The sequence below is a fragment of the Pseudomonas gessardii genome (assembly GCF_001983165.1).
Taxonomy (GTDB): domain Bacteria; phylum Pseudomonadota; class Gammaproteobacteria; order Pseudomonadales; family Pseudomonadaceae; genus Aquipseudomonas; species Aquipseudomonas gessardii.
In genome coordinates this window covers 1-55589 of sequence record NZ_MNPU01000039.1, presented here as the reverse complement: position 1 = coordinate 55589, position 55589 = coordinate 1, and the positions used below count along the sequence as shown (strand labels likewise).

Annotated in this window: 60 protein-coding genes and 1 pseudogene; 24 read left to right on the top strand and 37 right to left on the bottom strand. The window is 60.3% G+C overall.

Annotated features, from left to right (window positions below):
* On the bottom strand, positions 1-1795 hold a 1795-nt coding region (locus BLL38_RS22235; protein ID WP_242627633.1), incomplete at its 3' end, for a DUF6531 domain-containing protein.
* Between the two features lie 262 nt (positions 1796-2057).
* Here BLL38_RS22235 and BLL38_RS22230 point away from each other — a divergent pair.
* Both BLL38_RS22230 and BLL38_RS22225 read left to right on the top strand, forming a co-directional pair.
* Entirely contained in the window at positions 2058-3293 is a 1236-nt protein-coding gene (locus tag BLL38_RS22230) for a M20/M25/M40 family metallo-hydrolase (RefSeq protein ID WP_076964365.1), read from the top strand.
* 257 nt (positions 3294-3550) lie between these two features.
* On the top strand, positions 3551-5161 hold the full coding sequence (locus BLL38_RS22225; RefSeq protein WP_076964364.1) for an AAA family ATPase: 1611 nt from the start codon (positions 3551-3553) through the stop codon (positions 5159-5161).
* A gap of 118 nt (positions 5162-5279) precedes the next feature.
* Here the strand turns inward: BLL38_RS22225 and BLL38_RS22220 are convergent, their stop codons facing one another.
* Entirely contained in the window at positions 5280-6188 is a 909-nt protein-coding gene (locus tag BLL38_RS22220; RefSeq protein ID WP_083743099.1) for a LysR family transcriptional regulator, read from the bottom strand.
* 97 nt (positions 6189-6285) lie between these two features.
* Between BLL38_RS22220 and BLL38_RS22215 the strand changes: the two genes are divergently transcribed.
* The 4 genes from BLL38_RS22215 to BLL38_RS22200 all read left to right on the top strand — a co-directional run bounded on the left by BLL38_RS22215 (position 6286) and on the right by BLL38_RS22200 (position 10032).
* The gene (locus BLL38_RS22215; RefSeq protein WP_076964363.1) at positions 6286-7152 is read left to right on the top strand and encodes a pirin family protein; all 867 of its coding nucleotides are present in this window, start codon (positions 6286-6288) and stop codon (positions 7150-7152) included.
* A 94-nt stretch (positions 7153-7246) separates the two neighbouring features.
* Positions 7247-7930: an isochorismatase family protein gene (locus tag BLL38_RS22210; RefSeq protein ID WP_076964362.1), complete on the top strand. Its 684-nt coding sequence runs from the start codon at positions 7247-7249 to the stop codon at positions 7928-7930.
* Positions 7931-8047: 117 nt separating this feature from the next.
* Positions 8048-9490 carry a mechanosensitive ion channel family protein gene (locus tag BLL38_RS22205; RefSeq protein WP_076964361.1) on the top strand — a complete coding sequence of 481 codons (1443 nt, stop codon included), beginning with the start codon at positions 8048-8050 and terminating at the stop codon, positions 9488-9490.
* Positions 9491-9594: 104 nt separating this feature from the next.
* Positions 9595-10032, top strand: a complete 438-nt coding sequence (locus BLL38_RS22200; RefSeq protein ID WP_076964360.1) for a carboxymuconolactone decarboxylase family protein — start codon at positions 9595-9597, stop codon at positions 10030-10032.
* Positions 10033-10208: 176 nt separating this feature from the next.
* On the opposite strand, the pseudogene BLL38_RS22195 reads toward BLL38_RS22200, so the two are convergent.
* Positions 10209-12358 (bottom strand): annotated as a pseudogene (locus BLL38_RS22195) (TonB-dependent siderophore receptor).
* Between the two features lie 164 nt (positions 12359-12522).
* Complete coding sequence (locus BLL38_RS22190; protein WP_076964359.1) at positions 12523-13443, bottom strand: helix-turn-helix domain-containing protein; 921 nt, start codon at positions 13441-13443, stop codon at positions 12523-12525.
* Between the two features lie 138 nt (positions 13444-13581).
* Here BLL38_RS22190 and BLL38_RS22185 point away from each other — a divergent pair, with 138 nt between their 5' ends.
* The 13 genes from BLL38_RS22185 (at position 13582) to BLL38_RS22125 (ending at position 27625) form a co-directional block, all read left to right on the top strand.
* Positions 13582-14940, top strand: a complete 1359-nt coding sequence (locus tag BLL38_RS22185; protein ID WP_076964371.1) for a glutamine synthetase family protein — start codon at positions 13582-13584, stop codon at positions 14938-14940.
* Positions 14941-14971: 31 nt separating this feature from the next.
* The gene (locus BLL38_RS22180; RefSeq protein ID WP_076964358.1) at positions 14972-16060 is read left to right on the top strand and encodes a polyamine ABC transporter substrate-binding protein; all 1089 of its coding nucleotides are present in this window, start codon (positions 14972-14974) and stop codon (positions 16058-16060) included.
* Positions 16057-17355, top strand: coding sequence for an NAD(P)/FAD-dependent oxidoreductase (locus BLL38_RS22175; RefSeq protein ID WP_076964357.1), 1299 nt, complete (start codon positions 16057-16059; stop codon positions 17353-17355). The genes BLL38_RS22180 and BLL38_RS22175 overlap by 4 nt, the downstream gene beginning before the upstream one ends.
* Before the next feature lie 208 nt (positions 17356-17563).
* Entirely contained in the window at positions 17564-18256 is a 693-nt protein-coding gene (locus BLL38_RS22170; RefSeq protein WP_076964356.1) for a hypothetical protein, read from the top strand.
* Positions 18257-18325: 69 nt separating this feature from the next.
* A complete protein-coding gene (locus BLL38_RS22165; RefSeq protein WP_083743098.1) occupies positions 18326-19210 on the top strand; it encodes an EamA family transporter in 885 nt (294 codons plus the stop codon).
* A 75-nt stretch (positions 19211-19285) separates the two neighbouring features.
* Positions 19286-20641: an MATE family efflux transporter gene (locus BLL38_RS22160; protein WP_076964355.1), complete on the top strand. Its 1356-nt coding sequence runs from the start codon at positions 19286-19288 to the stop codon at positions 20639-20641.
* Positions 20642-20724: 83 nt separating this feature from the next.
* Positions 20725-21225, top strand: a complete 501-nt coding sequence (locus tag BLL38_RS22155) for a sigma-70 family RNA polymerase sigma factor (RefSeq protein WP_076964354.1) — start codon at positions 20725-20727, stop codon at positions 21223-21225.
* Positions 21226-21257: 32 nt separating this feature from the next.
* A complete protein-coding gene (locus tag BLL38_RS22150) occupies positions 21258-22226 on the top strand; it encodes a FecR family protein (RefSeq protein WP_076964369.1) in 969 nt (322 codons plus the stop codon).
* A gap of 84 nt (positions 22227-22310) precedes the next feature.
* A complete protein-coding gene (locus tag BLL38_RS22145; protein ID WP_076964353.1) occupies positions 22311-24707 on the top strand; it encodes a TonB-dependent siderophore receptor in 2397 nt (798 codons plus the stop codon).
* A 317-nt stretch (positions 24708-25024) separates the two neighbouring features.
* Positions 25025-25933: a hypothetical protein gene (locus BLL38_RS30165; RefSeq protein WP_083743097.1), complete on the top strand. Its 909-nt coding sequence runs from the start codon at positions 25025-25027 to the stop codon at positions 25931-25933.
* Between the two features lie 347 nt (positions 25934-26280).
* Positions 26281-26496, top strand: a complete 216-nt coding sequence (locus BLL38_RS22135) for a hypothetical protein (RefSeq protein ID WP_076964367.1) — start codon at positions 26281-26283, stop codon at positions 26494-26496.
* 177 nt (positions 26497-26673) lie between these two features.
* The gene (locus tag BLL38_RS22130; RefSeq protein WP_076964352.1) at positions 26674-27021 is read left to right on the top strand and encodes a hypothetical protein; all 348 of its coding nucleotides are present in this window, start codon (positions 26674-26676) and stop codon (positions 27019-27021) included.
* Between the two features lie 19 nt (positions 27022-27040).
* Positions 27041-27625: a type III secretion effector protein gene (locus BLL38_RS22125; protein ID WP_242627632.1), complete on the top strand. Its 585-nt coding sequence runs from the start codon at positions 27041-27043 to the stop codon at positions 27623-27625.
* A 13-nt stretch (positions 27626-27638) separates the two neighbouring features.
* Here BLL38_RS22125 and BLL38_RS22120 read toward each other — a convergent pair whose 3' ends face one another.
* Complete coding sequence (locus tag BLL38_RS22120; protein WP_076964350.1) at positions 27639-28790, bottom strand: MFS transporter; 1152 nt, start codon at positions 28788-28790, stop codon at positions 27639-27641.
* 117 nt (positions 28791-28907) lie between these two features.
* The gene (locus BLL38_RS22110; protein ID WP_083743095.1) at positions 28908-29570 is read right to left on the bottom strand and encodes a carboxymuconolactone decarboxylase family protein; all 663 of its coding nucleotides are present in this window, start codon (positions 29568-29570) and stop codon (positions 28908-28910) included.
* Between the two features lie 220 nt (positions 29571-29790).
* Between BLL38_RS22110 and BLL38_RS22105 the strand changes: the two genes are divergently transcribed.
* The 5 genes from BLL38_RS22105 to BLL38_RS22085 all read left to right on the top strand — a co-directional run bounded on the left by BLL38_RS22105 (position 29791) and on the right by BLL38_RS22085 (position 36843).
* The gene (locus BLL38_RS22105) at positions 29791-30762 is read left to right on the top strand and encodes a diaminopimelate epimerase (RefSeq protein ID WP_076964348.1); all 972 of its coding nucleotides are present in this window, start codon (positions 29791-29793) and stop codon (positions 30760-30762) included.
* A 291-nt stretch (positions 30763-31053) separates the two neighbouring features.
* Entirely contained in the window at positions 31054-33075 is a 2022-nt protein-coding gene (tssI, locus tag BLL38_RS22100) for a type VI secretion system tip protein TssI/VgrG (RefSeq protein ID WP_076964347.1), read from the top strand.
* Positions 33075-33911 carry a DUF4123 domain-containing protein gene (locus tag BLL38_RS22095; protein WP_076964346.1) on the top strand — a complete coding sequence of 279 codons (837 nt, stop codon included), beginning with the start codon at positions 33075-33077 and terminating at the stop codon, positions 33909-33911. Before tssI ends, BLL38_RS22095 begins: the two co-directional genes overlap by 1 nt.
* Positions 33904-34677, top strand: coding sequence for a hypothetical protein (locus BLL38_RS22090; protein WP_076964345.1), 774 nt, complete (start codon positions 33904-33906; stop codon positions 34675-34677). Before BLL38_RS22095 ends, BLL38_RS22090 begins: the two co-directional genes overlap by 8 nt.
* Before the next feature lie 12 nt (positions 34678-34689).
* Positions 34690-36843: a lipase family protein gene (locus BLL38_RS22085; protein WP_076964344.1), complete on the top strand. Its 2154-nt coding sequence runs from the start codon at positions 34690-34692 to the stop codon at positions 36841-36843.
* 9 nt (positions 36844-36852) lie between these two features.
* Here BLL38_RS22085 and codA read toward each other — a convergent pair whose 3' ends face one another.
* The 31 genes from codA to BLL38_RS21935 all read right to left on the bottom strand — a co-directional run bounded on the left by codA (position 36853) and on the right by BLL38_RS21935 (position 54695).
* Entirely contained in the window at positions 36853-38088 is a 1236-nt protein-coding gene (gene codA / locus BLL38_RS22080; RefSeq protein ID WP_076964343.1) for a cytosine deaminase, read from the bottom strand.
* Between the two features lie 103 nt (positions 38089-38191).
* Positions 38192-39460, bottom strand: a complete 1269-nt coding sequence (codB, locus tag BLL38_RS22075; RefSeq protein WP_076964342.1) for a cytosine permease — start codon at positions 39458-39460, stop codon at positions 38192-38194.
* Between the two features lie 164 nt (positions 39461-39624).
* Positions 39625-40248 carry an NUDIX hydrolase gene (locus BLL38_RS22070; protein ID WP_076964341.1) on the bottom strand — a complete coding sequence of 208 codons (624 nt, stop codon included), beginning with the start codon at positions 40246-40248 and terminating at the stop codon, positions 39625-39627.
* Between the two features lie 64 nt (positions 40249-40312).
* Positions 40313-40510: a helix-turn-helix transcriptional regulator gene (locus BLL38_RS22065; protein WP_032857469.1), complete on the bottom strand. Its 198-nt coding sequence runs from the start codon at positions 40508-40510 to the stop codon at positions 40313-40315.
* Positions 40507-40881, bottom strand: coding sequence for a hypothetical protein (locus BLL38_RS22060; protein WP_076964340.1), 375 nt, complete (start codon positions 40879-40881; stop codon positions 40507-40509). Before BLL38_RS22060 ends, BLL38_RS22065 begins: the two co-directional genes overlap by 4 nt.
* Positions 40882-41004: 123 nt before the next feature.
* Positions 41005-41361: a 6-carboxytetrahydropterin synthase QueD gene (queD, locus tag BLL38_RS22055; RefSeq protein ID WP_003173033.1), complete on the bottom strand. Its 357-nt coding sequence runs from the start codon at positions 41359-41361 to the stop codon at positions 41005-41007.
* 63 nt (positions 41362-41424) lie between these two features.
* Complete coding sequence (locus BLL38_RS22050; protein ID WP_060772666.1) at positions 41425-41637, bottom strand: helix-turn-helix transcriptional regulator; 213 nt, start codon at positions 41635-41637, stop codon at positions 41425-41427.
* A complete protein-coding gene (locus BLL38_RS22045) occupies positions 41634-41861 on the bottom strand; it encodes a hypothetical protein (protein WP_076964339.1) in 228 nt (75 codons plus the stop codon). The genes BLL38_RS22050 and BLL38_RS22045 overlap by 4 nt, the downstream gene beginning before the upstream one ends.
* Before the next feature lie 36 nt (positions 41862-41897).
* Positions 41898-42452: a hypothetical protein gene (locus BLL38_RS31270; protein ID WP_207303161.1), complete on the bottom strand. Its 555-nt coding sequence runs from the start codon at positions 42450-42452 to the stop codon at positions 41898-41900.
* A 49-nt stretch (positions 42453-42501) separates the two neighbouring features.
* On the bottom strand, positions 42502-42681 hold the full coding sequence (locus BLL38_RS22035) for a hypothetical protein (RefSeq protein WP_076964338.1): 180 nt from the start codon (positions 42679-42681) through the stop codon (positions 42502-42504).
* Positions 42678-42872 carry a hypothetical protein gene (locus BLL38_RS22030; RefSeq protein ID WP_076964337.1) on the bottom strand — a complete coding sequence of 65 codons (195 nt, stop codon included), beginning with the start codon at positions 42870-42872 and terminating at the stop codon, positions 42678-42680. The genes BLL38_RS22035 and BLL38_RS22030 overlap by 4 nt, the downstream gene beginning before the upstream one ends.
* Before the next feature lie 49 nt (positions 42873-42921).
* On the bottom strand, positions 42922-43383 hold the full coding sequence (locus BLL38_RS22025; RefSeq protein WP_076964336.1) for a hypothetical protein: 462 nt from the start codon (positions 43381-43383) through the stop codon (positions 42922-42924).
* Positions 43380-43922 carry a hypothetical protein gene (locus BLL38_RS22020; protein ID WP_242627631.1) on the bottom strand — a complete coding sequence of 181 codons (543 nt, stop codon included), beginning with the start codon at positions 43920-43922 and terminating at the stop codon, positions 43380-43382. Before BLL38_RS22020 ends, BLL38_RS22025 begins: the two co-directional genes overlap by 4 nt.
* 86 nt (positions 43923-44008) lie before the next feature.
* Complete coding sequence (locus tag BLL38_RS22015) at positions 44009-44491, bottom strand: hypothetical protein (protein ID WP_076964335.1); 483 nt, start codon at positions 44489-44491, stop codon at positions 44009-44011.
* The gene (locus tag BLL38_RS22010; RefSeq protein ID WP_076964334.1) at positions 44488-44910 is read right to left on the bottom strand and encodes a hypothetical protein; all 423 of its coding nucleotides are present in this window, start codon (positions 44908-44910) and stop codon (positions 44488-44490) included. Before BLL38_RS22010 ends, BLL38_RS22015 begins: the two co-directional genes overlap by 4 nt.
* Before the next feature lie 100 nt (positions 44911-45010).
* Complete coding sequence (locus BLL38_RS22005) at positions 45011-45331, bottom strand: hypothetical protein (protein WP_038440756.1); 321 nt, start codon at positions 45329-45331, stop codon at positions 45011-45013.
* Entirely contained in the window at positions 45324-45830 is a 507-nt protein-coding gene (locus tag BLL38_RS22000; RefSeq protein WP_038440759.1) for a hypothetical protein, read from the bottom strand. The genes BLL38_RS22005 and BLL38_RS22000 overlap by 8 nt, the downstream gene beginning before the upstream one ends.
* Before the next feature lie 191 nt (positions 45831-46021).
* The gene (locus BLL38_RS21995) at positions 46022-47656 is read right to left on the bottom strand and encodes a class I SAM-dependent methyltransferase (protein ID WP_038440761.1); all 1635 of its coding nucleotides are present in this window, start codon (positions 47654-47656) and stop codon (positions 46022-46024) included.
* 58 nt (positions 47657-47714) lie between these two features.
* Positions 47715-48026: a hypothetical protein gene (locus BLL38_RS21990; RefSeq protein WP_038440762.1), complete on the bottom strand. Its 312-nt coding sequence runs from the start codon at positions 48024-48026 to the stop codon at positions 47715-47717.
* Positions 48027-48095: 69 nt separating this feature from the next.
* Positions 48096-48566 (bottom strand): hypothetical protein, encoded by a 471-nt coding sequence (locus BLL38_RS21985; protein WP_038440764.1) that lies wholly within the window; start codon positions 48564-48566, stop codon positions 48096-48098.
* Positions 48563-48805, bottom strand: a complete 243-nt coding sequence (locus BLL38_RS21980; protein ID WP_038440766.1) for a hypothetical protein — start codon at positions 48803-48805, stop codon at positions 48563-48565. Before BLL38_RS21980 ends, BLL38_RS21985 begins: the two co-directional genes overlap by 4 nt.
* Positions 48802-49446 carry a lambda exonuclease family protein gene (locus tag BLL38_RS21975; protein ID WP_038440767.1) on the bottom strand — a complete coding sequence of 215 codons (645 nt, stop codon included), beginning with the start codon at positions 49444-49446 and terminating at the stop codon, positions 48802-48804. Before BLL38_RS21975 ends, BLL38_RS21980 begins: the two co-directional genes overlap by 4 nt.
* The gene (locus BLL38_RS21970; protein ID WP_038440768.1) at positions 49443-50363 is read right to left on the bottom strand and encodes a hypothetical protein; all 921 of its coding nucleotides are present in this window, start codon (positions 50361-50363) and stop codon (positions 49443-49445) included. Before BLL38_RS21970 ends, BLL38_RS21975 begins: the two co-directional genes overlap by 4 nt.
* A 7-nt stretch (positions 50364-50370) precedes the next feature.
* On the bottom strand, positions 50371-51567 hold the full coding sequence (locus BLL38_RS21965) for a coiled-coil domain-containing protein (RefSeq protein ID WP_038440769.1): 1197 nt from the start codon (positions 51565-51567) through the stop codon (positions 50371-50373).
* A gap of 451 nt (positions 51568-52018) precedes the next feature.
* Complete coding sequence (locus BLL38_RS21960; RefSeq protein ID WP_076964333.1) at positions 52019-52486, bottom strand: hypothetical protein; 468 nt, start codon at positions 52484-52486, stop codon at positions 52019-52021.
* On the bottom strand, positions 52483-52620 hold the full coding sequence (locus tag BLL38_RS31145) for a hypothetical protein (protein ID WP_162843711.1): 138 nt from the start codon (positions 52618-52620) through the stop codon (positions 52483-52485). Before BLL38_RS31145 ends, BLL38_RS21960 begins: the two co-directional genes overlap by 4 nt.
* Entirely contained in the window at positions 52617-52808 is a 192-nt protein-coding gene (locus tag BLL38_RS21955; protein WP_047274360.1) for a hypothetical protein, read from the bottom strand. The genes BLL38_RS31145 and BLL38_RS21955 overlap by 4 nt, the downstream gene beginning before the upstream one ends.
* Positions 52805-53242 (bottom strand): hypothetical protein, encoded by a 438-nt coding sequence (locus BLL38_RS21950; RefSeq protein WP_076964332.1) that lies wholly within the window; start codon positions 53240-53242, stop codon positions 52805-52807. Before BLL38_RS21950 ends, BLL38_RS21955 begins: the two co-directional genes overlap by 4 nt.
* Positions 53243-53263: 21 nt before the next feature.
* Positions 53264-53524, bottom strand: coding sequence for a hypothetical protein (locus BLL38_RS21945; protein WP_076964331.1), 261 nt, complete (start codon positions 53522-53524; stop codon positions 53264-53266).
* A gap of 21 nt (positions 53525-53545) precedes the next feature.
* Positions 53546-53845, bottom strand: a complete 300-nt coding sequence (locus tag BLL38_RS21940) for a hypothetical protein (RefSeq protein ID WP_076964330.1) — start codon at positions 53843-53845, stop codon at positions 53546-53548.
* A 448-nt stretch (positions 53846-54293) separates the two neighbouring features.
* Positions 54294-54695, bottom strand: coding sequence for a hypothetical protein (locus tag BLL38_RS21935; protein WP_076964329.1), 402 nt, complete (start codon positions 54693-54695; stop codon positions 54294-54296).
* Between the last annotated feature and the right edge of the window lie 894 nt (positions 54696-55589).

The following is a 55589-nucleotide window of genomic DNA, read 5'->3' as shown; positions in this document are numbered from 1 at the left end:
CCCAGGCGTCGTCCGCTTCGCTGTCCACGCGAAACACCTGGTAGTCCACCGCCACGATATGCCCACGGTCATAGCGCAACAGCAGGGCGCGACCGGCACCGTTATCCAGGCGCAGAATCCGCCCCAAACCGTCGCGGGAAATACGCAGGCGGTTGTCATACGCGTCGCTGATGGCCGTCAGCACACCGTCGTGAAAGTGGTAGAAACGTGCGCCCTGCGCCAGCACCAGCTCATCCGACGCCGCCCCCAGATAAATCGCCGCCTCGGCCAGGCTATTGCTGATGGCCGGACGGGCCGTGGAGGGCAGGGGAAAGGTGGTGCTGCGGTTCTCATGATCGGTCCACACCACCGAGCCGCCGACCACACACAGGCGCTGGGCCAACGAATGGCTCCAGCCAAAGCCCAGGCCGCAATCCACCTCTACGGCGCTGGTGCGATACAGGCGCGTCCAGGCAAATGGCAGTACGCCATCCAGCTCGCCATCGGTCAGGGTCAGCAGTTCCTCGCCGGTGACCATGGACACCGGGCAGCCATGGGTCGCGGTGTTGTCGGCGCTGGCGCTGGCCTGGCCGTTGGGGTTTTTCGCCGAGGAGGGCGCGTCGTCCACCGCCTGATGCTTGATCAAGGTCGTCTTGGGTGCGGATTTTTCCCGCACCAACGGCACCGGATTGGTTACTTCCATCGCGCCGGCCTTCAGCGGCACGCTGGGCACCGTCTTGATCGGCGTTGCAGGGCTGCCCAGTAATAACGGTCGGAGCGCCTCGGCGTGGCGGTCCAACCGGGTATCCGCAAACGGCCGGGCCATTTGCTCCAGCCACTGGCGCACCCGCCCTGACTTGACCTTGCCCAGCACTTGCGCGCCCAGGCGTACCGTCACGCCCATGCCGGCGGTGACCCACACCAGCAACAGGTTGATCAGCACCTCGGCGGTGATTTGCCCCAGCAGTTCGTTCAGGTACGGCGGCGGCAGCATCCGCATCCAACTGACCATCGCCGCCAGGTAGATAAACAGCAGTGGCTCATCGCTAAGCACCAGCAGGCCATTGGCGATGGCGTCCTGGCTTAGTTCCAGCAGGGCATCCAGCTCGGTTTGAGCGAGGTATTGCAGGAGTTTTTCGCTGTTGGGCCTGAGGTCCGCCAGCCATTGATACAAGTGCTCGATGTTGTCCCACAGTTCATGCAGTACGTGGCCGAACCCGTTTGCATAGCCTTGGTCCAGCAGGCGGTAGCGCTGCACAAAGTTGGCTTCGCGATACTCCTGCCACAAGGGCTCGAACGTGTCGGTCCAGTCTTTGCGCAACTGACTTTCCAGCGGCGCAAGGATCGACTGGTAAGACGCATACAACGCCTTGACGTGATCCCTGGAAACGTTGGGATAGAAGGTGATCCGATAGAGTTGGTCGCGAGTGCACTCGGTGACTTCGAGAATCCCGCTGGGGCCGATGGTTTTGTAAATGGGCTCGCCCAGCGGGCCACCGTCCGCGGGGATGGCTTGCAGCATCACCGGGGTGTTGCCGATGGGTACAAACCGTGTGCTTTCAAACAAATGCACCAGGGTCAGCGTGCCACTGGCCTTGCACATGGCGACGGTGCTGCTGGGGGCTTTGGATGAAATGGGCGCCATCAGCGCCACCTCATCGCCCACCTTGAATACCTGTTCCAGCTCCAGCGCCGAAAAGCGCCAGAAGCTCTCGGCCCAGGCGTCATAGGTGTTCAGGCATTGGCGGAAGTCGGCGAGTACCGCCTCGACGTCCCGCGTCTTTGTGTCCATGGCCGCCAGGACCATAAAACCCATGGTGGCATTCAAGAGGTTGCCCCCAGGACCGGGGCATCAATTGGGCAGTACATCGGCGGTCCCTTGCGCTGTGTGATCAGGCGAGGGACTTTGCAGAGGTTTTCACCGTGTATCAGTAGAGCTTATCCGGTACTCAGGTGGGATATTTCGGCGGTGCCTACCGAACATTCCCCCGGTCGGAAGCGACCGGCTTGAGGCTGAATAAAGTGGCTTTTGTCAGGTAGGCTGTGACATTCCCTCTCTAATAAACAAGGATCTGTTCATGATTTTCAACGTCCAACGCACGCTGCTGTCCGCCGCCCTGGCGCTTTCCCTGGGCAGCGCCATGCCGGCTTTCAGCGCCGAACCGCACCCGCAGATCCTGGCCGATGCCGAACAGTACAAGGCCCCGGCCTTGAAGTTGCTGGAGCGCCTGGTGAATATCGATTCGGGATCTGGCTACGAGCCGGGCCTGACTCAGGTGCGCGATATTGCCGTCGCTGAATTGAAACAGCTGGGTTTCAGCATCGAGCTGGTGCCGGATGCGGCGGCCAATAACAGCCATGTGATCGCCACCCTCAAAGGCAAGGGCAAGGCCAAAATCCTGCTGATGGCGCATATGGATACCGTGTTCAAGGAAGGCTCGGCGGCCGAGCGGCCCTTTCATATCAAGGACGGCCGCGCCTACGGCCCCGGCGTGATGGATGACAAGGGCGGGATCGTGGCCGGGATCTACGCCTTGAAAGTGTTGAAAAACCAGAACTTCACGGACTACGCGCAAATCACCTTCCTGCTCGATGCCAGCGAAGAAGTCGGCTCCGAGGCCGCCGCCGAACTGATCCGTAACACGGCCAGGGCCCACGATGTCACGCTGAACCTGGAACCCGGGCGTCCGGCCGATGGCCTGGTGGTCTGGCGCAAGGGCAGCGCCACGGCGGTGGTCGAGGTCAAGGGCAAGGCGGCTCACGCCGGGGTCGCCCCGGAGCTGGGGCGCAATGCCGCGATGGAGGTCGCCCACCAGATTCTGCAACTGGGCAAGCTGGGGGATGCAGAGAAAAAAACCACCATCAACTTCACCGTGCTCAAGGCCGGCGACCGGACTAATGTGATCCCCGACCAGGCCACGGCCAAGGCCGATGTGCGGGCGGCGTTGCCGGAAGAGTTTGACCGGATCGAGCGGGATCTGGCGCGGGTGTCCGCCAACCAGCTGATTCCTGAAACGCAGGTCACGACCAGTCTGAAACGGGGTTTGCCACCGATGCCGCAAACGCCTGAATCCGACAAGTTGGTGGTGATCGCCCAGGGCATCTACGCCGAACTGGGCCGTCAGCTGACCATTGAAGGCAGTGGCGGGGCGGCGGACGCCAGCTTGTCAGCGGGCGTCGGCACCCCGACGCTGGATGGGTTCGGGATTGTCGGCGGCAATATCCATACACCGCAGGAATATGCCGAGGTGGAGAGCGTGGTGCCGAGGGTTTATCTGTTGAGCCGGATGATTATGGAGCTGGCCAAGCGCTGATAGCACAATCTGAAGGCGCGGGCTTGCCCTAATGTCGACCAGTTAAGCGGAATCCGCTTAACTGGCTGGCATAGCAGGGAAACGCAAGGGCACCACGTTTCTTCAGGCTTCCCGCGTTATCGTTAACCACCTTCGCCAGCCAGTTGATACCTACAGGGCTTTTGGTGTTTTTCGCATTTGTGCGGTGCTATTGAATTGCCATCTAGTGCGTCGGATATACTGGTTGCCTTTTCGGACAGCCAGGACGCTCAGCCATCATGCCTTTCACACTTGCTATTCCCACGCCTACAGGTTCTGTTTCAGTCACTCTTGAATCTGGCACGTCAGCAATATTTGTGGGGGCAAACGGAGGGGGTAAAAGCAGGCTGGCGGTTTATCTGGAGGAGGCGGGTGGTGAGGCGGTTCATAGAATCTCGGCGCATCGTGCACTTGAGCTAAACCCTGACGTAGCAAAGATAAAAGAAAGTCACGCGGTGAAGGGTTTGCGATTTGGACATTCATCTGTCGAGATCCATCAACGTTCTGGGTATCGTTGGGGATCTAAGGCTGCGGGTAAATTATTAAACGACTTCGACTTTCTCCTCCAGGTATTGTTCGCAGAACAGTCGCGCACGGCATTGGTTTCACACAACAACATACGAGCGGGAAACACTGAGACACCCGCTGCTACAAAGTTCGAAGTACTGAAGACGATTTGGGAACAGCTGTTACCCCATCGGGAGCTTGTGTTCAGCGGAGACGACATTCAGGTCCGTATACCCGGCCACGAAAGATTCTACAGCGCTGCCGATATGAGCGACGGCGAACGCGCAATTTTCTACCTCATCGGACAAGTGCTGGTCGTGGCCCAAGACTCCATCCTGGTCATCGATGAGCCTGAGTTGCATATCCATCGATCCATCATGAGCAAACTCTGGGACCAGTTGGAAAACGCCAGGCCAGATTGTGCCCTGCTGTTCATTACGCACGACTTGGAGTTCGCAGCCAGTCGGGTGGGGCAAAAATTTGTCATCCGTGACTTTCAGTCAACAGGGCCGATCTGGAATGTTGAGCCCGTCCCGGAAGACACTGGGTTTTCGGAGGAGGTGACGACGCTGTTACTCGGCAGTCGTCGCCCGATTCTCTTCGTTGAAGGTAACTCGAACAGCCTTGATACAGCGGTTTATCGCTGCGCCTACCCAGAGTGGACGGTCATGCCAAGAGGCTCTTGCCAGGATGTGATTCATGCCGTTGTGACGCTGAGGGCCAATAACGCTTTTACGCGTATCACATGCGCCGGGATCATTGATGCTGATGGCTATGAGGCGGACGATATTGCTCACTTCGCCCAACGCGGTGTGGCTGTATTGCCCGTATCTGAAATTGAAAACCTGTTCTTGCTGCCTGACGTCACTCGGGAAATAGCAATGGGCGAGCATTTGGCCCCGGAGGAGGTCGATAGTCGTATCGCGGCCCTGCACGATGATCTGTTGACGATGGCGGGTCAGCCCCCGGCCATTGAGCAAGTTGTACGGATGTACTGCCTACGACGAATTGACATGCTACTCAAGAAAACGGACTTGAGTGCGCAGCCGTCCATTGAACAGATGAGTGCAGCCTACCAGCAACAGACGCAAAGCCTTGATGTGTTGGCCATTGCACAAGAACGTCGAGCAAAAATTAACGAAGCTATTGCTTCGCGCAATATCCCGATGCTTCTATCACTCATTGATAACAAGGGCATGCTCGCCAAGGCGGCGAGCCGGTTGAAGAATACTGGCCGAGGTCCCTTTGAGGCATGGCTGACGCGAGTTCTTCTCAACAATAAGGAGCCTGGGCTCGTTGGCGCGTTGCGTCGTGCGTTACCGGAGATTCCTCAGTTGCATTAATCTGCGGCGCTCACGGAGCAACTTGTGGGTTTGCCGGACCGCTCCAACACCCCGCTGGTGCCGAGAGATTAAAGCTCGGCAGTCGCGACTACGGGGTTGGTGTCTAGAGGAGGGGGCGTTACACCATGTCGCTCTGCCCAAACTCCACGCCGAGAAAGTCGATCAGGGCCCGCACTGACGGGAGCAAGCCCCGGCGCGAGGGGAATACTGCATGGACGATCCCGGTGCGCGGCGCCCAACCGGGAAGCAGGTTGACCAGGCGCCCGGCGGCAATATCGTTGTGCACCACCGCACTGGGCAGGTGCACCACGCCGAGGCCGGCTGTCGCCGCGTGACACAGGGCCGGCAAGTCATCGGTGACCATGCGCGGCATATGGCGGATCACCGCGCTGGCGCCATTGCTGCCAAACAGTTCCCAGTGGTATTCGCGTTGCGCCGAGCCCCAATGCAGGCTCGGCAGGCCATTGAGGTCGGCCGGCAGCGCCGGGCTGGACATGCGCGTCAGTAACTGCGGGCTGCCCACCAGGCATTGGGTGCTGTTGCCCAAAACCTTCATCACCAACTCGCTGCTTTCCAGTGGCGGAAAGCGGATACGCAGGGCGATATCAAACCCTTCGTGGATCACATCGACACGCCGGTTGGTGCTCTCGATATGCAGTTCCACCAATGGGTATTGCAGCATATAGCGGGTGAGCATCGGCCCGACCCAGGAGTTGAGCAGGGCGGTGGGGCAGCTTATGCGCACGATGCCCTGGGGTTCGGAGCGGTTGCGTTCGATCACTTCGGCGGCGCTTTCGGCTTCGATACGCATCGCCAGGCAGCGTTGGTAATAGGCCTGGCCGATCTCGGTCAGGGAACAATGGCGGCTGGTACGGTTGATCAGGCGCACGCCCAGGCGCTCTTCGAGCTCGGCAAGACGCCGGCTGAGCTTGGACTTGGGCATGTCCAGGGCCCGGCCGGCGGCCGCGAAGCCGCCATGTTCGACCACCTGGGTGAAGTAGTAGAGGGTATTGAGGTCTTCCACCATCGTTCTCCAAATAGAACGCTAAGGGTCGTTTTTGCCGTCTAGTGCAATAAAGGTAACGGATTTAAGGTGTCTCCATGCACTGATTAGGAGAAACACCATGAAAAACATCATCGGTATCTACACCAGCCCCCGCGGTCACTGGGTCGGCGACGGTTTCCCGGTTCGCACGCTGTTTTCCTACGACACCATGGGCAAGCACATCAGCCCGTTCCTGCTGCTGGACCACGCCGGCCCGGCGGATTTCACCCCGACTACACAACGACGTGGGGTGGGCCAACACCCGCATCGCGGCTTTGAAACCGTGACCATCGTCTACAAGGGCGAAGTCGAGCACCGCGATTCCACCGGCGCCGGCGGCAAAATCGGTCCGGGCGATGTGCAGTGGATGACTGCTGCCAAGGGGATCCTGCATGAAGAGTTCCATTCCCAAGCGTTCGCCAAAAGCGGTGGCGCCCTGGAGATGGTGCAACTGTGGGTCAACCTGCCGGCCAAGGACAAAATGAGCGACGCCGGCTACCAGACGATCCTCGACGGCGATATCCCCGTGCTGCCCCTGGCCAATGGCGCTGGCAGCCTGCGCCTGATCGCCGGTGAGTTCGCCGGCCACACCGGCCCGGCGCGCACCTTTACGCCGATTGACGTGTGGGACCTGCGCCTCAACGGCGGCAAGGCCGTGACCCTGGACCTGCCTGCCGGGCGCAATACCGCGCTGGTGGTGCTCAAAGGCACTGTGCAAGTCAACGGCCAGGAACTGGCTCGCGAAGGGCAATTGGTGCTGTTCGAGCGCGATGGCGAGCAGATCAGCCTGGAGTCCAACGCCGACGCCATGGTGTTGCTGCTCAGCGGTGAACCCATCGACGAGCCCATCGTCGGTCACGGCCCGTTCGTGATGAATACCGAGCAAGAGATCCACCAGGCCTTCGCCGACTTCCAGTCCGGCCAGTTCGGCCAACTGCACGGCTGATACGCCTGCGCGGCACCTAAATCACCCAACCCTGACAGCCAGGCCGGTTTACCGGCCAAGGATGGCTGTTGCCCGTGAAAAGAGGAAAGACCCCATGACCCACCCAGCAGCGGCTAATTTCAACGGCCAGAAACCGACCATCGACGCCAACGACACCGCGATGCTGTTGATCGATCACCAGAGCGGCCTGTTCCAGATCGTCAAGGACATGGACGTGCCGCAATTGCGGGCCAATGCCATCGCCCTGGCCCGGGCGGCGACCCTGTTGAACATCCCGGTGATCACCACCGCGTCTGTTCCCCAGGGCCCCAATGGCCCGCTGATCCCGGAAATCGCCGAAGCCGCGCCCCACGCGCAATACGTGGCGCGCAAAGGCGAGATCAACGCCTGGGACAACCCCGAGTTCCGCGCGGCCGTCGAGGCCACTGGCAAGAAAACCCTGGTGATCGCCGGCACCTTGACCAGCGTATGCCTGGCTTTCCCGTCGATCAGCGCGGTGTATGCCGGCTACAAAGTGTTTGCCGTGGTCGATGCCTCGGGCAACCACTCGAAACTGGCCACCGACCTGACCATCGCCCGCCTGGCCCAGGCCGGTGCGGTGCCCATCGACATCATGGCCACCCTGTCGGAACTGCAAGGCTCCTGGAACCGCGCGGATGCCGAGCAGTGGGCGAAGGTCTACACCCAGGCGATGCCGCACTACCAACTGCTGATCGAAAGCTATATCAAGGCCCAGCAGGTGGCGACCGAGCATGAGTTGCTCGATTCCCAGCGCTGAATCTGGACTTTGTGGTGGTGGCGAGCGGCTAAGCCTGCTCGCCACAGATGGCTGCGCCCTATACCCGCCAGTGCCATTTTGTGCGATCTTCAGGGCCTTCGCCCTGGAGTCGCCTGGATGCTGTCTTTTATCGCCGATCACCCGATGCTGTGCGCCCTGGCGCTGATTGTTATCGACATGACTGTGTGGCGCCTGTTCGCCGCCAACCCCGGTAACTGGAAGCTGATCGCGCGCCTGGGCATCTTCGCTGTGTTCAGCGCCGTGCTGTTCAACGACGGCATGAACCCCATGCAACTGGCTCCCTATGCCGACAACACCCCGCTGCACCTGGCTGCCACGGCCTTGCAGATCGGCTGGTGGCTGTTCGCAGCCCGCACCCTGACCGTGTTGCTTGGCGCCGTGATGATGCAACGGGTCGGCCATACCGGGCGGTTGCTGCAAGACCTGATGGGCGCGGTGATCTTCCTGATCGCGATTATTGCGGCCATGGCCTATGTGCTCGACCTGCCGGTCAAGGGCGTGCTCGCCACCTCCGGCGCGGTGGCGATCATCGTCGGCCTGGCGTTGCAAAGTACCTTGAGTGATGTGTTCTCCGGGATTGTGCTCAACACCACCAAGCCCTACCAACTGGATGACTGGATCTCTATCGACGGCACCGAAGGCCGGGTGACGGATATCGACTGGCGTGCCACGCGTCTGCAGACTTCCCAGGGCAGCATGGCGGTGATCCCCAATTCGCTGGCGGCCAAGGCCAAGATCATCAACTTCTCGCGCCCGGCCGATATGTTCGGCCTGGCGGTGAGCCTGCAAGTCAGCCCCCATGCGCGCCCGCAAACAGTGCTCGAAGCCCTGGAACGCGCCATGCAGGGCTGTCGGCAACTGCTGGCCAAGCCGGCGCCAAGCGTGGCGTTCAAGACCTCCACCGGCGGTGGCGTGGAATATGAAATCAGCGGCTTCGTGCCGGCCATGACCCTCAAGCGCGAGGTGCGCAACCAGCTTTACGACCTGGCCTACCGGCACTTGCAGGCGGCTGGTGTGAGCCTGCTGTCCAGTGCCGAAAGCCCGACCTCGCCAACCACATCCCCCGCGCGGGCGTTGCTGGAAAGCTCGACGATCTTCTCGACCCTGCGCCAGGAAGAAAAGGAAACCTTCAGCCAGAACATGACCCCACACACCTTCCGTGCCGGCGCGATGATCTTGCCGGCCGGGGAGGTCAGCGACCATCTGTTCATCATCGAGTCCGGGGTGGTGTCGGTGATGCTGGCCAAGGCCGGGCATAAATTCGAAGCCGGGCGCATGGGCCCGGGGGAAGTGATCGGCGAGGCCGGGATCCTCGATGGGCAGAGCCTGCCGGCAGATTTTGTGGCCAAGACCTACTGCACCCTCTACCGCATCGAAAAGGAATACCTCAAGCCGTGCCTGGATGCGCGCCACGACATTGGCGAAGCCATGCAGAACCTCCTGGATTTCCGTCTGCACGCCGCCCAGCACCTGACCCAGGAGGCGCCAATCGTGCCGGTGAAAAAGGGCTTTTTGCATTGGTTGCGCAACCGGGCCTGAAGCGCCGGGCATTGGCTACCTGTTCTTCGCGCCAATTGGCTATTTGTCTGTGGCCGTGGGCTGATTAAGCTGGGCACCGATTTTTACTGTCCTGGAGCAACACCATGCACGCGCGCATCGACTTCTACACCGCTTCCCCCGACGCCCTGAAAGCCATGCTCGCCCTGGAGGCGGCCGTCGGCAAACTGTCCATCGAACTGCCCCTGCTGGAACTGGTGCGCCTGCGGGTGTCGCAGATCAACGGCTGCGCCTTCTGCCTGGACATGCACACCGCCGACGCACGCAAGGGCGGCGAGACCGAACGCCGCCTGTGCACCCTCTCGGCCTGGCGCGAAACGCCGTTCTTCACCCCACGCGAACGTGCCGCCCTGGCCTGGGCCGAAAGCCTGACGCTGATCAGCCAGACCCACGCCGCCGATGAAGACTACGCCTTGCTCAAGGCCGAGTTCAGCCCGGCCGAACAGGTCGACCTGAGCGTGGCCATTGCCACCATCAACAGCTGGAACCGCCTGGCGGTGGGCTTTCGCAAGATGCCCAAGTAGCGATATGCAAGGGTAGGTGCTGGCTAATGTAGGAGCTGGCTTGTGTGGGAGCTGGCTTGCCTGCGATGCAGGCGCCTCGGTCTATCAGTGACCGCGGTGATGCCATCGCAGGCAAGCCAGCTCCCACACAAGCCAGCCTCACACAAGCCACAAGCCAGGTTCCACAGGGGCCGGGGTCAGAAGTTGACGGAAGCACTCAAGCGCGCGGTCAGTGGCGCACCCTGGAACAGATAGTCATCGCCCATGTATTCGCCGGCGTCACGCCAGTAGCGCTTGTCGAACAGGTTGTCGACGCTCAGGCGCAACACCGTTTCATAGCCATCGACCTTGGTGGTGTAGCGGCTGCCGATATTGACCAGCGCATAATCCCCCACTTCCACATTGCCGGTACGGTTGGCCTTCTTGCTGGCGCTGTATTGCACGCCACCGAGCACCGCCAGGCCATTGACCCAGGGCAGGGCGTAGTCGGCGTACACACTGGCACGCAGCTTGGGCACGTTGATCGTCTGGTGATCTTCGTATTGCGGCGTGCCGCTGCCGTTCACCCGGGCGCGAATCGCCGCCACGCTGGTCGCAATCTGCAAACGCTCGGTGGCCCAGCCATTGGCCGACAGTTCCAGCCCGGTGTTTTTCTGCTGGCCCTGCTGCACGTAGGTGAAGTCGCCGGCGCTATCGGGCTTAGCGTATTGGTAGGCCTGGCGAGTCTGGAACACCGCGGCGGCAAAGCTGATGCGGCGCCAGTCGTATTTCACCCCGGCTTCGATCTGGCGTGAGACGGTGGGGGCGAGGATTTCCCCGTCATTGCTCGCATACCACGGCGCCTCGCCACCCAGGGACAGGCCCTTGCTGTAGCTGGTGTACAGCGACAGGTTGTCTATCGGCTTGTAGATCAGCGCAGCGTTGGGCAGGAATTCGTACTGCTGGGTGTGACGCTCCTGCACGCCCTCTTGATCGAAGGCTTTTTCATCCAGGCGCACTTCGCGGCCACCGAGCACGGTTTGCCATTGTTCGTTGAAGCGGATGCGGTCGGTGACGAACAGCCCGTACTGGCGGCTGTCGAGGCGCCGGTGGCTGTCGTTCAGGGGCTTGTCGGTGGGCGGGAAGGTTTCCGGGTCCTGATCGATATTGCCGCTGCCGATGTATTCGTTGACCGACTTGCGCTTGTCGATCACCCGGCGAAACGCGCTGGTGCCGAAGGTCAGTTCATGGCTCAGGCCGGCCGTGCTGAACAGGCCGGTCATGGCCGCCTGGATTTCATCATTGCGCCGGGTGTCGTCGGGGCTGCGGTAGTCATAGACGTCGTAGTCACCCTCGGGGCTGAACGTGTTCGCGTTGCACGTACCGACGTAGTAGCACCCCCACGCAAACGAACTGTAGTCATCAATCACCACCTTGCTGCGGGCCGCGCTGACGCTGCCTTTCCACTGGTCAGTGAAGCGGTACTCGAACTTGCCGTTGAGGTTCAGCGAGTCGATACCCACCTGTTTGGCGCCGCTCTGGTGGCCGAGCAGTTTTTTCGGCGAGGCGTCGTGGGGCACTTCGGTGCCGCCGAGCAACTGGTAGCCGGGCACCGAGCGCTGTTGCTTGTCCTGGTATTCGGCATCCAGTTGCAGCACGGCGTCGGGGCTGATGTTCCAGTCGAACGCCAGGGACACAAAGTCCCGCTGGCCATTGGCGTGTTCGACATAGGAGTTGAGGTCTTCATGGGCGACATTGGCGCGCAGGCCGAATTGCTGCTCGCTGCCAAACCAGCCGCCGACATCGGTGGCGATATAGCCGCTGCCGCGATCATCGGTGGACACCGTGACCGAGCGCACGTCTTCCGGGCGCTTGGTCACGTAGTTGATCACGCCGCTGGGTTCGGCAATCCCGCTTTGCAGGCCCGCCAGGCCCTTGAGCAATTCCACCCGCTGCTTGTTTTCCAGGGCGACGTTCTGCTCGCCAGTGATCGTGCGCCCGTTGATCTTGTAGCTGCTGGCGGCATTCAGGGAAAAGCCCCGACCACGAAATTTTCGTAGTAGCCGATCGGCGCATAGCTTTCGCCCACCGAGGCGTCGTTGCGCAGCACTTCGCTGAGCAGGCGTGCCTGCTGGTCCTTGATCAGCGCTGCGTTGATCACGGTGATCGAGGCCGGGGTGTCGAGCAGCGGCGCTTCATCGAAGCCGCCGACCGACGCGCTTTGCGCGCGATAACCGGACTCATCCTGGCCCTGGATGTTCAGCGCCGGCAGTTCCAGCTCAGCCGCCAGGCTGTTGCCGATGCCGCCGCTGAGCAACAGGCCGAGGGCCAAACGTGGGGTGACGACGGGGCGAAAACGCAAAACCATGGGGCAAGGCCTTAAAGCGCGGGGCGGGGGCGCATAAGCTAGGCATAAGTGCGCGGCTTTACAAGTACTCGGCTTGGCCCGGCTGTTCGAGACACGGTGTCTGAGGCTTCACGCCAATCTTTCCGGGGCTGTGATAGCGGTGTGTCAGTAGCCATTGACCCACTCTAGCTCCTACAGGGGATTGCATTTGAGCAATGGCGTTTGCGGGTTTCGCTCGGCAGTTCCTTGAACAGCGCCCGGTAGCTCTGGGAAAACCGCCCCAAATGCCAGAACGACCAATTCATCGCCACCTCGGCCACCGTGGTATCGGTTGCGCTCAACAACTCGCGACGTGCGCCGTTCAACCGGCGCAGGCGCAACCATTGCGCCGGGCTCATCCCGGTGTAGGTCTTGAACCCCTGCTGCAATTGGCGCAACGGTACGCCGGCAATCTGCGCCAGTTGCAGCAGGTTGATGCTTTCATCCGGCGCATCCGCAGCCCACGCGCCGATGCGTGCCATCAGCCGGCGTGCTTCGCTGCGGCGCTGCAATGAGTGGTGGTCCAGGCACACACAGGCGTTGTCGAGGATAAACAGGCAATCGTCCAGCAGTTGCCGGGTGAGGGCATCGCGGCTGAGCGGGTCGATCATGCTGGACAAGCGTGTCAGGGTGCCACTGAGCCAGCGGCTGAACAGCGCGTTTTGTTGGCCGGTCAACGGCGCCATGAACAGGCCTTCGAGTCTGGCCATCTCCAGGCCATGGCGTTGCACGAACTGCGGGCCGAACACCACGGCCACTTCCCGGTAGTTTTCCGGGGTGATCCAGGTGTTGCGGCTTTCGCCATTGAGCAGGTACAGCGTGTTGTCGCTGCCGTCGAAACAGAACGCGAGCGAGCCTGGCGGCGCGTTGAAGTGCTGCTCGACGCGGGTGTTCATGCACTCTTCGTACACCTGCACCCCCTGCAGGTCGAGGTAGCGGACTTGCCCGGCAAAATGCCCCGGGGACATCTGCTGGTACTGCTGCACCCAACCGGGTGTCGCACTGCATTGGGCGGCCACATCACCGGTGGTGAAGGCCTGTACGCGCAAAGCGGTTGCCTGTGTCATGGGTGATCCGTGCGCACTCTATTGGTGCGTTGTGGGTCGTGCAAAGTGGATAGATGCCGTTTGAAGGCTGGCCCAAGATAGACCTCAATGCGCCGCAAGTACAAGCCGGCGCAGCATCCCACCCATGCCGAGGTCTTTATGAATGCCCCTTTCGATCAGCTGTCCACCTGGCTGAAAGAACACAAGATTACCGAAGTCGAATGCGTGATCAGCGACCTGACGGGCATCGCCCGCGGCAAGATTGCGCCCACCAACAAGTTCCTGCATGAGCGCGGCATGCGCCTGCCGGAAAGTGTGTTGCTGCAAACGGTAACCGGGGATTTTGTCGACGACGATATCTACTATGACCTGCTGGACCCGGCCGATATCGACATGATCTGCCGCCCGGTGGCCAACGCCACCTACGTGGTGCCGTGGGCCATCGAGCCCACCGCCATCGTGATCCACGACACCTTCGACAAGCAGGGCAACCCCATCGAGTTGTCGCCGCGCAATGTGCTGAAAAAGGTCCTGCAACTCTATACCGAACAGGGCTGGCAGCCGATTGTCGCGCCGGAAATGGAGTTTTACCTGACCCAGCGCTGCGAAGACCCGGACCTGCCGCTGAAAACTCCGGTGGGCCGCTCCGGGCGGGCCGAAACCGGGCGCCAGTCGTTTTCCATCGATGCGGCCAACGAGTTCGACCCGCTGTTTGAGGATGTGTACGACTGGTGCGAAGCCCAGGGCCTGGACCTCGACACGCTGATCCACGAAGACGGCCCGGCGCAGATGGAAATCAACTTCCGCCACGGCGATGCCCTCGACCTGGCCGACCAGATCACCGTGTTCAAGCGCACCCTGCGCGAAGCCGCGCTCAAGCACAATGTGGCCGCGACCTTTATGGCCAAGCCGGTGGCCGACGAGCCGGGCAGCGCCATGCACCTGCACCAGAGCGTGGTGGAGATTGCCACGGGCAAGCCGGTGTTTGTCGATGCCGACGGGCAGAAGAGCCCGCTGTTCCTGCAGCATATTGGTGGCCTGCAGAAATACATCCCGCTGCTGCTGCCGATGTTCGCGCCCAACGTCAACTCGTTCCGCCGCTTCCTGCCCGACACCTCGGCCCCGGTCAACGTGGAGTGGGGTGAAGAAAACCGCACCGTCGGCCTGCGCGTGCCGACCTCCAGCCCCGACGCGATGCGCGTCGAAAACCGCCTGCCGGGGGCCGATGCCAACCCCTACCTGGCCATTGCTGCCAGCCTGTTGTGCGGCTACCTGGGGATGATCGAAAAGATCGAACCGAGCGCCCCGGTGGAAGGCCGCGCCTATGAACGCCGCAACCTGCGCCTGCCGATCACCATCGAAGATGCCCTGGCGCGCATGGAGGCCTGCGATACGGTCAAGCAGTACCTGGGGGACAAGTTCGTGCGGGGCTATGTCGCGGTGAAACGTGCCGAACATGAAAACTTCAAGCGGGTGATCAGCTCCTGGGAGCGTGAGTTCCTGCTGCTGAGTGTCTGACTCCACCCTCAACTCTAAAAAAGGTGTCGATATGCGTCTCGTCAAACCGCTTCTCCCACTGGCCCTGGCCGCCGTATTCAGCAGCGCCAGCCACGCCGCGCCGACGGTCAGTGTCTACAACTGGACCGATTACATCGGCGAGACCACCCTGGCCGATTTCCAGGCCAAGACCGGGATCAAGGTGGTCTACGACGTGTTCGACTCCAATGAAACCCTGGAGGGCAAGCTGCTGGCGGGGCGTACCGGGTATGACGTGGTGGTGCCGTCCAATCATTTCCTGGGGCGCCAGGTCAAGGCCGGGGCGTTCCTTAAACTGGACCGCGCACAACTGCCCAACTACCCGAACCTGGACCCCAAGCTGCTCAAGTTGCTGGAGCAGAACGACCCCGGCAATGCCCATGCGGTGCCGTACCTGTGGGGCACCAATGGCATTGGCTATAACGTCGATAAGGTCAAGCAAGTGTTGGGCATCGAGCAGATTGACTCGTGGGCGGTGCTGTTCGAGCCCGAGAACCTGAAGAAGCTGCAGCAATGCGGCGTGGCGTTCCTGGACTCGGCGGATGAAGCGTTCCCGGCGATCCTCAACTATATGGGCATGGACCCGCGCAGCGAGCAGGTCGGCGATTATGAAAAGGCCGAGGCCAAGCTGCTGACCTTGCGCCCGTACATCACCTATTTTCACTCTTCCAAGTACATCTCGGACCTGGCCAACGGTGATATCTGCGTGGCCTTCGGTTATTCCGGCGATGTGTTCCAGGCGGCCAACCGCGCCAAGGAAGCCAAGAATGGCGTGAACATCGCCTATGCGATTCCCAAGGAAGGCAGCAACCTGTGGTTCGACTTGCTGGCGATTCCCGCAGACGCCACCCACCCGCAACAGGCCCACGCGTTTATCAACGACCTGCTGGACCCCGAGGTGATTGCCAAGGTCAGCACCTATGTCGGCTACGCCAACCCCAACCTGGCGGCGAAGGCCTTCATGGCTCCAGAGCTGGTGAACAACCCCGAGGTGTACCCGCCCCAGGCCGTGCTCGACAAACTGTACATTTCCACCACCCCCAGCCCGGCCATCATGCGTGTGATGACCCGGGCCTGGAGCAAAGTGAAGTCCAACCGATGAATCAGCCCCAAGACCATGCCCGTTCCTATTACCTGGCGTCGGCCCATGCCATGCCCCAGCGCGCGGCACTGGCTGCGGACCTGAATGCCGATGTGTGTGTGATCGGCGGCGGTTTTACCGGCGTCAACACCGCCATCGAACTGGCCCAGCGTGGCCTGTCGGTGATCCTCCTGGAGGCCCGGCGCATTGGCTGGGGCGCCAGCGGGCGCAATGGCGGGCAGTTGATCCGGGGTATTGGCCATGACGTTTCGGGGTTTGCTCGGCATGTGGGCGAGGAGGGCGTGCGTTATTTGCAGCGCGCGGGTATCGATTCGGTGGCACTGGTGGGGGAGCGCATCCGTGAGCATGGCATCGACTGCGACCTGCGCTGGGGCTTTTGCGAGCTGGCCAATACACCGGCGCAATTTGCTGCGTTCAAGGGGGAGCAGGACAGCCTTGCGGCCCTGGGTTACCTACCTGAAACCCGGCGGGTGGCGGCGCAGGATATGGCACAGGTGGTCGGCTCGACCCGGTATGCCGGAGGCTTGGTGGACATGGGCTCCGGTCACTTGCATCCACTGAACCTGGTGTTGGGCGAGGCCCGCGTGGCCGAGGCCCTGGGGGTGCGGATCTTCGAGCACAGCGCGGTGCTGCAACTGAGCCATGGCGACACCGTGCAGGTGCGCTGCGCCGGTGGCACCGTGCGGGCCGGCAGCCTGGTGTTGGCGTGCAACGCGCACCTCGACGAACTGGAGCCACGCCTGAGCGGCAAGGTGCTGCCGGCCGGCAGCTATATCATCGCCACCGAGCCGTTGCCGGCTGCACTCGCCGATGAATTGAGCCCGCAGAACCTGGCGCTGTGCGACCAGAAAGTCGGCCTGGACTACTATCGGCTTTCCGCCGACCGCCGACTGTTGTTCGGTGGCGCCTGTCATTATTCGGGGCGGGACCCGGTGGATATCGCCGCCTATATGCGGCCGAAGATGCTCAAGGTGTTTCCACAGTTGTTCAACACGACCATTGAGTTCCAGTGGGGCGGCAAGATTGGTATTACCGCCAATCGCTTTCCCCAGGTGGGTCGGTTGCAGCAGTATCCCAACGTGTTTTACGCCCAGGGTTATTCGGGACACGGGCTCAATGTCACCCACTGGTGCGCGCGGCTGCTGGCCGAAGGGATCCACGCCGGCGTCAGCCAGGGCCTGGATACCTTCAGCCGGGTGCCCCATATGACGTTCCCCGGCGGCAAGGCCTTGCGTTCGCCGTTGCTGGCATTGGGGATGCTGGGGTATCGGTTGCGGGAAATGTTGGGTGGTTAATGCTTAGTTGTTGGCTAGTTGCGTAATTAAAAATGTTTAATGGTATTGTTGGCTCTAGGGAATATAAGAAATTGGCTTTTATTAGTTATGGTAGTGGGTGGTTTTGCAACTGGCCGTGCGGGTAGTTTTCGATATTGATAAGTTTAAGTAGGGTTGCTCCGCGCCAGCACCTGGCGTGATTAACGTTAAGTTATTGAGTGGAGAAACCATGTTCGATATCAATCAACACCGGCATGATTATTTTTATAACCTGGCAACCGTGATTGAAGGCCTGGTCCCCGAGGACCTGTGTGACATGCTCGCGCAACGGGTCAATGCCATTATCGGGGCCAACGGCGTGACCCATGTGCGGCATCACAGCCTGGGCACGGATGCGGTGTCCGACCTGGGTGGGGAATATAACCACCATATCTTCAAGGGCGATGACATCCGGGCCTATTTGCCGGAACTGACGGCGATCTACCACAGCCTGGTGCCGCTGGTCAGCCTGGTGACCCACACCGATACGGTGGTGTCGCCGTATCCGCTGTCGGATATCAATATCAAGGCCTACCCGCCGGGTGGCGGTACGTTGGGGCTGCATTACGACACCAATGGCATTACGGTCCTGCTGTTTCTCACCAGCAACCAGGAAGCGCCCTTGCGCATGCAAATCGAGCGCTCCCACCCCAGCCGCAAAGCGCCCTGGACTGAACATAAAACCATCTACGCCAAAAAAGGCGCGCTGCTGATCATGCAAGGCCGCAAGACCCTGCATGACAGTGAACCGACGGTCACCGAGCAGAAGTTATCGGTGGTCTACAACTATTACGAGCGGCATGACACTTATCGCCATGAAGATTTCGATAACTTTGTCTACTTTGGTATCGCGCCCAAGACATTGGAATCGCCAACCGTTTAACACGGGTTGACTGCTAGCGAGAGCGTCTTGTTTTCCTCTCGCCTTATTGATTGACAAGGTTGTGCTGATATGAAGTTGAGGTATAGGGATTTATTCGCCGGCGTGCTGGTAACGGTGATCTGGGGCGCGAATTTCTCGGTGATAGGGTTGGGGCTGCAGTCGCTGGATGCCTTTATGCTGACGTTGCTCAGGTTTACCTTCTGTGCCATCCCCCTGGTGTTATTTATCCAAAGGCCTAAAGGCGTGTCATGGCTGACCCTGGCCGTATACGGCGCGCTGTTTGGTGCGGGGTTGTGGTGGGTGGTGAACTTTGCCATGTACAACGGCCTGTCGGCGGGCATGTCGTCGGTGTTTTTGCAGTTCAGTGCGTTCTTTACCATCCTGTTGAGCCACCTGGTGCTCAAGGAGGCAATCACCCGCATCCACATGCTCGGCATGCTGTTTTCGCTGGCGGGGTTACTGCTGATCTTGCACCTGTCCGAGGCGGTCTCGACCACCGTGGGGATCGGCCTGGTGCTGTTGGCGGGGGTATCCTGGTCGTTGTGCAACCTGATTATCAAGCTCAAGCGGCCGGGGGACATGGTGGCCTTTATTGTCTGGTCGAGCCTGTTTGCGGTGCCGGTCATCGGCGGGATGACGCTGGCGGTGGAGGGGCCCGCACCGTTTCGCAACCTGCTGTCCGATTTGACGTGGGGGGCCGGATTCTCGATTGTTTTCCAGTGCTATATCACCACCATCGTCGGGTACTGGATCTGGAACACCCTGATGAAAAAGTACCCGGCGTCGACGGTGGCGCCGCTGTCGTTGTTGGTGCCGGTGTCGGGTATCGTCACCTCCTGGCTGTTGTTTGACGAACAGATGAGCGTCGCGCAATTGGCTGCCATTGGCCTGGTGTTTGTGGGGATCGCGATTTTTGTCAGCTCGGCAAGACTGGCAGGGCCACAGGCGGCCTAGTGCAAGGGCAAGCAACATCGGATCCAATACGGTATAACCCCACGGTCCCTGTGTTCGCCCGAGGCCTCCCTGTTCATGCCAAGCCCTTTGCAACGCCCGCTGTGGCAGGTCTACCTGTTCTTTCTTGCGCCGGTGGTGCTGTCCAACTTCCTCCAGAGTTTTTCCGGCACCCTCAATGGCATCTATGTCGGGCAGATGCTCGGCACTCAGGCGCTGGCGGCGGTGTCGGGGATGTTTCCCATCGTGTTCTTTTTTATCGCCCTGGTGATTGGCCTGGGGGCGGGCGCCTCGGTGCTGATCGGCCAGGCCTGGGGCGCGGGGGAAACCGCGCTGGTCAAGCTCATCACTGGCGCGACCCTGACCCTGGGTGCGTTGATCGGCGTGTTCGCCGCCGTGCTCGGCAGCCTGTTCGCACGCCCGGCCATGCAAGCGCTGGGTACGCCGTTGGATGTACTGGACGATGCGGTTGGCTATGCCCAGGTGATGATGCTGATCATGCCGCTGTTGCTGGTGTTCATCCTCTACACCCAGTTGCTGCGGGGCGTGAGCGACACCGTGTCGCCGTTGCTGGCGCTGATGGTGTCGACGCTGGTCGGCCTGTTGCTGACCCCGGCCCTGATCCGCGGTTGGCTGGGGCTGGCGCCCATGGGCATCCAGAGCGCGGCCTATGCTGGCCTGGTGGCCAATGCCGTGGCCATGCTGTTTCTGGTGCTGCGCCTGCGCCATAAAAACCACGTGATGGCACCGGACCGTGCCTTGCTGGCGGCCTTGCGCCTGGACCGGGCGATCCTCGGCAAAGTCCTGCGTATCGGCCTGCCCACCGGCTTGCAGATGGTGGTGCTGTCGTTGTCGGAGCTGGTGATCCTGGCGCTGGTCAATGGCCACGGCTCCCAGGCCACGGCGGCGTATGGCGCGGTGACGCAGATCGTCAATTACGTGCAGTTCCCGGCGCTGTCGATTGCCATCACCGCCTCGATCCTCGGTGCCCAGGCCATTGGCGCCGGGCGCCTGGAACGCATCGGGCCGATTCTGCGCACTGGGCTTGCGATCAACCTGTGCCTGACCGGTGGCCTGATCGTGCTCGGCTATGCCTTGTCCCACTGGCTGCTGGGCCTGTTCATCACCGAGGACTCGGCGCGGGTTCAGGCCGAGCACCTGCTGCACATCATGCTCTGGAGCATTCTGGTATTCGGTTTCCAGGCGGTGATTGGCGGCATCATGCGCGCCAGCGGCGTGGTGCTGATGCCGGTGGCGATCTCGATCTTCTGCGTGCTGGGCGTGGAGCTGCCGGTGGCGTACCTGCTCAATGCACGCTTTGGCCTGGAAGGGGTGTGGATGGCGTTTCCGGTGACTTACCTGGTGATGCTCGGGTTGCAGACCGCGTATTACCGGTTGGTGTGGCGGCATCAGCCGATCAGGCGGTTGGTGTAGAAGTGGCTGTGGCGACGGCAAGCAATTGCTCTGCTTAATAGGAAGCATTACTATTCCCGCCCCGCCGACCCAGTGCTCCCCCGATGACTCCTCAGCCGCCCCGCCGACCTGGCTTTTTCGCGTACTACGAAGAGTTGGTCGGAACCTGGACGCGGCGCTTGCGCAATCGCCAGCAGGCCGAGGACCTGGCCCACGATACGTTCGTACGGGTGTTGGAAGCCAAGTCGACGCGGGTTGAGCAGCCGCGCGCCTATTTGCACCAGACGGCGCGCAATATTGCGGTGGATGCCCATCGTCGTGCCGACCGGCGCGACGCGCTGGCGCTGCCGGCCTTTGAGCAGGGTGCGTCGCACAGTGGCGACCCGGAGCATTACATGCACGCGGTCCAGTTGGCGGACTCCATCGAGCGGGCCCTGGCCGAATTGCCTCTCAATTGCCGCAGGATTTTCATCTGGCAAAAGATCGAAGGCCTGACCCAACAGGAAATCGCCGAGCGCCTGGGGCTTTCTAAAAACATGGTGGAAAAGTATATGATCCGCACCCTGCGGCATTTACGCGAGCGCCTGGATGCGCTGGCCCCATGACCAATGCCCGCTTTGAAACAGGATCTTCCATGATGGATACCCGTGAGTGTGCCTGTGGCCGCGCAGCGGTGCGTGACGAGGCGGCGCGGTGGTTCGTGCGTTTGCAGGACCTACCCTTGAACGTCGAGGAGCAACGTCTTTTCGACACCTGGTGTGGGGAACATCCTGCGCACCAGTACGAATTCGAGGTGCTGCAAGGGCTGTGGCGCGCCGCCGACCTGCTGCCCAAGGGGCGTTTGCAGGCCTTGGTCGATACGCCTGCGCCGCGCAAGCGTCGTGGCGCCGTGCGCTATGCCGTGGCGGCCAGCGTGCTGGCGGTGGCCGTGGGTCTTGGGCTGTTCAGCGGCCTGGAGCATCCGGCGGTCTACGATGCTGAGTTCAGCACGCTGTTGGGGGAGCGTCGGCAAGTGGCGCTGCCGGACGGTTCGCTGATGGACCTCAACAGCCGCAGCGTCGTCGCGGTGCATTACGAAAAGGGCCGACGGGCGATTGTGCTCAAGCAGGGTGAAGCGCTGTTTCGCGTCGAGCACGACACCAGCCGGCCTTTTGTGGTGCAGGCCGGGGCCGGGCAGGTGACGGTCACCGGTACCCGCTTTGACGTGCGCCGCGACGATGACCAGACCCGCGTGGTGGTCGAGGCGGGAACGGTCAAGGTCCAGGGGCGGGCGGCGCAGCCGGTGGTCACCCTGACGGCGGGCCTGGGCACCTCGATCGACAGCCAGGGCACGGTTGCGGCGGCCCGCCCGGTCAACGCCCAGGCGCTCATGGCCTGGCAGACCGGCAAGCTGGTGTTCAACGACGCCAGCCTGGCCGAGGTGGCGCGGGAAGCCTCGCGCTACCGCGAAAAGCCCCTGCGGGTTAGCGCCGCGGCCAGCGACCTGCGCTTGACCAGCGTGTTCAACACCCACGACACCGAGGCCTTGCTCAAGGCTTTGCCGCACATTCTGCCGGTGGCCCTGCGCACGCTGCCCGACGGTAGCCAGGAAATAATTGCACGCTAGGTTCAGGTTTTTTCCGAGTTCTTCGTCTTCTTGTCCAACTGCAACTGGTTTGCATTAACAGCCGTGCTTTCCTGGGATTACGACGTGAATAAACTCGCTGCGCACAACCATAAAACACCCCGCTGGGCGCCGTTGGCCCTGGCCTTGGCGATCAGTACCGCGGCCTATGCCGACGAGGCCATCCATATCAAGGCCCAGCCCCTGGGCGCTGCGCTGAGCCAATTGGGCCAGCAAACCGCGCTGCAAGTGTTTTTCAGCCCGGCAATGGTGGCCGGCAAGCAAGCCCCGGCCGTCGATGGCAACCTGGCGCCGGAACAGGCTCTGCGCCAGTTGCTGCAAGGCAGTGGCCTGGACTACCGGATCGACTCGGGCTCGGTGACCCTGCATCCGCTGGCCCAGGGCAGCGGTGAAGCCGGCTCGCCCCTGGAACTGGGCGCGACAGATATCAAGGTCGTGGGCGACTGGCTGGGCGACGCCAATGCCGAAGTGGTGCAGAACCATCCCGGCGCACGGACCGTGATCCGCCGCGAGGCCATGGTGGAGCAGGGCGCGATGAACGTTGGTGACGTACTGCGCCGGGTGCCCGGGGTGCAGGTGCAGGAATCCAACGGCACCGGCGGCAGCGATATTTCCCTCAATGTCGGCGTACGTGGCCTGACATCGCGCCTGTCGCCACGCTCCACGGTGCTGATCGACGGCATTCCTGCGGCGTTCGCGCCCTATGGCCAGCCCCAGTTGTCGATGGCACCGATTTCCGCCGGTAACCTGGAAAGCATCGACGTGGTCCGCGGCGCCGGTTCCGTGCGCTATGGCCCGCAGAACGTCGGCGGCGTGATCAACTTCGTGACCCGGGCGATCCCCGAGACCTTTTCCGGTGAAGTCGGCACCACCCTGCAAACCGCTGCCCATGGCGGTTGGAAACATATCGACAACGCCTTTATCGGTGGCACCGCCGACAATGGCATGGGCATGGCGCTCCTGTATTCCGGGGTCAATGGCAACGGTTATCGCGACAGCAACAATGGCAACGACATCGACGATGTGATCCTCAAGACCCACTGGGCGCCGACCGATCAAGACGACTTCACCCTCAACTTCCATTACTACGACGCCAGCGCCGACATGCCGGGCGGCCTGACCCAGCAGCAGTTCGACGCCAACCCTTACCAGTCGGTGCGCGACTGGGACAACTTCAGCGGCCGGCGCAAGGATGTGTCGTTCAAGTACATCCGCCAGATCGACGACCGGACCCAGGCCGAGGTGCTGACCTATTATTCGGACAGCTTCCGTGGCAGCAACATCGCCAACCGCGACTTGAAAACCCTCAGTGCCTACCCACGTACCTACTACACCTTCGGCATTGAGCCACGGGTGTCCCATGTGTTCGACCTGGGGCCGACCACCCAGGAAGCCAGTATCGGCTACCGTTACTTGAAAGAAGGCATGCACGAACAGGCCACCAGCCTCAACCTGGTCAACAACGTGCCCACGCCGGGTGGCCAGAGTGACGGCCATGTGTACCAGGACCGCACCGGTGGCACCGAGGCCAACGCGTTCTATATCGATGACAAGATCGACGTGGGCAAGTGGACAATCACCCCCGGTATCCGCTTTGAAAGCATCCGCACCCAATGGCATGACCGCCCGGTGGTGGCGCTCAATGGCCGCCGCACCCAGGAGAAGCACCGCCAGATCAAGAACAACGAACCGCTGCCGGCGCTGAGCGTGATGTACCACGTCTCCGATGCGTGGAAGCTGTTTGCCAACTACGAAACGTCCTTCGGCAGCTTGCAGTATTTCCAGCTGGGCCAGGGTGGTAATGGCGACCAGACGGCCAACGGCCTGCAACCGGAAAAGGCCAAGACCTACGAGGTGGGTACGCGCTACAACGACACGGTGTGGGGCGGCGAAGTGACGCTGTTCTACATCGATTTTGCCGATGAGTTGCAGTACGTCAGCAATGACGTGGGCTGGACCAACCTGGGGGCCACCAAGCACGCCGGTATCGAAACCTCGGCCCATTACGACCTGGCCAACCTTGACCCGCGCCTGGAGGGGCTGAGTGCCAATGCCGGCTTGACCTACACCAGGGCGACCGCCGAAGGCGATGTGGCGTTCAAGGGCCGTGACCTGCCGCTGTACTCCCGGCAAGTGGCGACCCTGGGGCTGCGCTACGCGGTCAACCACTGGACCCACAACCTGGACGCGTATGCCCAGTCCGGCCAGCGGGCGCCAGGCACCACCAGCACCTATATCACCCAGCCGACCGCTGATGGCCAGTACGGTGATATTCCGGGCTATGTGTCCGTCAACGTACGCAGTGGCTATGACTTTGGCGCACAGTTGTCGAACCTGAAATTGGGGGTGGGGGTGAAAAACCTGTTTGACCAGCAGCACTACACCCGTTCCAGCGATAACAACTCCGGGATCTACCTGGGTGAGCCGCGTACGTTCTTTGTACAGGCGAGCGTAGGGTTTTGACGGTTCGTTGACGGGGGCGAGCGTCGCCTGCCCTGATCGAGAGTGTGACCGGGGCAGCGGCAATGGGGCTTGTCCCGGTGCGCTTTTCCTCCTGCCGTTCCTCTTGCAGCTTACGACCCTGCTGCCGCTGTTGAAGGGTTGCCTTGACCCATTTCCTACCTTTTTTTAGCCGCTTTCATCACTTTGAGGAACCGAACTCTGTAGGCCTGCCACATACCCGATTAGCCCACTGTGCACGGGCGGCTCGCGATCAGGCTATCGTCGGGGGCTGTGGACGGTGTGGTAAATCGTGTCAACAAGCCGCACTGGAGATCAATATGTCGGTATCAGCTTTCAACCAGTCTGTCGTCAATCTACCGAATGGCGCCACACCTAACCTGCCCGGCAATGCCAAGGGCGCTACCGTCTCGGCCGCCGTCACCGTATCAGCCACCAGCGGGCCTAGTTTCAGCGGGATAACGAGTCAGTCGGGCCCGATGTTTGCGGCTGCGCCGTCGATGGCACAAGGCTCTGGGGGGGGAGCGCTGGCGGCAGGATCGGCAGGGGCGACAGGTCAGGGTTTTTTCGTCAGCCTGAAAGGGTTTTTTTCCCCGGCCAAGCCTGTGCTTCCTGGGAACCCGCCGCCAAGGCCATTTCCCCAGAAACCCGATCCGGTGTATTCACAGTTCAGCCATGATGAACTGGCCCAGAAACTGCTGAAAAACTTCTCGGGGTTCAGTAGTAAGGACGACTCGTCCTATATTACGCAGCAGGACTTGAAAGATAGAGCAGAACGTTCCCTTACAGGCTACGCCCACAAGGACTCGAACACCCGGCTGGCCAGGGAAATCCTGAAGCGTCCGGACCTCCTGCAGGCCCTTGATCGCAATGGTAGTACGGGCGGGCTGGATCAGAAGCTCACCCGGCAAAACATCAGGGACGTCATACTCTCTGACAGCCCGCTGAAGTATAAGGACGACAAAGAACTGGCCAAGGATCTGCTCAAGAATTTTAGTCGGCTCGAAGATAAATCCTGGGATCAATTTTGGCGAAGAGAGATCAAACTCGACAAAATCTATCAGACGGCCATAAAAGACCTGACGGGTAACCCTAAAAAAGATGAGCTCACCTACCTGGCGAAGGAACTCACCAACCGGTCCGAGTTGTTGCAAAAAATAGACAATACCGCGGGGCGTGACGAGGACGGCAGGATCAGTTGGTGGGGGTTGAGGAAGTTGTCCCGTTAAACCACGGGCAATTGCATTGCAAGCACAGAACCGGGGAGCGCCACGAGTCTTTCGCGGTGTTTCCCGGTTCGCCCAGGATGCCCCGCTTTCTCGATGACAGGGCTGGCTGATACTGCCCGCATCCACTCATCACCTGCCCCTCAATGATCAGGAACTGTTTTCAGCGGTTTGCCACATAACGTGTATCTGACGGCCTTTATGACGCCGCCGGTTTCACTCAAAGAGAGGGTGTCGACATGACTTCAACGTCGTTTGGAACTCAAACTCCCGGCCTGCCGCAATCCCTTCTTGCCCCCCCTTGCGACAACCACACGCAGTGCCGCCATTTCGCTGCCCAGGGTCAGGGTATGCCTGGCGAGGAAGGCACCGAAGTTCAGCGAGTCAAGAATTTTTCCGGCCAGTACACCTTCAAGGCCCCGGCGGCGGATGACTTCGCCAAGGGCATGCTGGCCTACCGCACGCCTTCTGTGCCAGGTGCGCCCATGGAGGCTGCTGCGGAGCCCCCGACGGGGCTGATCAATGCCATAAAAGCCTTGCTGGGCGTTTCCCGACCGGGTGCTTGATTGAGGCCACAGCCAAGCCTTGCTCATTGTTTACATGCAGTCATCGAAAATGGTCGGCCACCCCGGAACCATTGCTGGTCGTTGGCCACATACTTTGCGCTTGCTGGAAAGCCACCCTTGCAGTGACGGTGGTGTTGGCCGGCCTGAGTATGGATCTGAAAGAGGTGGAGATGAATCATGGCAATTGACGGTGGGATCCCTTTCCTGCGGCCCGATGTTACGAGCCGCCATGATGCGATACCGGATGACGCACAACACAAAGCCCATGCTGCTTCAAGCGAGAACACGCCGCCTGCGTGGCAGGTCGACAATCAACCGTTGCCCAATACAATCCGGACCTCGGGGTTCAGGCGCCCCTTGCGCTGGGCCACGCCCGACGAGGTCAGGCTGCATCATCAGGAACTGAGAAACACGCCTGCGACGCGTAACACCCATGTGAATCCCTATACCCAATTGCCGGATAGCCAGTTAGTGACGGCGCTGGCCGAGCATTTCACCGTGCTGGAAAAATTCCATGAAAAATGAAGGATTGAAACTGTCTTCATTGCAGCGAATCGCCGGTGAAAAAATGACGGAAACGCCGGTGTTCAACAACGCCATCCTGCTGGCCAAGGCCCTGCTCCAACGCCCGCGGTTGATCGACGCGATCCTTGATGAGGAGGGTTTTATAACGCAGGAAAGTCTGTCGAAGGCCGTACAGGGAATGTTTGGCAACAGCGACCCCAACGCCTTCAGTTCGGACCCTTTTCACGCCAAGACCAATGTCGAGTTGGTGCAGGCGTTCAGGGCGGCCTTTGATGAACTGCGTGACCGGTCCCGGGACCGCACGGGCTTTTTTGAGCAGGTCGGCTACGTCGAAATCGCGAGGCTGGTCTCAATCAGCCGGGACCCGGACGAAACGGACAAGGACGGCGCCGTTATCCGGGACCCCGCCACCGGGTTGCCGAAAAAGATGTACAGCGAGCAACTGGTGTACATGTCAAAAAACCTGGTGGACCGTCCCCGGCTATTGAGCTCGCTGGAGCGCGTCCATTCTGGCTGGCGACGCCTCTACGGCAATCATTACCAGAAGGGATGGTTGAGCAACAAAGACCTTGACGGCTGGCTCGAAAACAACAAAAACCTGTAGCGCCTTGCGGGCTTTACACCCGCAGTATTTTCCCGCTGATTGCCACGCCCAGCAGCAGCACGGCGATCAACACAAAGGCCACGCTCAAGCTGCTGCCATGGGCGATAAAGCCGATCAGCGCGGGGCCGGCGAGAATACCGGCATAACCCAGGGTGGTAATGGCGGGTACTGCAATATGTTCCGGCATGACCTTTTGCTTGCCGACGGCGGTGTACAGCACCGGCACGATATTAGAACAGCCGGCGCCTACCAGGGCATAGCCCAGCAGCGCGGTTTCCCATGCCGGGAGCAGTGTGGCCAACAGCATGCCCGCGGTGGCCAGCAAGCCACCGATCACGATCACCCGTTTGGCGCCCAGGCGACGCACAATCCTATCGCCGGTCAGGCGCCCGAGGGTCATGGTCAAGGCAAACGCCGCATAACCCAGGCCCGCATAGGCTTCGTCGAGGCCGCGTTCGTCACTGAGGAACACCGCGCTCCAGTCGAGCACGGCACCTTCTGCCAGGAACACGATAAAGCACAGGCAGCCGATAAACAGCACCACCCCATGGGGAATGGCAAAGGCAGGGCCGGAGCTTTCACTGCCGTAGGGCAGCAGATGGGGGGCCGCCTTGAGCAGGGCGGCCAGGGTAATCACGATTACCACCAGGGTGGCCGACAGCGGTGACAACCCCAACCCCAACAACGCGCTGACACCCGCCGCCCCGACAATCCCCCCCAGGCTGAACAGCCCGTGGAAGCCCGACATCATGGTTTTGCCACTGGCCCGCTCCACGATCACCGCCTGCAGGTTGACGGTGGAGTCCACCGTGCCCAGGCCTGCACCAAACAGAAACAACCCGGCCATCAGCCAGGGGATCGAGCTGACGGTGGCCAGCATCGGCAAGGCCACGCAGAGCAGGAGCGTGCCGGCGCTCAGCACGCGTCGGCAGCCATAGCGTGATGCCAGTGCGCCGGCCACGGGCATGGCAAGGATCGACCCCACCCCCAGGCACAGCAGCAACAGGCCCAGCGTGCCTTCGTTGAGCTGGGCGCGAGCCTTGGCATAGGGCACCAGCGGTGCCCAGGCGGCAATGCCAAAGCCGGCAATAAAAAACGCGATACGGGTCGACATTTGTTCCAGGCGGCCTGGAACCACGGGCGCTGGGGTAGGAATGGCAGTCATGAAAGTCCTTGGGGTTTGCGTTCAGCGAACGATGTCCGGCGCGACATCCTTGCACATCAGTCCCTCTGGAGCGAGCCAGGTTCCCTTGGCGAGCGCGAACTTTCATGTGTGCACGGGTCAGGTCGGTGCCGGGAGATACGCCCTGACTTGCACCACATCAGCGCCATCGACCCGCACCACAAGCGTGCCGCGCGGCGTGGTTTCCTGGCCGATGTAACTCTCCACCATCACCCGATCCGCAGCGGTGGCGTGCAGCGATAGCTTATGGGGTTTGCGCAGCAGCTTTCGAGCCTGGGCATCCACCGGGAACGATGGGTGGCCCTGGCGCACGCTTTCACAAAACGCTACTGCCACGGCGCGGGGTGTCGGTGGCGGAGGCGAGGGCAGGTTGGCCCCGGCAAACAGCAGGTTGAGCTGGTCGGCGGTGGCGACGGCACGGGGGAAACCGGTAAAGGCCGAGGCGAGCAACAACAGTTCAGTCAGCTCCCCAGGTGCCAGGCCTTGGGCCAGGCTGGTCTTGAAGTGCACGCTCAACGGTGGGCCGACCATGCCGGCGGCGACGATCGCGGCAAAAATCGCGGCCTCCTGCAGGCGTGGATCAAGGCCGGGGCGATCATGCAGATAGCCATACACCACGCCGACCGCCAATTCGCCCAGGGCCGGTGCGGTATGGAACAGCGCGTCCAGGCGTGCGCCGCCATCAGGTACCAGTTCAATGAACGTTTTGCGGCCTGCGCGGTACAGCGTTTCAATGGGATGTTGCGGGGCAAGTGGCTTCATGGTGCATCCTCCGGGAACATGAGGACGGCGTTTGTTCGACTGCGCACGGACTTCGGCCTGATGAAAACGTCCATCCAGGGAAAACAGAAGTGTAGGGGGCGTGGCTGGTTTTGCCAGGGGGATGCACACAGCTTGGGTGGTGCCGCACCCAGACATCCCCCACAATCGCCAGGCGTTTTTCCCATGGCCGATATTGGCGGATACTGAGGTGGATCACCCCATGACCCTGTTCTACAACGCTCGCGGCAATATCTACGGTGTGGTCAGCCCGGCCTTGTTACGCTGCCGGGGCATTGCCGTGCCCACAAGCGCCGCCCTGGCCGCCAGCACTCGCCAGGGGTGGGCGGCGTCGGCGATAGCGGCCGAATGTGGCTGGGGGACGTCGCCGCGTCCAGCCGAGGCCAAGGCCTATCGCTGCGATGGTTTGCTGGTCGGGCCGTTCCAGGCTGCGCCGCCGTATGACCTGCTGATTATCAATACCGATGGTTCCCTGGCCGAGCGCAGCGGCAACGGCTTGACGATTTTTGCCCAGGCCCTGACGGATGCGGGGCTGATGCCCCGGGCCTGTGAGCTGCGGGTGCACCACGACCAACCGGGTGGGCTATCGCCGCTAGCAACCTGGGTTGAGCCGGCAGTCCATGGCCAGGTCCCGGGGTTCTGGTTGGCGCTGGGGCAGCCGGAATTCGGGCCACAGGCGGTGGGCGCGTTGGGGCAGGGAAGCTCCGGGCCTGGTCATGTACGTGAGCTGGCTGCGATCAACCCGCAATGGGCGCGCAGTCAATTTGTGCGTATCGGCAACCCCCATTGCGTGACCCTGGTCGAGCACGCATCGGCCTTGCCGGACAATCGGCAGATGTACCAGCCTGGGCTGTTCGAGCCATTGAAAGCGATGGCCTTTGCCCCTCCGGCTGGCAATGGCCGGCCCTGTGTTGCCGGGGTCAACCTGCAATGGGCTGCGCGCGACGCTGCCAATCGGGTGATTGCCCGGGTGTTCGAGCGCGGCGAGGGTCCCACGGCGTCTTCCGGGACCAGTGCCAGCGCGGTGGCCTGTGCGGCATGGCGGGCGGGGTGGGTCGAGGCAGGAGAGGTGGCGGTGGTGATGCCGGGCGGCACGGCGCCAGTACGCTTGCAGGTTCAGGCCGATACGTTGCTGAGTGTCAGCCTGTTCGGGGCCGCAGTGCTTCAAGACTGAAGTACTTGAGGGCTTAAATAAGTGTCAGTCGTTTCTTTATTGTTTACTTGTTATTCGGGGAGTTGTGTAAGTAAGTTCCTGCTGTTGCTGTCTGGTTTATTTTAAGGATTTCTCATCTTGTAAAAGAGACTTCCATTCTCTTCGTACGAAACTTCTTTTTTATTTTTGAAAGTGCCGGATTCTCGCGGACCTCGCTAATCTTTAGGGCGTTCAGGCACTTTCTTTGGCCGCAGGGTTTATGTTTGGCGGGAGGGAGTGTTTCAGTCAAATAGTTATGGCGGGTAACAACGGATGGTTAACGCGTTTGTTTCGTCACGTTTCAACTTTACGCTTCAAAGCGTAGAGGCCGACTTTCAAGTACTGGCATTCAAAGGCCGCGAGGCCCTGGACCAGCCATACTTCATCGAGGTGCAACTGGTCAGCGAAAACCCTGGCCTTGACCTGGAAGCATTGCTGCACCAGCCGGCCTACCTGGGTTTTGGCGAAGCGGGCCAAGGGCTGCACGGGCAGGTGTATGCCGTTGGCCGCGACGATCCAGGGGCTCGGCTCACCCGTTATCGCCTGACCCTGGCCCCGCGCCTGGCATGGCTGGCGCATCGCCGTGACCAGCGCATCTTTCAGCAACGCAGCGTGCCGCAGATTATCGCGGCCGTGCTTGAACACCACGCAATCCTGGCCGATGCGTATGCCTTCGAGTTAGGCCCTGTGGTCTATCCGCCGCGCACGTTCTGTGTGCAATACGCCGAGAGCGACCTGCACTTTATCCAGCGGCTGTGTGAAGAAGAGGGGATTCACTACCACTTCCGCCACAGCCCGGATGCCCATGTAGTGGTGTTTGGTGATGACCAGACGGTATTCCGGCGCCTGCCTGCACAGCGTTTTTGCCTGGCCAGCGGCCCGGCCGCCGAGACGCGGGTGATCCAGCGGTTCGATGTGCGCCTGGCTACCCGCAGTCGCCAGGCTGTCCGGCGTGATCATGATTTCGAGCATCCTTCGCGGCGCCTGCAGGAACAGGCCGGGGCTACAGCGGTGCCGCCCCTTGAGGACTATCACTACCCTGGCGGCTTTACCGGCCATGCGCGGGGTGCGCAACTGGCGCGTCGCAGCCTGGAGCGCCATCAGCGCGACCGTCACCGGGCCTTGGGCAAGAGTGATCAGCCGGCGTTGTGCAGTGGCCATTTCCTGCCATTGCGCGATCACCCGCAACCCGCCTGCAATGACTTGTGGCTGCTGACTTCAGTGCGCCACGAGGGTTATCAACCCCAGGTGCTGGAAGAGGCAATGCCCGGTGCTGAGGTGTTCCAGGGCTATCGCAACCGCTTCAACGCCACGCCCTGGCGCGCGGTCCATCGCCCGGCGCTCAAGCACCCCAAGCCGACGATCACCGGCAGCCAGACCGCTACAGTGACAGGCCCGGTGGGCGAGGAAGTGCATTGCGATGCCTATGGTCGAGTGAAGGTGCGGTTTCACTGGGATCGTCTGGACACTGCGAGTGATAAAAGCAGTTGTTGGGTACGTGTGGCCTCCGGGTGGGCGGGTGACGGTTTTGGCGCGATCATGACGCCCCGGGTCGGCATGGAGGTGCTGGTGACCTTCCTGGACGGCGACCCTGACCGGCCGTTGATCAACGGCTGCCTGCCTAATGCGCGGCACAGGCCAGCCTATCCATTGCCGCAATACAAGACCCGCAGCGTCTTGCGCAGCCACAGTTGCCCCGGTGGCGCAGGCTCCAACGAACTGCACCTGGAGGACCGCCTGGGTGAAGAACTCATCTACCTGCGGGCCCAGCGGGATTTGCAGCAGCAGGTGGGCCATGACAGCCACCTGGAAGTCGGTGGGCAGCGGCGTGAAACCATTCACGGTCTGAGCACGGTCCACCTGGAAAGCGAAGAGCACCACCACGTTCGCGGTGATCGCAAAGTCCTGGTCGGGGGTGGCGAGCACCGCCAGGTACAGGGCGATAGCCAGGCCTGTATCGGCCAGAACCTGGTGATCGAGGCCGGGCAACAGGTTCATCTCAAGGCGGGTGCCAGCCTGGTGATCGACGCCGGTGCGCAGTTGAGCTTCAAGGCCGGAGGAGAACACCTGCTGATCCAGGCCGGCGGTATTTTCAGCAGTCGCCCCATTACCCTGGGGGGCTCGCCAGCTGCCACGCGTGCGGCCAGTCCCTTGGGGCCGGGCGATCCGGGGCCGTATCTTTCAGCGGTCCAGGGCGTGATCATGCACATGGCCAGGCAGATCGGGGCGGACTTTTGCCCGGTCTGCGAGCACTGCCGTGAAGCGGTCTGCGACCTTGGCGGGAGGGTGGCTTGATGGCGCGCATGCCAGGCCAATGGATGACCCAACAGCAGCAGGCAGGGCGTCGGCTGTGCTTGATCCTTGAGGGAAACAACGACGCGCTCCAGAGGCTGATGGTGTCTGGCAATCGGGCGCAGTATTGCAGCCTCTACGGCACGAGCGCAGTGGCAGAATTGGCGGCGGCCGGGCCAGTGATCCTGTCAGTGGAGCATCTTGGTGAGCCTGCGTTGGCAGGCTTGCTGGAGCATCCCGAGGCGAACTGGGGCTGGCTGGGCAGTTTGCCCGACGTGGACCTAGGCGGCGTTATCGAGCATTGGCAGGCGCGGATGCTGGTAGGGCCTCCGGGCAATCAGGCCCTGTACCGTTTCCACGACAACCGCACCCTGGCACGTGCGCTGGGTTACTTGCCGGTAGCGCAATGGCCGGCCTATCTCGGGCCGTTGATCAGCGTGTGCTACTGGCATGAAGCGCAATGGTGCAGTGCCAGCAATCCGGCGCCGGGCAAGTACCCGGTACCCGATCCCGCCCCTTGGCTAAACCTCCCCAACCCCCAGGCCAAGGCCATTCTGCAGGCCAATATCCTGCGCTACCTGTTGGCCGAACACAGCGAAAACCTCGTGGCCCTGGTTGAGTTCCAGGACCCGAAGATATGGTTGGCCCATGTACTGGACCAGGCCCGCACCTGGCAATGGCGAGAGCCGGAACAGTTGGAGTTCTTGGTGGTGCGGCGTTTGGAGGAAGCGACGCGAGCGAGCGTGCTCCGGTGGCCGCCATTGGTGGCGGAGACACCGGGGGATCACTTTGGGCGGGTGGTGGAGCAGTGGCGCACGCTGGGGCATCAGCATGAATAGGCGGGAGTGGGGGGCATGGCTTGCGCTTGGCATGGCGTGCACGTCGGGATGTGCGCGCGTACCCGTTGATCGCGTGACGTTGCAGGTGGACTTGCCGGCCAATTTCCGTGTTAAAAGCGCCGCCAACTACAGCCCGGCGACAGGTGAAAGCTGCACCTTGCCTTGGCGCCGAGGCAAAAGGCCAGAGCGGAAGATTTTTAGTGTGCCCTACAACCCGACAGCCAGCCGCGTGACCCAGGAGCTGCCCCTGACTGAAACGGTAGAAGGCTGCCCGTTGGTGTTGCGCAGCGTGGAATTTGATTTTTATGCCCGGTGGGGCGTGCGCGATACCGATGTCGGCGCAGATATGGCGGCTATCTACATTCAGGACCGTGCAGGTGTTGAGCGGCCCGAGTCGGGTGCGCCGGAGTTGAAAGGGCGATGTCAGTGGCTGTTTCGTACCCTTGGATCGCAGCATGCCATCAGGAAAATTCTTAAATGCAACGCGCTGGACAACGAAGGGCAACCGCAGGGGGCACCGGCCGGTGGTGTCGTGCCGCGCAACCGACTGCCAGGCAACACGCTCCGGCTGGTCCTGGAAGTTGCGAACGAAGAGAAGCCTTACATGGGCAATACCTGGGTTCGCGTTCCACAAGGGTGGAAGCGTTGCCAGGGGAAGAACATGGATGATCAATATGGTTTTTGCACAAAGGGCGCTGCCCATTTCAGGCCTTTCAAGATGCCTGACGGGCGTGAATGCACTGTTTACCCAACCTGTACTGAATAAGGATATTCAGCTATGGATTTTGAAGCATGGAAGAAGCCGTTTTTCAGCGAAAAAATGCCTGTTTGTCCGTTACGGGGAGGCTGGCTGAGTTTTGCCCTGGTTGATGAAACAGGCGATGGGAAAGCCTATGCAGGGCTTGCCTACTCGGTCTTGGACAGCCAGGGGCAGCAACACGTTGGGCACTTGGATGGTGATGGTTATGTGAAGCTGGATAACCCGTACAGAGGCCCCCAGGTTCTGACTTTCGCTGCGCTCCATGAGGCATCTGGAAGTGACTATTACGGAGTGTTACAAGCACGAAGTCACTACCCTTTGCCCATTACAGAGCTGCAATTTCGAGCTGAACAGACACGCTTTGTTCGCAGTGACGGCCAGCGTGTCGAGACCAACCCGGCTCAGCAGCAAGTCAATCGATTCTACCAGGTCGAAGTCCGCGACCTGGTCCGCCATGTCGCCCATTTGCCGCCTCCGGCGCCCCGGTCCCACGGCCCCCAGCGACATGCCCTGCAAATGATGGCTGACCTTGGGTTTGGTCCACCCCAGCCCGGGTTGTGGGGCGTCGTGCTGTTCCCCAACCAGCATACGGTGCTGCAAGTGCGGCCCTTGCGCGCACTGCGCCCGATGTTGTCCACCGAGGACGGGTTCTGTGCCATGAACCTGTACCAACTGGCATTGATGGCGACTTTGAGTTACTGCCGTTTTGGCCAGGAACCGGCCAGCCACCCGCAAGATGAGGTCCACTTTCCCCGGGAGCCCAGCATCGGCCATCTGTTTGCTGAAAAGCTCTCGGGGTATCAGCAGGCCTGGCGGGTCGACGCCGAGCAAGTGCAGCGCTTTTACCCGTTGTATGAGGAGGTCCCGTACTCCCGGCGCTTCGAGATCCTGCCCTTTGATCCTGACGTGTATCCGCAGAACAGTCCGACGCTGGAGGCCAGGCAGGAGTATCCGGCGCGCCTGCATTTTTTCGATGATGAAGAGCAGGGGACCGATACCCAGGCCTTTATCTGCCATCACGACGAAGTGGTGCTGATTGCCGTGCGGGGGACGGCCAGTGCCGCGGATGGCCTGCGTGACGCGAATGCCCACCAGGTGCCTTTTGCCGACGGCCTTGGCAAAGCCCATGAAGGTTTTTACCAGGCTTACCGCGCCATGCGTGACTTCGTATTGCGTTATCTGGATCAGTTCTACATCGGCCAACGTATCGTGATATGTGGCCACAGCCTGGGTGGGGCAATCGCCTTGTTGCTGGCTGAGGGATTGCGCCGTGTCAAGGATGCCAACTACAACGTCCTCCTTTACACCTATGGCGCCCCGCGCGCCGCCGATGCCGAATTTACAGGCGGTGCCGCGGCCCTGGTGCATCACCGGATCGTCAACCATAACGACCCGGTCCCCAGCGTTCCCACAACGTGGATGAACACCACGGCCAAGCTCTGGGTTCCGGGGGCTGTGGCCTTGTTCAGCGCGCCCACGCCGGGAGGCCTGTTGTTTGCTGCGGGTCTGGTGCGTATCGGGGGCCAGCCTTATCAGCATCACGGCGAGCAACAGCACTTCATGCCGATCACCCTGGCGGACGGGACGCATTCCTCGGTGCTGTGGAAGCCCGGATGTGAGTCGGTGCAGGAGGCAGAGTGCAATCGCGCCTTGCGCCTGCATGGTGACATGCCCGAGCGTGACAACCTGCTCAAGCAACTGTTCCAGGCCAGCCAGCACGCCATGGTCGTCAGCTACGTGCCGGCGGCGTGGGCCACCTTGCGCCGCTGGCAGCAGACACTGGATAACCGCGGCTCCCTGGTGACGGCGCGGGAGTACGCACTGATCGATCGCGCGCTGAGCACTATGCGTGAACAACTGCAGGACAAGCGACTTGAACTCCACCGCCTCAGCCCGGCGAACGGGCGTGGTCATGAGCAGCACGATGCCTTGAGCGCTGAAATCGATCGCCTGCAAACCAGTCGCCAGCGCCTGGAGAGCCTGCGCTGGCGCCGCTTGGAAGTGCGTGATGTATACGGCAGCTACGCTTCCAGTGCGCACTTGCAACCCAGCCTCGAGCGTTGGTTCGGTCACCGGGAAAACCGTGAGTTGTCCCAACTGGCAAGTATCCCGCCGGCCTTCCAGGCAGACCGGGGGAGGGGCAAACCACTGGACCTGGACTCGATCGTTTAAGCCAGCGCTTTACACAAAAGTCACCTGCGCAGGCTGGCGCTTCATCAACACTTGGCCGTTGCGGATCGAGTACAGCGCCAGGCCCTGGCTGCGAATCATTTCATAGTCGCTGTTTGCCGACAGGATCAGCAGGTTGGCCGGGCGCCCGGGCTCCAGCCCGTAGCGGTCGCCCAGGGCCATGGCTTTGGCGCTGTTGTCGGTAACCAGGTCCAAGGCTTTTTGCAGGTTGCTGTAGCCGAGCATATGGCAGATATGCAGCCCGGCTTCGAGTACCCGCAGGATATTGCCGTTGCCCAGGGGGTACCAGGGATCGACGATGGAGTCCTGGCCGAAGCAGACGTTCATGCCGGCCTCCAACAGTTCGTGGACCCGGGTCACACCCCGGCGCTTGGGGAAATTGTCGAAACGGCCCTGCAAGTGAATGCTTTCGGTGGGGCAGGATACAAAGCTGATGCCCGAATGCCCCAGCAGGCGGAACAGCTTGGCGCAGTAGGCATTGTCGTAGGAACCCATGGCCGTGGTGTGACTGGCGGTGACCCGGCTACCCATGTCGCGGCTGCGGGCTTCTTCGGCCAGCACTTCCAGAAAGCGCGAGTGCGGGTCGTCGGTTTCATCGCAATGCACATCGACCAGGCAACCCGTGCGCTCGGCCAGGTCCATCAGGAACTTGACCGAGCTGACCCCCTGGTCGCGGGTGTACTCGAAGTGAGGAATACCGCCCACCACATCGGCGCCGAGGCGAATAGCTTCTTCCATCAGTTCACGGCCATTGCGGTAGGACTCGATGCCTTCCTGGGGAAATGCCACGATCTGCAGGTCGATCAGGTGGCTGCTCTCCTGGCGCACTTCGAGCATGGCCTTGAGCGCGGTCAAGTCCGGGTCGGTGACGTCCACATGGGTGCGCACATGCTGGATGCCGTGGGCCGCCAGGGCCTGGATGGTCTGTTTGGCGCGGGTCTTGGTGTCTGCCTGGGTAATGGTGGCCTTGCGCTCGCCCCAGCATTCGATCCCTTCAAACAGCGTGCCGCTCATGTTCCAGCGCGGTTCGCCGGCGGTCAGGGTGGCGTCGAGGTGGATATGGGGTTCGACAAACGGCGGCACCACCAGGTTGCCGGCGGCGTCCAGGTCGTCCGGCCCCAGGATCGGGGCGGCGGTTTGTGGCGTGATACTGGCGATCCGGCCGTGTTCCAGGTGCAGATCATGCAGGCCTTCACGGTTGCGCAGGCGGGCATTGATGATATGCATGGGCAAGTTCCTCTTGGGCAAAAAGCAATCAGGCAGACAGCCGCCAGATCATCGGCGCGATGCCGATGTCCAGGCGGTCATTGTTGTGTCGGGGCGCTCAGGCTCATGCCTGGATGTCAGCCAATGGTACGCGCACCCGCAGGACGGCGGTAAGCGCGATGTAAGTGGCGGATGCAGCGACGATCCCTACCAAGGGCGCGACCCACGGCGAACTGAAGGCCAGCACCGTACCGACGGCATAGGCCATCAGCCCCGGCCAGTTGAAGGCTGGCAAGCGCACATCCGCCAGCCGTGGATAGTGACCGCGATAGCGATAGAAAAAGTCGGCCATGATCACCCCGCCAATCGGTGGAATCACGGTGCCCAGCAGTATCAGGTAGGGCACCAGCATGTCGTACATGCCCAGCAAGGCGAGCAGGGTGCCAATCACGGCGCCGACCAGGGTCACGGTCTTGCGGCGCTTGGTGCGCAGCAGGTTGCAGCCGGCGACGGCGAAGTTATAAATGGTGTTGTCCTGGGTGCTCCAGATATTGAGCAGCAGCATGGCCATTGCCGCCATGGCGAACCCTTGCAGTAGCAAGACTTCCACCACATCCGGTTGTTGATAGACGATGGCGCCATAGGCCCCGATCAGCACCATCAGGCCGTTGCCGATAAAAAAGCCGATCAGGCTGGCCAGCACCGCCACCTTGGCCGAGCGGGAAAACCGTGTCCAGTTGGTGGCCTGGGTGGCCCCGCTGACAAAGGTGCCGAATACCAGGGTAATGGCCGTGGACAGATCCAGTTCCGCGCTGGGTACCACCGCGAGCAAGCCTTCAAGCCCGCCAATGTGTACGGTGGCTACCCACATTGACAGCAACAGCAGCAGGCCCATGGCCGGTACTGCAATGTAAGAGAGAATCTCCAGCCCCCGATAACCCACGTAGGCCGTGGCGCAAAACACCAGGCCGAACAGCACCATCAGTGCCAGCACGTTGCCCTGGTTCAACTCGAAATATTTGCCCAGCACCACGGCCGCCGTAGCAGTGCCCCAGGCGTACCAGCCAATCTGGGTGAACCCCAGGATCAGGTCACTCAACTTGCTACCGACTTCGCCAAAGCAGAAACGCCCCATCAGCACCGAGTTCAAGCCGCTCTTGAAGGCGATGTAACCCAGGCCTGCGGCGTAGATACCCAACAGCAGGTTACCCAGGGCCACGACAGCGAGCATCTGGGTAAAGCTGAAGGCCACCCCCAGCTTGCCGCCGGCGAACATGGTCGCGGTAAAAAAGGTGAAGCCCAGCAACACCATGGCCGTGGAGCCAAGGCCCTTGCGTGCATGCATGGGCACCTCGCTGAGAGGGTAATCGTTGCCCGGTTCGTTGTGCGTCATGTGCCGTTCCCCTGTGAGTGACACCGGGGCTGTTGCAGTGCGCGTGCCAACTGCGTGGCGGTGATGCGCACGTGGGGGCGCTGTGCAGGTTGCACAGCAGGGATGGCCGCTCAGGCGCGAAAGCGGTGCAGCGGTGAGACAAATTGGATCACCGGGCCAGGGTGTCAGTCGAACAGGGTCTGGGTGATTTCCCCGCGGTGAAAGGCGAAGGCGGCTTCAAGATCACTCTCGATGGTGCGCCCGCGTGACAGGGGAGGCAGGTCGTCGAGGCGGAAGAAGCCGACATCGGTGGTCTCCAACCCGGCCATGGGGGCGGCCTGATCAGTCCGGTCACAGAGGAAGTACAGCTTGTAGAAATCCCTTACATCGGGTGTGTACAGACCTTTGGCCTTGTGAGTAATGCTGTACAGCGTTTGTGCGGTGACTGTCAGCCCGGCTTCTTCGTGAATTTCCTTGATCACGTTCTCGGCAGCAGATAAACCGACATCCGCAAACCCGCCGGGGAGCGCCCAGCAACCGTCCGTTGCTTCGCGCACCAGCAGGATCCGATCGCCCTCGATCACTGCGCCTCTCACGTCAATCAGTGGGGTTGAGTAGCGTTGGGCAAAGTCTGAGACCAGGCCGGTAATACTTTCCAGAGGCACGTTACCCAACTGCGCGAGCATCGAGTGGGCGATCTGGGCGATCTCCTCAAGGTGCTCACGGTCGAATTCGTTCTTGCAAAAGTGCAGTGCTGTGGAGGCCAATGCCTGCAGGCGCTTGGCCTGAGCCAGCCAGGTGGATTCCATAGTTCAGTTCCTTGAGTTGCGGCGAAGTCTGGTTTTAATCGCTGTGATCCTCGAACGCAAACCCTTACGCCGAGGGCGCCTCAAAAATCGCCTCGATCGGCCGTTCAAACAGCCTGGCTATTTTGAAGGCCAACGGCAGGCTGGGGTCGTAGCGGCCAGTCTCGATGGCGTTGACGGTCTGGCGCGACACTTCAAGTTGTGCCGCCAGATCCGCCTGGGACCAGCCTCGCTCGGTGCGCAATTCGCGCATCAGGTTGTTCATCGATAACGCCTTGCACCGATCACCGTGGCTATTGCCCAGATACCGCCCATGATGGGCCATACAAAAAACATCGACAGGCGTGGCAGGCCGGCGGTTTCCAGGAAGCCATAACTGAAGGTGATCAGCGCCGTGCAGATAAATGCAATGCCCAGGGCTTCCAATTGAATCTTACGGCCCATCTCATCCATTCGCCCTAATTGACGGATCGCCACCAAGGCCATGGCGACGAGGGGAATGACCGGGACCAGGGCGAGGGCGATTTTCCCTGCGCCCTCGGGGGTGTCGGCCAGAAAGTAGGTACTGACAAGCACGGCAACCACATAGGCGGCCAGGGCGATGAAGAATTCCACCAAATAACGTTTGATCGGCATGCGTGCGTTCCGTAAGTAAAGGGAGCTTTACATTACGAGGGCAAATATCGGGTGTCAAGCTTGCTTTACATTCTGCGGGCTCCGACAATTCACACACGTGAGCCGTGCAATCAATTCCAGGAATTACTCGCCGCGATAAATACAACCACTGGTGCAGGTCTCATGGATACGAATGGCGCTGAGTTCCGGCAACAACGGCTTCAACTCATTCCAGATCCACTTGGCCAGTACTTCACTGGTGGGGTTTTCCAGGCCGGGGATGTCGTTGAGGTAATTGTGGTCGAGGCGCTCGTAGAGCGGCTTGAAAATCGCCTTGATCTCCGAAAAGTCACGGATCCAGCCGGTATGCGGATCGAGGTCGCCGCTCAGGTGGATGGCCACCTTGAAGGAGTGACCATGCAGGCGCCCGCATTTATGGCCATCAGGAACGTGGGGCAAGCGGTGGGCGGACTCGAATGTGAACTCTTTGAAAATTTCCACGGTATGACCTGTAAGGCTTGATTTTGGCGGGGTGTATGAGGGTTTCGGTTGCTGGTGTACTTATCAATGTACTGATTGGTCTTCGCTGGGGGTTGTTGCAGCCATCCATTCAGCAATGACTGACTGGCGCCAGGCGACCGAGTTTGGGCCTATTCTAACCTGTTTTGGGAAGGTGCCCTCCCTGATCCTTCTATAAACAGTATTGCGGCCCAGGCCGGTTGTGTGAAGCACCTCATCGAGGCGTAGGAAGCGATCAATGTTTTCTGCTCTGTTCATGACTCTCTCCTTGCGCCCGCTGTAGGCCGCGCTGTCTTGATGATGTGGATGATGAAACCGAAGGTGAGCAGCATCCAGGCGATGGTGCCGGCGAATGCTGCGATCAGGTGTTGGTCGGTACCGGTGGAGAGCAGCTCCGGCACCTGCCAGAAAAACCAGAACGTGGACCCCGCCACGTACAACACGATGGCCGTCAGGAGCAGGGTGAGTTTCGTTGCGTACATGGGGTGTCCTTGCCGCGCTGGGCGGCAGAAGGTGAGTTATAAGCGGATTCGGAAAACGCCAGGCTCTTCGTAGTTGCCGATTGCCTGCTCCATGAGGGCGTAGGTTTTCGGTGCGTTTTTGGCCTTGCACCAATCCATGCCGGCCTCGTCGACGAAGGTTTGGCTGATCTCTGCCCAGTTGGCTGCCAGACCAGCCCATGCAGGACTGCGCGATTTCATTTCCGGCATGCGCTCTTTCCACTCTGGTATTAGATCCAGCAGCAAGAGGCAGCGATTGAGGTCGTCAGGGTCATGTGGGTGATTCCAGCGGTCCTTGTCAGCATTACCTGTCATGTGGCAGTAGATCGCCTTTGCGGACATGCCTACGCGGCCATTCAGGATCCATGCCTGGGCTCGTTCCGCCACTGTCGTGTCAGATCCCGGCATGGACGTGTCGTATCCCACTGGGCACCCAGCCGATTCAAGCGCTTTGACACACGCGTCTTCGAAGCCTTTCTGCTTAACCTTTCCCTGCATCAGCAGATTCATAACCGGGACGATTGCGTCCAGTTGGCGCTGATTCAGGATGTGGCCTTTCAATTCTACGGACATGGGAATACCTCGCCCGCCGCTCACCGGCAGGCATGTAGGGGGATTGGGGTTAGGGGTAGTTCTTGCTGATGCGCTGGGCGATGGCTTCGAGCTTTTCGGCCATGCTCCACATGTCGTTGTTGTCGCGGCGGGATACCACTGCCGCGCGCTGGACGTTGCGATCTATCAGGATCTTGGCGGCCAGCTGGATCAGCCAAGCCTCGGCTTTACGCCGGAAGAACCGCTTCACGACTTCACCGCTGCGTGCCACTTTTCTTTGTACTCAGCGATGAAGTCCGCCGGGAATTGCGATACCCAGTTGCAGTAGGGGCACTTGAACTGTTCGCCCGTCCAATTGGTGCGCTGCATGCTGCAATGACCGTTGCCGCAGTACGGGGTGTAGCCGGGACGAGTCATCAAGTTTTCGCGAACTATGCTCATGGCCTGGGCCCCTTGTAGATGAAGACGTAGGCGAACCAGAGGGGGGCGATCATGGCGTCACCGCCTGATTTCCGAAGCGCTCCAGCAGTTCCTGTTCGAGCTGGGCGGCCAGGTCGTCGTAATTATCGAGGCGCATAGTCCGCATGCGCTTGTTGATCTGATCAAAGCCTGACGGCACACCGTGGTCTTTCCACCAGTTGCGGGCAAAATGAAACACCTCCATGGCTGCCTCCGTGCAGAACTCATAACCGTTACCCGAGGGGCCGCGCCACTGTAGGTTGTCACCGCCAATCAGCGCTTTGAGACGCCGTGCAAGTTGTCCATTACTCAGTTGGATGCCAAGGTTTCCTCGGCTGATCATGCTCTGGTATTGCGCGTAGTGACGGTCTTGGTCGCTTTCACCTGTGAGGCCCTTGGAGCCGCCCACGTAGTTGGTGATAACGCCACGGGCTGTTCGTTTAACCTGCGCGCGCCAGATGGCCTGCAGGATTTCTGCGTCGGTAACTTTCATGGTTTCACCTGCGGGCTTTCCTCGGCTACCTGGCAAGAGCCGCAGCCATCGCCGCATGCGCCGCAGAACTCTCTGCCAGCAGCTACCGCGCTGACCTCGCGCTGCATGCCTGGGGCGCGGCGGGCCCATTGGACATATGGGCCGTCCTCGGTATCGAAGATCCCCATCAAGAACCACTCAGGGCCGGGCGATTCAGGGTTCCAGGCGGTACACGCGGCATCCTCATCCGGAAGATCGTAGGTCTCGTCGCCCGAGTGCCAGCCTTTCAGTTCCAGTCCCTGTTCCTTGACCCAAGCAATGTAGGGCGCCGGGTCTTCGCCTTCGCCAAAGCTCGGAATGTTCGGGTGATACCACCAGCCGTCCGCATCGCGCTTGACCTCGGCCGGCCCGAAAGGCTTGTTCCCGCTGTGCTCTCCGCACAGAGTTACGAAGTGCACGTCCGAATACTCGCCGCCGCCACTGCTGAACCTCGACTTGCAGCCGCAAGCTGCCGACGCGCCATTGACGAAAGCAATCTCTACAGCGTCTGTAGTTTCCATTGGGCGATACCTGTCCTTGCCGCTATAGCGGCTGACTTTGAAGGGGGAGGGGTTACAGGTTTTGCGGGTGGAGTACGGATGTACTCCTATGTTTCTGGCGCTACCGATTTCATCTCGGATGCAGCGTTCAGGCGCCAATTGACCGGGTCTTTCATGTAGTGGCAGAGCATCCAGTGGATCACTGCCGCCTGTTCGTGCTCGGCCTTTTCTGGAATTGATCGGCCCAGGCGGCGCAGGCCCTGGGCATAGTGGATGCACTGGAAGCACATTAATCCAAAGATCCAGCGCAACTCGGCAGTAAGCTCAGGGATCACCGGCACCGCCGCCGCCACCTCACCCCGACACACCGCCAGCCGCTCAACCGGATCGAGCGCGCCGTAATTGATGGGGGGCGGCGCTACTGGGGCGGGATGCTCGGCGTAGAGCACGCGACATTCATATTCTTCAGGATCTAAGCAGCACGCGGTGTATCGAAGAAGATCTACGTCAGACCATCCGTTTACTCCGTCGCTAACCTGATACACCGGCTCACCACGCGGCACGCCGCCAATCGTTTGGTTGGTGGTCATGGCTTGGTTACCTGATTCGCAAGAAATTTAGCGCGGGCGTAAAGTCCGTCAGGGATGTCCTTTGCCTGCTTAAGAATTTGCAGGGTCACTTCTGCAAGGCCTGAATCGGCTGGCGGCGCCAAGTAAAGAGCTGCGCCATCAGGCAATGAACTTGCCTCATAAAGCGTTGCAACTCTTGGCGCGCCAACCAGCCAGGTTTTAGCAATGACAGTACCGACCTGATCTTTAAGGCCCTTGGCACGCCGCTCAAGCAGACTCCACACAGGCTCGTATTCCGGCCAATCCGCCTCAACCACCACCGCCTTCACGGTCGGGATGCCTTCGCCGAATATGCAGTTCTTCAGGTATTGAATTTGGCTTTCGGTCAATTGGTTGTGCTTGATGACCGTGTAACGAATTTCTCTTTTGAACTCACGCATAAATCACCTCAGCAAATCAGTTGTGCCAGTGCCAGCAGGCACCAGCAGTAGGCGGGGAGTTGGGCGCGCATCACAGGTTCTCCATGCATTCGCCGTTGCATCAGCGAACAAAATATGCAGAGCAAACAGGGTCGATTTCGTGGTATGTTTCTGCCGTCTGCAAGTCATGTGTTACCTGGCCAGGTTGTGCTGCAAACGCACCTGGCTTTCTTTTGCGCAGCGTCTCCATAAAGCGAAACCTTTCTGCCAGGGAGCGCACCCTGAGCATTGCCTTGGTCGCCTTGCTCACATCACCCCAAGCCCCAAGCCACATTGAGCCGCTGGGCATTCGCTTTGCGCTGCCCGCGTCTTTGAGCATCATTGAAACAGCAATTGCCAGATGCTTTTCCGCTTCATCAAGGTGCTTAGAAATATCACTCATCGCCACCACCCTCTACTGGTTTGTACAGCTTGGCCGTGCAGCCAATCAGGTCCGGGTAGCCGCCAGGTTTGCCCATGCGGTGAGCGCCATTCACAACTGGAATACCAGCCTGGCAGCCATCACACTGGTTGAGCTGTCCCTCTGCTGGCTTGAGTGCGGCGTCGATCTCCAGCCACACATACACGTCGTGCGCCACGTCATTGGTGAATGGGTGGGCCTTGCGCAACAACTCCACACGCGCGTCAGCTGCGGTCAGGCGATGTTGAAGGTCGATAACCTGGCCCTTGTAGGTATTTCGCTGCCCTACGGCAACCTGCAATCGCTGCAATTGCTTCTGAAATTTTCTCTTTCCTCTTTCAGCATTAACTATCAACTTGGCCTCACGCCCCAGCGCCGCGTCACGCTCGGCGGTTACCCGGTCGAAATCGGACGCCAGAACAAATCCGCCGTAGTCATTTTCCTCAGCCAATTCTGCATAAAACCGCTTCACTTCACTCATGACCCACCTCCAAATAATCAGAAATCACAACCGACGGCCTCTGTAGGCAACCGGCATAAACACAAATTGCCTCGGGCATCTTGAATGACCGTCCACTCAGCATTGGTCAGTCGAGCCATTAGCTCGCTGAATCGGTATTGGCGGATCATGGGGTTCTCCAGGCGCTGCTAGGCGGCGCATCAGAGTTGGATTTACATGGATGAGGCGGCGAGGATCACAACTGACACGCTGGTGCCGGCGAATTCGTTGTTGTAGATCTGTGACCATTCATGCTTCAGGCCTGGCAGCACGTCTTTGCCTTTCGCGCTGGCCGGCAAAACTGCGACTAACCTTCCACCGAGCTTGAGCATGGATGCTGCACGCTCAATGTGAGCCTGCCAGCGACCTTCGCTGTATGGCGGGTTCATAACGATACGGTCGTACTTTCCGGCGATCTGCCATTTCAGGAAATCGGCGCACTCGACGTAGTAGCCCTTGGCTTTCAATACTTCGCAGTGAAGCTCGCTGATTTCAACGCAAACGGTTTTGGCTTTCGGCATCAGGTCGGCAAGTCCACCCATGCCGGCGCTAGGCTCAAGGCAGTTGTGATCAGGATCGATGTGTGCCAGCTCCACCGCGGCTTCCGCAACGGTTTCAGGTGTCGGGTAGAACTGGTGAGCCCTCTGGTCGGGAATACAACCGCTCGAGATAATTTCGTCCAAAGCTGAGCGCGGGTTGAAGTCGAACTCGAACCAAGAGTGCCCGACGGCTGTGCGCTTAACTCCGCCGATCATAGCTAGTACCTTCTCCGCTTCTGCCTGGGTGATCGCGCTGTGTCTGTCATAGGCAAACTGCAGGGCGTTGACGTTATCTGTCAGCGGCTCGCGCGGCGGGCTCCAACGATCTACCTGCACCGGCTTGCAAGGCTGCTGCTTCATCCCTGCCAGTGCATTGACTACGGTGAAGGGCAAAGGGCGGCCAACCATCTGGAACTCTTTGGTTCTGCGCGCAGGTTTCGTGCGGAAGCTGGCAGGAATGGCGGAAGGGTAGATGCTGGCCAATACAGAATTTAGGCGCCAGGCCATCTCCGGGTGAATCTCAATGTGCGCTGTGCCTTTCTTGTAAAGCCGGATCTTCATTGCGTGACCATCGACCGAATGCCACTGGCCGGTGTTTCGGCGCAGAATCTCCAGAAGTGGTCCTGTGCTGTTGTGCCCAGGCTCATCCCGACCCATGAACTTTGCAATGATGCAACGCAAGTCATTCAGATAACCCGCACGGTCGTGGTCCACAGTGTCGTAGTAGGTCAGCATACGGGCGACGATCATTCGCTTACCGAAAGCCGAGGGTGAGTTCGTTACGTGCTCGCCTGAAAGCGCCTGGAATATCCCGTCTACCCGTTCAGCAAAGAACTTAGCTCGGGCTGCAAGCAATTCGCTCAGTGTTGCCCGCACCGTGCTTTCTTCAAAGTCTGGTGCTTTGTGCTCGCGAATCTGCTCGTTCCATTCGTTGCGGCGCTTTTGAGGCATTGCGTCGTAAACATCTGTCAGAGCCAGGGCTTCGCCCCAATATGACGAGTTGAGCGATGCTATCGCGCCTGGAAGCTGGAATAAGCGTTCTACCGATATTGTTCCGTGTCTCCCGTTGTCGCCATTGCCGTCGAGAAAGTAGTTCAGCGCACCAGCTTTCCCGCCAGCTATCACGAAATCATGAAGCGCTTCGATGTTCCTCCGGGCTGAGTCGTAGCGACCCAGCAGGCCGTCAATTGCATCGCCAGCCATCGGCGCGAAGAACTCAGCGACATCCTCGACAATCTCCCCGTATGCCGGGGTAGCTATTGCGTGCATGGATTATCTCCAGTCAGGCGCCGCCCTCCGCGTTACCGGATGCAGCGAGTAGGGTGGGTTATTCGTCTACACAGATGCGCAGTGCTTCGCGGTTGTAGGCGAGCTGCAGTTTTGCCGACACGTTTTCACTGATGGTTATTTCGTGTCGCGGCGGTGAGAGAAACTGAGCCGATCCAGCCGGGCCCAGGCCGTGCAGGTGGTGAATCATCAAGGTCATGGCCTCGCCCTGTTCCTCGATGCCGTGCCAGGCCATCAGGTCAGCCAAGGCTTGGCGGGTGCCGGCCATGGTGTGGAGTCGCAATTCTTCCTCGCCGCGAGTCTTTCGCCTCGCCGCAGTCTTTGCTGATCGTTCTTTCTGCGCGGCAGCCATGGCCTACCTCTTCTATTCCGCTGGCCGGCAGTGCGAGCCAGGTTTGACGTTTGCGTTGCTGGGTGCGGGCTATGCGGCGCATGAATCGACCTTTACCTGATGCCAGGCGCCGACGGCTTCAAAGATCCGCGCGGCGTGCGCCTCATCCAGCGAAATCGATTCGGGTATGGCGATCCAGCCCGAAGCCACCATCTGGCTTTTATTGGCCTCAGCGCGCAGCTTCATGTAGCAATGCTCAATCACGTCTTCCAGGTGGTCGGAGAGGTAGACGCCATCGGGCGCAACCTCCACTGACTTGCTGTAGCGGTCGCCGCGGGTGTCGATGCAGAGCGCGCTGAGGTAGATCGTCCATCGGTGGGGGATACCGCAGACGGCCTGGCCAATCTTTCCCGGCGCGATGTTCTTCAGCGATTTGTAGTTGATCATGCCCTGGCGCCCGCTGGGGTCGATGTTGACCACTGCGACGTGGTTGGCGGCCAGCAGCGAGCGGCACGACCGCGCGATTCGCGCCTGCAGGTTATGCGCCTTGCGCTTGCTCATAATGCCTCCGCGAGTTTGCGCAGCGCGTTACGCTCGGCCCAGGTGATGGGCGGCTTGCGGCGCTTGAGAATGGTTGCCGGGTCGATGAATTCCGAACGCTTTGCCGGGTCTGGATTGATCGCCGGACTATCGCCGATGGTGAGTTTTCCGCCAGCGGCAAGGTGCCGTTGTACCTGACTGGAAAGCTCCAGCGCTTTCTCGCGCCGGAACTCGATGTCTGATTTCAGGTTACTGATCATGCTGCTTTGCTCCGCAGTTTCTCCTCGTATCCGTCCACCAGCAGCTTGAACTCCCAAAGCTCCTCTTCAAGCTTGTCGATGTAGTTGTCGTCGCGCTTGAATTCCTGCCACCACAACTGTCGTCCGACCGATTCAAGGGCAGGGCAGTACATCCCGATGTGCCACCACTTGCGACCGGTGATCCACATGCACCCCTGTACCTGGTCCATGATCTCACTGGCGTCATTGTCGATGTGGAACGACCGAAGTTTTTCAGGGGCAAGGAAGCACTTGTACTCCGAGCCGCCATCTTCGCCGATGAAGCCATCTGCACTGGCGCCAAATGCGCCGTCGTCGGTTTTGACCAGTCCGACCTGGGTGATAATCAAGCCGGTTTGAGCTTCATGCTCCATGCGGGCCTGTGGTTCGAGTTCATGCCCGCGGCGCATTTGCCAGGTCTCAAAACCGCCATCAAGGGGCTTGCCGCTGATCCGCTCCACAGCCAGTCGGAATGCATAATCCTGGGCCTTGGCGGTTGGTTCGCCCTTGTTCGGGCCTGACTTCAGTTTGGCTCGAGCATCGCCAAACATGCTGGCGGTGATAACTCCGGCTCGCTCCTGGTGCCACTCTTCCGACCCCTGCGCGCAATTCACGATGATCATTCTGGGACCTCCTCAAATTCAACTTCTTCGTCGGCTGGTGGTTCGGGCTGCTGGTCTGCGACGTCCTCGCTTTCCGGCTTGGCCTCTTCGGCGGCCTTGAGCTTCACTCCGCACGCCACCACCGCAGCCTTGAACAGGTCGTAGGCTGTTGTGTCCTTGGCGTCATTGATGACAGCCACCCCGGCCTTCCAAACTTCTGTCAGCGCGTCGGGCGTGATTGCAGCTTCGGCCTGTGTAATCCAGTGAGCGGACAGGGCAGGATCATGGGGGACTTGTGCGGCCTTCTGGCTTTGCGTCTGAGCCTGAGCCTGCTCCTGTGGCCGCAGCTCCTCGGGTAGATCTTCGATGTCCTGCGTGAAGATGTCCGATGCCGCAGTGACGTTGAGCGTCATGGCGATCATGGCCCGCTTGCAGGCCATCTTGAGGATGGTGTTGGCCAGGTCTGCTGGTTCGGTGCGGATCTGGTCGGCCGTATTGCCGTTTTTGTAATATTTCTTCCGGCGCAGATTCTCCGGAGTGGCGTCCAATTCCGCTTTGCAGATGACGCCGCGCCACTTGTACTTCTCTTCGCTGGACGAGCATTCGCCTACGCCTTCGCCGAGAGCAACACCGGTCATCTGGTGACGACCAACACAAGTGACCCGGTAGCGCGCTACACCTGGGCCGGAAAGATCTTCAATTCGGTATTCCTGCGCAACCCGGAAGGTCACACAAAGCACTTCAGCACCCGGCTTGTATAGGGTTGGTTTCTGGGTGCCTGGGATGGTGCCGTAGTGCGTTTCCCGCTTCATGATGCCCTGCATCACTTCCTGCACCAGGTTAACGCGCTGGCGAATCTCTACGGCCGAGAAACGGTGAACCTCGGCAGCAGTAAGGCCGGCGCTTTCGCGTGCCGGCATTTGAATGATCTCGTTCATGACGACCTCAGTAAGTGATGGCGATGGCTGGAATCTTGCGCTGAGCAATCAAGGTGACTGCCTGTTTCGCGCACTCCACGGGCATACCGCCGGCGATAAATGCGTCCAGCGCGGCGCGGTTGATCTTTGCTTTGTGCGCCTTGTCCGCTTCCCGCGCGGCGGCTTGGCGGTTGATCTCGTCGGCAGCGGCATTTGCCCGGGCGATCTCTGCGAGTCTCGCTCGCTCAGCGGCTTCAGCTTGGCGGCGCTCCGAGTCAATGCGCTCTTGTTCTGCACGCTGCTCAGCAGCTACTCGATCTGCTTCGGCCTGAGCCATCGCTTGCTTATGTCGCTGCTCGTCTTCGATCTTCTGTTGCGCGGCGCGCTGCTCCGATTCGATCTTGTCCCGCGCTGCCTGGGCGGCGGCGCGCTCCGATTGCTCAGCAGCCAGCTTCAACTCCAGCTCGCGGCGATCAGCGGCGGCTTTTGCTTCGGCTTCACGCTTGGCGGCGGCATCACGCTCTGCCTGTGCACGCTGCTCGGCTTCGCGGCGGGCACGATCCTCTGCTTCACGGGCGATCTGGGCGTCGCGCTCGCGCTGGGCCTGCGCTTCTGTTTCGGCGCGCAGCCTGACCAGTTCCGCCTGTTCGGTTTCATATTTCTGGCGGGCGGCGAGGGTGGTGCGCAACTTGTCCAGAACCTGATCCTTGGTGCGGGCAGCATCAGCCTCGAACTCTTCCCAGTGCTCGCCCATCTTCACCGCCTCAACCGAGGCGATAGACTCAAGAAGTTGCGCGGCGGTGACGTCCGACAGATCCAAGGCAAAATCCGCAATTGCCTGTACGGCATCGACGTGCCGATCCTTGCGAGCCTGCTCGGCGGCTTCCCAGTCAGTCAGCGGCTTGCGAACTTCCTCTTGCCACGTGCTCAGCAGCTCACGAACGCGCTTGCGCTCGGCGTCGATCTTTTTCGGTACATCCTTCAGTTCTGCGACGAGCTCTTTGCCCAGGCTGTCGAGTTTCGTTTTTGATCCCGCCAGGCTGTAAGCAATCGAGCGATACGCGTCTTGGCCCTTTTTGGTTTTCACGTCAGGTGCCGAGGCGTTGAACTTGTCGATTTCTTCACGGACGCTCTGAAGGTATGGGTCCAGGCCGTTAGGGGCGCTGAATACTGCCAGGGCTACTTCTTTGGCTGGCAGGATCGCCAGTTGTTGTTCTGCGGACATGGGGAATCCTTGCCGCGATGCTCGCAGCGATTGAAGGTTTGGGGTTTATTCGGTTATCAGGCCGCCGATAGCGGGGCCCAGGAACAGGACGGCGTAGAAGATCAGGCCGGTGATGAAGAAGGCCCAGCGGATGGCGCGGCGCCTGTGCCGCTGGTGGGCGGTCATGGGTTTAGCCTTTTTACTTCGTCGAGGCAGGCGTTCCAGCCAGCCAGATAACCGTATTCTGATGCGGGGTTATAACTGTAGTGAGGACCGCTTTCGACAGACACCCGAGCGGGCAGAGCTGCGTCACCGGATCGCCTGTTCCAGAATTCTACTGGTGCGCCAACGTTGCATGGATTGCATTCAGCGAATGGCCAGGGTTGGCCGTGGTTATCCACGTAATCTGCAGGAACATAGCGCGGCTCTTTTCCGCAAAATGGGCAATTCAGCAATTCTTGCTTCTCGCTAATCACTTGAAAACCTCCCCGCATTCAGGGCAGCCGATCTTGTTCGCCTCACTGTGGGCGCACTCTTCACTGCTATCTTTGATTTCTGCAACGCTTCGACCCAGCCAGTCTCCGATCCGGCGCATCAACCTGAATTCCTCAGGGCTACGCCCGACGCCGTCATCGAACCACTCAAGTACTTCTTCGAGCAGCGCAGAAGCGTTTCTTGCATCAGACTCGGCGTTGTAAAGTGGATCGTTGAATTCCGCACTCTCCATGTGATCATCACTGGGCTGGGCAGCTGGATTTTCTTCTGGTCTGTATCGAAGGTTGCCAGAATCGTCCAAATACCAGCCATCACCCGAAGAAGACGCATCCATCATGGCGCGCAGCTCTTCCTTTGCCAGTCGGTACCGCGTATCGCTCGGATGAATTGAAACAAGGGTTTCAAGCAGCTCACGCGACACGCCGTCAATCGTTTGGTTGGTCATACTGACACCTTGCAAGTCCAGCGGCCCGCACACTTGCAAGGCTGCTCGATCCATTTCACTTCGGCCAAAAGCAAGAAGCCTCGATTTCTCAAGGCTTCCACGATTCCTGTAAATGATCCGGCGATGATGGTCATGACACCTCCTTGCGCCGGGCAACAATCTTGTTGAGGCGCCCGCAGTAGTGGTTGAATTCGGCGATGGTGATGCGATCGTCTAGCATCATTTCGCTCAGCGTTTTCTGGATCATCACCGACCAGCTGACCGGTGTTTGGCTATCTTCAAGGGTCTCAAGCTCTTCGCCGATCAGTACGTGAGGGCTCATAGATCACCATCCACATCGTCTTCACGCTCTTCCCGTTCTGCTGCAACAGCGTCGGCGGCGTATGGCTTCAGAAGCTCCATGGCGATGCGCTCGGCGGCTTCTATGGGACGCTGCTGGCCGATCAGGTCGGCGGCGTGTGTCCTGGCATCGCTCTGACTTCCAAGGATTGCCGAAAGGAACAGTCGGGCGAGTGAGTCGCGCTCATCCAGTCCGTCTATTTGGCGCTGATTCAGGATGCCTTGCAGATAGGTGCAGTACCGGTCGAAGGTCACGACCTGCGGACGGCCAAAGCGCCGCTTCCACTTGATGTCCATGCCGCACACCAACTGCTCGGCCGAGTGTTCCAGCCATTCCTGTTCCGGGTTCGCCTCGCTGATATCTGGAGGCAACTGAGCGTCGTAACGCTCCTGGCATATCTTCAATGCTGCGTTCATAGTCGCCTCCAGGGTGGCGGGTTAGTCGTAGTAGTCCTGATCGGCCAGGTACTCGGAATGCTCGCTTACAAGCCATTCCTCCATTGAGGCGATCTCGGATTCAGTCATGAAGCTGGTGTCGTCTTTCGATTCCCACTCGATTTCGCAGTGCCCGTGATACTCATCGGGATCAGCGGCTTGCGAACTGAAATTTCCTTTCCGGGCCGAGAAAGAGACAACGGTCAGGTTGACGGCAATATCCTCACCATCCTTGACCGTCCAATATTCGTAAGTGCGGGCCATGGCGACCTCCAGTGTTTGGGGTTAGGCGGTGTGCAGGAAGGCACGAGAAGCGAGCATTGCGTCCGCCATCTTGTAAGCGGCCTTGGCCGTTTGATGCTCGGCGTCGTCAAGGCCGAAAAGGCATGGCGCTGCAGCGGTGGAGATAAGTGCCTGCATAGCCTTGGCCGCGAAATAATCACGAACGGTTACGCCGTACTCGCGTCCAGACTGGTGGTCAGGCGCTGAAGGGAAGGCCGCTGCTCGGCCTGCCTCAAGCGCCTCGTCGTATGCGAGCTGAGCGCCTTCGATCTGGCGATCCATTTGAGCTGCCATGTATTCCATTTCTGATTCCTCAGTGGTTGGTTCACCTGTATTCGTCAGCCCTCATTCCTCCCGCTGGTTGCCGATGGGCGCGGGGGGAGGAGTGCTGACGGGTAGAGGCGCGTAAAAAAGCCCAGTCGGAACCGGGCTTTTCCCCCTTTACGTACAAGCCTGCCGGGCGCATGTGGCGTCGGGCAGCTATTGGCTAGTCCATGATGGTCACCCTCCGTTGTTCGCTCACTGGGAAGGCAGTGGCCACCGTTTTCAAGGGGTGTTGCATGCAGGTGGGCGGTTATAGGCCGCGATTTCTTCCGCATCGGGGTGTGATCTGACCCAATCCGTCGATCCGCCATCGAGGGCGAACCTCCGTCGCAACCAGATCACGCTCCGATGCAGCCTCTCCCTATACGAGTCTCCCCAAGGAAAGGATCGGGCCAATTTTCGTCTGGCTGACGTGCAAGGAGAGGGTTCAGCGGCGCCAAGCGCTTTCGAGCTGCTGTTTGAGCGACTCGACTTCGTTTTCAAGCTGCTTGACTCGGGCACCGACGATTTCAGGGCCCATCAGATCGCACAGAGGCTTAACCATGGCATCCCAGCTAGTGAAGCTGATGTGGTGCTCGGCTTGGTAGTCATCGCTTACCTTCACCATCGAACCGCCGAGCTTTTCGAATTTCCCGGCGATCAAGTTTTTGATGACGCCAGTTACCCGGTGACCGATATTCGAATCGGTATCGGTCACCACGTGTGGCAAGTAATCGCAGTAGAGGTCGCCCATGATCCCGTCGATCACTTCTTTGGCCTGGGCCTTTAGCTGATTCATCGCTTGAACCAACAGCTCTTCGCGTAATTCTTCGTTCGATTTGATGTCCATGGCTTGCTCCAGTTGATAGGGCTTCCAAATACCTCCAGGGGGACTAGAGGCATTTGTGAAACCAGATGGCAGACCTGAAACAGCAGGGCGCCATCTGTGAGCCCAGGCCCGCTACTGGCGACGGCCTGGGTTTATTGCGTCAGCGGTGTGGCCCGTTGCCCGCTGCTGATTGCAGGGCTGGCCGTTCGTCTTCGTAGGTTGGCGGTGAGCTTCCTCCCCAGGGCTTCAATCAGCATCTGTTCGCCTTGGATCACAGGTCCCTACAACATGCACGCTGCAGCTCGTTTGCCCGGCTAGGTGGGCAGGGTGCATGAGGTCCGGCGGTCCCAGCCGAAGCTATCGGGCCCGCTAATTCTTGAATTCGGTGTCTCTCCCTTCTGCCGCTTGGATTCGCGGGGCGCATTGCTTGCCGGGTCACTCACTCGGTTCTGGCGTTTCACCATCGAGCAGCCGTACAAGGTTTTCCCTGTCGTTGGCAGGCTTTCGGGCCTGTCTGCTCGCCGGTCGCCGGTAGAGGCAATGCGGTCTGTTGTTTGTTGCGCTGGCTGTTAAAGAGCGGTTCGGCGTCTGCCTGGCATCGCTGCCTGTGTTGCGGCGAGTCCCTGTTGGGTGACTCGATGGAGTAAATATGAACTACAGGTTCACATTTAGTCAAGTACCAAAAGTACATAAATTTTTGTTGGTTCATTTTCGAGTTCATAAAACGCTGCTTGACGGGTATTTACGACGAACCAAAGGTTCGCTATATTCACTTTCGCCAACTGTATGTGCGGATTCCATGATCATCCGGACACCCATTCCACCGACATCCGGACACTAATTCCACAAGCATCCGGACACCGATTCCACGGCCATCCGGACACCTTCAGGCAGGCAGCAACGCAGGACTATTCA

Excerpts from the sequence above, each read along its gene's own strand:
- BLL38_RS22230 (WP_076964365.1), top strand. The coding sequence starts at position 2,058 with ATGATTTTCAACGTCCAACGCACGCTGCTGTCCGCCGCCCTGGCGCTT.
- BLL38_RS22225 (WP_076964364.1), top strand. The coding sequence starts at position 3,551 with ATGCCTTTCACACTTGCTATTCCCACGCCTACAGGTTCTGTTTCAGTC.
- BLL38_RS22220 (WP_083743099.1), bottom strand. The coding sequence starts at position 6,188 with ATGGTGGAAGACCTCAATACCCTCTACTACTTCACCCAGGTGGTCGAA.
- BLL38_RS22215 (WP_076964363.1), top strand. The coding sequence starts at position 6,286 with ATGAAAAACATCATCGGTATCTACACCAGCCCCCGCGGTCACTGGGTC.
- BLL38_RS22210 (WP_076964362.1), top strand. The coding sequence starts at position 7,247 with ATGACCCACCCAGCAGCGGCTAATTTCAACGGCCAGAAACCGACCATC.
- BLL38_RS22205 (WP_076964361.1), top strand. The coding sequence starts at position 8,048 with ATGCTGTCTTTTATCGCCGATCACCCGATGCTGTGCGCCCTGGCGCTG.
- BLL38_RS22200 (WP_076964360.1), top strand. The coding sequence starts at position 9,595 with ATGCACGCGCGCATCGACTTCTACACCGCTTCCCCCGACGCCCTGAAA.
- BLL38_RS22190 (WP_076964359.1), bottom strand. The coding sequence starts at position 13,443 with ATGACACAGGCAACCGCTTTGCGCGTACAGGCCTTCACCACCGGTGAT.
- BLL38_RS22185 (WP_076964371.1), top strand. The coding sequence starts at position 13,582 with ATGAATGCCCCTTTCGATCAGCTGTCCACCTGGCTGAAAGAACACAAG.
- BLL38_RS22180 (WP_076964358.1), top strand. The coding sequence starts at position 14,972 with ATGCGTCTCGTCAAACCGCTTCTCCCACTGGCCCTGGCCGCCGTATTC.
- BLL38_RS22175 (WP_076964357.1), top strand. The coding sequence starts at position 16,057 with ATGAATCAGCCCCAAGACCATGCCCGTTCCTATTACCTGGCGTCGGCC.
- BLL38_RS22170 (WP_076964356.1), top strand. The coding sequence starts at position 17,564 with ATGTTCGATATCAATCAACACCGGCATGATTATTTTTATAACCTGGCA.
- BLL38_RS22165 (WP_083743098.1), top strand. The coding sequence starts at position 18,326 with ATGAAGTTGAGGTATAGGGATTTATTCGCCGGCGTGCTGGTAACGGTG.
- BLL38_RS22160 (WP_076964355.1), top strand. The coding sequence starts at position 19,286 with ATGCCAAGCCCTTTGCAACGCCCGCTGTGGCAGGTCTACCTGTTCTTT.
- BLL38_RS22155 (WP_076964354.1), top strand. The coding sequence starts at position 20,725 with ATGACTCCTCAGCCGCCCCGCCGACCTGGCTTTTTCGCGTACTACGAA.
- BLL38_RS22150 (WP_076964369.1), top strand. The coding sequence starts at position 21,258 with ATGGATACCCGTGAGTGTGCCTGTGGCCGCGCAGCGGTGCGTGACGAG.
- BLL38_RS30165 (WP_083743097.1), top strand. The coding sequence starts at position 25,025 with ATGTCGGTATCAGCTTTCAACCAGTCTGTCGTCAATCTACCGAATGGC.
- BLL38_RS22135 (WP_076964367.1), top strand. The coding sequence starts at position 26,281 with ATGCCTGGCGAGGAAGGCACCGAAGTTCAGCGAGTCAAGAATTTTTCC.
- BLL38_RS22130 (WP_076964352.1), top strand. The coding sequence starts at position 26,674 with ATGGCAATTGACGGTGGGATCCCTTTCCTGCGGCCCGATGTTACGAGC.
- BLL38_RS22120 (WP_076964350.1), bottom strand. The coding sequence starts at position 28,790 with ATGACTGCCATTCCTACCCCAGCGCCCGTGGTTCCAGGCCGCCTGGAA.
- BLL38_RS22110 (WP_083743095.1), bottom strand. The coding sequence starts at position 29,570 with ATGAAGCCACTTGCCCCGCAACATCCCATTGAAACGCTGTACCGCGCA.
- BLL38_RS22105 (WP_076964348.1), top strand. The coding sequence starts at position 29,791 with ATGACCCTGTTCTACAACGCTCGCGGCAATATCTACGGTGTGGTCAGC.
- tssI (WP_076964347.1), top strand. The coding sequence starts at position 31,054 with ATGGTTAACGCGTTTGTTTCGTCACGTTTCAACTTTACGCTTCAAAGC.
- BLL38_RS22095 (WP_076964346.1), top strand. The coding sequence starts at position 33,075 with ATGGCGCGCATGCCAGGCCAATGGATGACCCAACAGCAGCAGGCAGGG.
- BLL38_RS22090 (WP_076964345.1), top strand. The coding sequence starts at position 33,904 with ATGAATAGGCGGGAGTGGGGGGCATGGCTTGCGCTTGGCATGGCGTGC.
- BLL38_RS22085 (WP_076964344.1), top strand. The coding sequence starts at position 34,690 with ATGGATTTTGAAGCATGGAAGAAGCCGTTTTTCAGCGAAAAAATGCCT.
- codA (WP_076964343.1), bottom strand. The coding sequence starts at position 38,088 with ATGCATATCATCAATGCCCGCCTGCGCAACCGTGAAGGCCTGCATGAT.
- codB (WP_076964342.1), bottom strand. The coding sequence starts at position 39,460 with ATGACGCACAACGAACCGGGCAACGATTACCCTCTCAGCGAGGTGCCC.
- BLL38_RS22070 (WP_076964341.1), bottom strand. The coding sequence starts at position 40,248 with ATGGAATCCACCTGGCTGGCTCAGGCCAAGCGCCTGCAGGCATTGGCC.
- BLL38_RS22065 (WP_032857469.1), bottom strand. The coding sequence starts at position 40,510 with ATGAACAACCTGATGCGCGAATTGCGCACCGAGCGAGGCTGGTCCCAG.
- BLL38_RS22060 (WP_076964340.1), bottom strand. The coding sequence starts at position 40,881 with ATGCCGATCAAACGTTATTTGGTGGAATTCTTCATCGCCCTGGCCGCC.
- BLL38_RS22050 (WP_060772666.1), bottom strand. The coding sequence starts at position 41,637 with ATGAACAGAGCAGAAAACATTGATCGCTTCCTACGCCTCGATGAGGTG.
- BLL38_RS22045 (WP_076964339.1), bottom strand. The coding sequence starts at position 41,861 with ATGTACGCAACGAAACTCACCCTGCTCCTGACGGCCATCGTGTTGTAC.
- BLL38_RS31270 (WP_207303161.1), bottom strand. The coding sequence starts at position 42,452 with ATGTCCGTAGAATTGAAAGGCCACATCCTGAATCAGCGCCAACTGGAC.
- BLL38_RS22030 (WP_076964337.1), bottom strand. The coding sequence starts at position 42,872 with ATGAGCATAGTTCGCGAAAACTTGATGACTCGTCCCGGCTACACCCCG.
- BLL38_RS22025 (WP_076964336.1), bottom strand. The coding sequence starts at position 43,383 with ATGAAAGTTACCGACGCAGAAATCCTGCAGGCCATCTGGCGCGCGCAG.
- BLL38_RS22020 (WP_242627631.1), bottom strand. The coding sequence starts at position 43,922 with ATGGAAACTACAGACGCTGTAGAGATTGCTTTCGTCAATGGCGCGTCG.
- BLL38_RS22015 (WP_076964335.1), bottom strand. The coding sequence starts at position 44,491 with ATGACCACCAACCAAACGATTGGCGGCGTGCCGCGTGGTGAGCCGGTG.
- BLL38_RS22010 (WP_076964334.1), bottom strand. The coding sequence starts at position 44,910 with ATGCGTGAGTTCAAAAGAGAAATTCGTTACACGGTCATCAAGCACAAC.
- BLL38_RS22005 (WP_038440756.1), bottom strand. The coding sequence starts at position 45,331 with ATGAGTGATATTTCTAAGCACCTTGATGAAGCGGAAAAGCATCTGGCA.
- BLL38_RS22000 (WP_038440759.1), bottom strand. The coding sequence starts at position 45,830 with ATGAGTGAAGTGAAGCGGTTTTATGCAGAATTGGCTGAGGAAAATGAC.
- BLL38_RS21995 (WP_038440761.1), bottom strand. The coding sequence starts at position 47,656 with ATGCACGCAATAGCTACCCCGGCATACGGGGAGATTGTCGAGGATGTC.
- BLL38_RS21990 (WP_038440762.1), bottom strand. The coding sequence starts at position 48,026 with ATGGCTGCCGCGCAGAAAGAACGATCAGCAAAGACTGCGGCGAGGCGA.
- BLL38_RS21985 (WP_038440764.1), bottom strand. The coding sequence starts at position 48,566 with ATGAGCAAGCGCAAGGCGCATAACCTGCAGGCGCGAATCGCGCGGTCG.
- BLL38_RS21980 (WP_038440766.1), bottom strand. The coding sequence starts at position 48,805 with ATGATCAGTAACCTGAAATCAGACATCGAGTTCCGGCGCGAGAAAGCG.
- BLL38_RS21975 (WP_038440767.1), bottom strand. The coding sequence starts at position 49,446 with ATGATCATCGTGAATTGCGCGCAGGGGTCGGAAGAGTGGCACCAGGAG.
- BLL38_RS21970 (WP_038440768.1), bottom strand. The coding sequence starts at position 50,363 with ATGAACGAGATCATTCAAATGCCGGCACGCGAAAGCGCCGGCCTTACT.
- BLL38_RS21965 (WP_038440769.1), bottom strand. The coding sequence starts at position 51,567 with ATGTCCGCAGAACAACAACTGGCGATCCTGCCAGCCAAAGAAGTAGCC.
- BLL38_RS21960 (WP_076964333.1), bottom strand. The coding sequence starts at position 52,486 with ATGACCAACCAAACGATTGACGGCGTGTCGCGTGAGCTGCTTGAAACC.
- BLL38_RS31145 (WP_162843711.1), bottom strand. The coding sequence starts at position 52,620 with ATGACCATCATCGCCGGATCATTTACAGGAATCGTGGAAGCCTTGAGA.
- BLL38_RS21955 (WP_047274360.1), bottom strand. The coding sequence starts at position 52,808 with ATGAGCCCTCACGTACTGATCGGCGAAGAGCTTGAGACCCTTGAAGAT.
- BLL38_RS21950 (WP_076964332.1), bottom strand. The coding sequence starts at position 53,242 with ATGAACGCAGCATTGAAGATATGCCAGGAGCGTTACGACGCTCAGTTG.
- BLL38_RS21945 (WP_076964331.1), bottom strand. The coding sequence starts at position 53,524 with ATGGCCCGCACTTACGAATATTGGACGGTCAAGGATGGTGAGGATATT.
- BLL38_RS21940 (WP_076964330.1), bottom strand. The coding sequence starts at position 53,845 with ATGGAATACATGGCAGCTCAAATGGATCGCCAGATCGAAGGCGCTCAG.
- BLL38_RS21935 (WP_076964329.1), bottom strand. The coding sequence starts at position 54,695 with ATGGACATCAAATCGAACGAAGAATTACGCGAAGAGCTGTTGGTTCAA.